Genomic DNA, 56,110 nt, shown 5'->3' on the forward strand with positions numbered 1-56,110 from the left:
GTGGCGAACACGAAGGCGCCGAACACGCGCGCGGCGCTCCACAACAAATGCTCCGACAACGGTAGGCCGCCCTGGATGCGGCCATGCCACGCGTCGACGAACGCGGCCCATACCGCTTCCGGCGCCGGCAGGAACAGCGGCGGCAGCCACTGCCGGTGCGTCGCGACCCACCACAGCACGGCCAGCGCCGCGACCGTCGCCGCGCTGAGCGCGGCCGTCCTGCCCTGCCCCGGCAACCGGTAACGATGCGATGCGCGAGCCGGACGCACCGCGTGACGCCGTTGCGTCGCGCGTTGATCCTGCCCGACCTCCGCGGCCGCTCGATCGGCTGCCAACGAATCCTGCGTGCTCATGTCGTCCTGCCTGTGCAAAGTACTGATCCGGCCGCGCCCGACGGACGCGCCCTGTCGCGCGAACTCATGCATCACGCGCGCTCCGCCACCGCCTCGTCGCGATGCAGATACGCGATCAGCCGCTCGCGCCACGCGATGAATTCCGGTGACGACTTCACCGCGCGCGCATCGCGCGATTCGACGTAGCGCCGCGCGAACGGCAGCTCGAACGTTTCCGCGATCCGGCCGGGGCCCGGCGTCATCACGACGAGATGCGTCGCGAGGAACAGCGCCTCCTCGACGTCATGCGTGATGAAGAACACCGTCTTGCCGGTGCGTGCCCACACGTCGAGCACGAGCGCCTGCATCGTGCCGCGCGTCATCGCGTCGAGCGCGCCCATCGGCTCGTCCATCAGCAGCACGCGCGGGTCGCTCGCGAGCGCACGCGCGATGCCGACGCGCTGCTGCATCCCGCCCGACAGCTCGTACACGCGCGCGTGCGCATGCTTGTCGAGCCCGACCAGCGCGAGCATCTCCCGCGCCCGCGCTTCGCGTTCGGCCTTCGACACGCGTGCGAAGCGCAGCCCGAGCGCGACGTTCTCGAGCACGTCGAGCCACGGCAGCAACGCGTATTTCTGGAACACGACGCCGCGATCGGCGCCGGGGCCCGTGACCGGCACGCCGTCGACGCGCACGTCGCCGGTCGTCGGCGCGACGAAGCCGGCCATGCAGTTCAGCAGCGTCGTCTTTCCGCACCCGGACGCGCCGAGCGCGACGACGAATTCACCGGCTTCGATGCGCAGGTCGACGCGCGCGAGCGCCTGCGTCGTCGGCCGGCCGCGTTCGCCGGGATAGTCGACCGATACCTGACGGACTTCCAGCGTGCTCATGCTCAGGACTCCGCGATGATCGCCGCGTTCAGCGCGCGGCCTTCTGCACGAACTGCGGATCGACGCCGACCGAATAGTCGGCGAGCACCGCCTGGATCGTGCCCTGCGATTTCAGGAACGCGGCGGTGGCCGCGAGCGACTTCGCGGCGCCCGACTGCGCGCCGCCGCCGAGCCACGTCGGCGACGCCTGCTCGGCCGGCGTCGGGAACGCGTAGAGCGCGAGGCTCGCGGGCACGTCCTGCGCGTCCGCGCCCGATACCTTCGCGACCGCCGCGACCTGCGGCGAGCCGACCTTCCACGCCGCCGCATGCGCGCGGTAGTCGGCGTCGGCGGCCGCGAGCACCTTCACGAAGCGCGCGACGAACTCGGGGTTTTCGCGCGCGAACTTGCGGCTCACGACGAAGCCGTCGAAGGTCGCCTTGCCACTTTCTTTCGCAACCTTGCCGGACGTCGTCAGCACGGTGCCCGACTGCTTGACCTTCGCGAGCACCGGATCCCAGATGTAGGTCGCGTCGATGTCGCCGCGCGTCCACGCGGCCGCGACCTCGGGCGGACGCAGGTTGACGATCTTCACGTCGTTCGGGTTCACGCCGGCGGCCTGCAGCGCGACGAGCGTATGGAAATGCGACGTCGACACGAACGGCACGCCGATCTTCCTGCCCTTCAGCGCGGCGACGCTGGTCACGCCCGAACCGTTGCGCGCGACGAGCGCCTCGGCGTCGTTGATGTTGTCGAGCACCCAGAACAGCGAGATGTCGAGCCCCTGCGACAGGCCGGCCGCGATCGGGCTGGAACCGGCCTCGCCGAGCTGCACGGAGCCCGACGCGAGCGCGCGGATCACGTCGGCACCGCTGTCGAGCTTGCGGAACGTGACCTTGTAGCCGGTCGCCTTTTCGACTTCACCGCTCCCCTGCGCATAGCGCCACGGCACGACCATGTCCTGGTACGCGATCACGACCTCGCGCGATTCTGCGTGCGCCGCGCCCAGCGCGGCAAAGGCGGTCAGCGCGACGACGGCGCGGCGGACGAAGCTGAAACGGGACATGCGGCTCTCCTTCGGAATGCGGGCATTGCTGCGGGAGAGCCGACTTTACGAGCTTTGCGCGCGGCGGGAGCGAACTTTTCCTGCGAAGCTATCGATGCCGTTTCAGCTTTGCTTTCCATGCTCGACCGGATTGCGCATCCGGTCGGGTGACGATTGCCGTGCGCATGCGCGGATGGCCGCCGCGCCAACGAAAAAGCCCGCATCGCTGCGGGCTTTTTTCGACTGCGCGAGACAATCGCGGCATCGCGACGCTCAGACCACCCCGGCCCCATGCGCCTGCAGATCGGCGTGATAGCTCGAACGCACCATCGCGCCGACGGCCGCGTGCGTGAAGCCCATCTTGTACGCCTCTTCCTCGTACATCTTGAACGTATCCGGATGCACGTACGCACGCACCGGCAGGTGGTGCTCGGACGGTTGCAGGTACTGGCCGATCGTCAGCATGTCGACGTCGTGCGCGCGCAGGTCGCGCATCACCTGAAGGATTTCCTCTTCGGTTTCGCCGAGGCCGACCATCAGGCCCGACTTCGTCGCGACGTCCGGATGCAGCGCCTTGAAGTCCTTCAGCAGCTTCAGCGAGTGCGCGTAGTCCGAACCCGGGCGCGCTTCCTTGTACAGGCGCGGCACCGTTTCGAGGTTGTGGTTCATCACGTCGGGCGGCGCGGCGTTCAGGATCGAGATCGCGCGGTCGAGACGGCCGCGGAAGTCCGGCGTCAGGATCTCGATGCGCGTGTCCGGCGACTGCTCGCGCACTTCACGGATGCACTCGACGAAGTGGGCGGCGCCACCGTCGCGCAGGTCGTCGCGGTCGACGCTCGTGATCACCACGTACTTGAGCTTGAGCGCCGCGATCGTGCGCGCGAGGCTCTTCGGTTCGTCCGCGTCGAGCGGATCGGGACGGCCGTGGCCGACGTCGCAGAACGGGCAGCGGCGCGTGCACTTGTCGCCCATGATCATGAACGTCGCGGTGCCCTTGCCGAAGCACTCGCCGATGTTCGGGCAGCTCGCTTCCTCGCACACGGTATGCAGGTTGTGCTCGCGCAGGATCGTCTTGATCTCGTTGAAGCGCGAGCTGCCGGTGGCCGCCTTCACGCGGATCCACTCCGGCTTCTTCAGCTTCTCGATCGGAACGACCTTGATCGGGATGCGCGCCGTCTTCGCCTGCGCCTTCTGCTTGGCGGTGGGATCGTAGGCAGCGGTCGCGGCCGAGTCGGCCGGTGCGGGGGAAGCGGTAACGTCAGTCATTCGAATGTTCCAGTGCCTGCGGCTTGTCGGCGGCCGCGGATGCGCCATCGAGGTTGGCAATCAGACGACCCACCAGCGTGTGGGCGACGTCGTTCCAGTCGGCGGCAACCTCGAGGCTCGCCATGTCGACGGTTTCCAGTCCGGCATAGCCGCACGGGTTGATCGCGAGAAACGGGCGCAGATCCATCTTCACGTTCAGGCTCAGCCCGTGATAGCTGCAGCCGTTGCGGATCTTCAGGCCGAGGGCCGCGATCTTCGCGCCTTCGTGCACGCCGGATGCCACGTAGATGCCCGGCGCGCCCGCCTTGCGGACCGAAGCGAGATTATACGCCGCGAGGGTTTCGATCACGGCCTCCTCGATCTTCGTCACGAGCGTGCGCACCATCAGCTTGCGCCGGCGCAGGTCCAGCAGCAGGTAGGCGACGATCTGGCCGGGGCCGTGGTAGGTGATTTGCCCGCCGCGGTCGACCTTCACGAGCGGCACGCCGCTGTCGGCCACCAGCAGGTGGGCCGGGTCGCCGGCCTGGCCGAGCGTGTAGACGGGCGGATGCTCGACGACCCAGATTTCGTCGCCGGTGTCGGCCGTGCGCGTGTCGGTGAACGCGCGCATCGCGTCGAAGCTCGTCTCGTAGGCCTCGCTGCCCCGCCAGCGCACGGTGACCGGCACGACGGGCTGGACCGGAGACCCGGCGGGCGATTCGGAAACAGCGACAGGCGTGGACACGATGGCAACCGGCGAAACGGACATGGGCGCTAGTTTACCGAAAACCCATGCGTCTCGCCGGCCCGGGAAGGGGACGGATCGCGAGCATCCGTCGGAGGAAAGGTCGGTCAGACGGTGCGCCAGCCGTCGTGGAACAGCGCGTTCACGCGGTTGCGCAGCCGCGCCAGCGCGCCGCGCGCGACTTCCCCGGCCGGCCGCGACACCGAGAACGCGACCTGCGCGCCCTGCCGGCCTTCCGCGCTGAGCCACAGCCGCTCGCCGCGACGCAGCCGGAGCGTCTCGCCGTCGACCAGGAAGTAGTCTTCGACGTCGTTGCTGCGCGTCGCCCACACCGGCCCGCATTGCACCGTCAGACGCGTGCTGCGCTGCACCTTCATCGGCACGGTCTCGCCCGCGGGGATTTCGAACGTGATGCTTGAAGAAATTTCTTGCATGATCGACTCCGCCAATAAATGCTTCGATGGCTACAATCGTAGTCACTTCAAGGCACCCGACCAAACGACCAATTTTCACGTCGATGTGAGGAAAATTAGCAAATGGACCTCCGCCAGCTGCCTGCGCTGAACGCGATTCGCGCGTTCGAAGCCGCCGCCCGTCACGAGAATTTCTCCCGCGCCGCCGACGAGCTGTACGTCACGCACGGCGCGGTCAGCCACCAGGTTCGCGCGCTCGAGGAGGAGCTCGGCGTGCAGCTGTTCACGCGCAACGGCAAGCGGCTGTGCCTGACCGACGCCGGCATGCGCTACGCGCAGCAGGTGCGCACCGCGCTGATGCAGATCGCCGATGCGACGCGCGAGGTGCGCGCGAGCGACCGCGGACGGCGGCTGGTGGTGTCGATGCTGTCGTCGTTCGCCGCGCGCTTCATCACGCCGCGCATCGGCACGTTCATCGAGCGGCATCCGGAAATCGACGTCGAGCTGCAGTCCACCAACTCGCTCACCGACTTCGCGCGCGACGACGTCGATCTCGCGATCCGCTTCGGCTCCGGCAGCTATCCGGGGCTGCACGTCGAGCCGCTGTTCGAGGAAGTGTTCTTTCCGGCGTGCTCGCCGACGCTGAACGGCGGCAAGCTGCCGCAGACGCCCGCCGATCTCGTGCACTACAACCTGCTGCGCTCGGACGACGAGCTGTGGCGGCCGTGGTTCGACGCGGCGGGGCTCGATACATTGACCGAGCCGAAACGGGGGATTCTGTACCAGGATTCGTCGAACCTGCTGCTGGCCGCGATCGACGGCCAGGGCATCGCGCTGGTACGCCGCTCGCTCGCGGTGCACGATCTGCTGGACGGGCGCCTCGTGCGCCTGTTCGACATCGACGGGCAGAGCCCGTGGCACTATTTTTTCGTGTGTCCGCCGCCGCTCGTGAACACGCCGCGCGTGCAGGCGTTCAGGACCTGGCTGCTTCAGGAAGTCGCGGAGTACCAGCAGCTGTGCGACGAGCTGGACGCGCGGCGCGCGGCGGGGAAGACCCCCGCCGAGTGCGCGCAGGAAGGAGGATGGAAAGCGGCGCTCAGAGCACGACCTTGACCATCGGATGGCCGGTCAGTGCGCGGTAGATGTCGTCGAGCTGTTGCTGGCTCGTGGCGCGCACGGTGATCGTGAGGCCGGTGTAGTTGCCGCCGCTCGAGGCACGCTCCTCGATCTTCTCGACGTCGATCTCGTTGTCGTGGACGGCCACGACCTTGAAGATCGTATCCTTGAACTCCGGGTGCGCCTTGCCCATGATCTTGATCGGGAAGTCGCACGGAAACTCCAGCAGCGACTCCTTCCGGGCATCGATCGCGCCGGTGACCTCGATGGTTTTGGTCGGTTCGCTCATCACTTTCTCCGGGTTAGGTCAAACTGTTCAAACTCGCGTGCCTTCGCACGCTGGTACGCGTCGTACAACGCCGCGAACACGGGGCCCGGCTTGCCGCCCTGCACGGGCAGGTCGTCGAGCGACGTGACGGGCAGAATCTCCTTAGTGGCCGACGTGATCATGATCTCGTCCGCCGAGCGCAGCTCGGCTTCGCTGATCTCGCGCGCGACGAACGGAATGCCGCATTCGTCGGCCAGCTGCTCGACCAGCGCGTAGCGGATCCCTTCGAGGATCCTGTTGCTGCGCGGCGGCGCGTACAGCTCGCCGTTCTTCACGATCCACACGTTCGACGACGAACCTTCGGTCACGTTGTCGTCGCGCAGCTGGATCGTCTCGAACGCGTCGCGTTCGGCCGCATGCTGCGCCATCAGCACGTTGCCGAGCAGCGAAATCGACTTGATGTCGCAATGCAGCCAGCGGCGATCCTCGGCCGTCACGCAGCGCACGCCCTGCGCGCGCTCCTCGTCCGACGGCAGGCGCAGCGGGCTCGTCATCGCGAACACCGTCGGCACCGTATTCGCCGGGAACGCGTGGCCGCGCTTCGCGACACCGCGCGTCACCTGCAGGTAGACGAGCGCATTGCCGTCGCCCAGGCCTTCCGCATTCGCGGCGACCACGCGCTCGATCAGCGCGCGCCAGCCGGCCGCGTCATGCGGATTGTCGATGCCGATCTTCTTCAGGCTGCGCGCGAGCCGCTCCAGATGCTGTTCGATCCGGAACGGCACGTGCGCGCCGTCATGCGCATAAACGGGGACGACTTCATACACGCCATCGCCGAAGATGAACCCGCGGTCGAGCACCGGCACGCGGGCTTCCGACAGCGGCACCAGTTCCTCGTGCGACGACACGCTGAGGTAGACGATCGGTTCGAATTCGGCTTGGCTCATGACAATGACAGATGGGGATGAAGTCGTGAAAACAAAGGCCCGTCGCGCTTACTTCTTCTTGCTGAACATCAGCAGGATCGAGTCCCAGATACGGCCGAAGATACCCGCTTCCGGCACGGCCTGCAGCGCGACGACCGGGAACTCCGACAGCGTCTTGCCATCGGCGACGATCTTCACGGTACCGACCTGCTGGCCTTCCGCGAGCGGCGCGATCAGCGGCGCGTTGACCTCGACTTCCGGCTTGACCTTGTCGCCCAGGCCGCGCGGCACGGTCACCCACTGGTCACCCTTCACGCCGACCTGCACGGTGTTTTCCTTGCCCTTGTAGATGCGCGGCGTCGACATCGCCTGGCCGCCCTTGAACAGGCGCACCGCGTCGAACGCGCTATAGCCGTAGTTCAGCATCTTCATGCTGTCCTGCGTGCGCTCGCCTTCCTTCTGCTCGCCCATCATCACCGACACGAGACGGCGCTGGCTGTCGACACCCGGGATCGCGCGCTTCGCCGACGCGATCAGGCAGTAGCCGGCCGCCTGCGTATGGCCCGTCTTCAGGCCGTCGACCGTCGGATCCAGCCACAGCAGGCGGTTGCGGTTGCCCTGGCGGATGTTGTTGTACTTGAACTCCTTCTCCGAGAAGATGCTGTAGTACTGCGGAAAATCGCGGATCAGGTGCGCGGACAGCTTCGCGAGGTCGCCGGCCGTCGTGTAGTGGTTCGGGTCGGGCATGCCGTTCACGTCGGCGAAGTGCGTGCCCTTCATGCCGAGGCGCGCCGCCTCGTCGTTCATCAGCGTGACGAACTGCCCTTCGCTGCCGCCGACCAGTTCGGCCAGCGCGATCGCGGCGTCGTTGCCCGACTGGATGATCATGCCGTACACGAGGTCGTGCACCGACACCGGCTTGTTCGCCTCGATGAACATGCGCGACTCGTCGGTGCCGACGCGGCGTACCGCGACGCTCGGCGTGACGATCTGCTCCATCGAGATCTTCTTCTTGTCGAGCGCCTCGAACACCAGGTAGGCCGTCATCAGCTTCGTCAGCGATGCGGGCTCGACGCGTTCGTCGGCGTTGCCCGATGCGAGCACCGTGTTGCTCGTCGCATCGACGAGCACCCACGAGCGCGCGTTCACGCCCGGCGGCGGCACCGCGCCCGGCATGAAGGTCGCGGGTGCGCCGGTGAACTGCTCGGCGGCGGCGGCCGGCGCGGCATGCGCGGCCTTGGCCTTGGCGGCCGGCTTCGCCTCGGCGACGACGATCGTCGACGCGAGCGCGACGGGCAGCATCACGCCCAGCGCGACGTTGCGCGCGGCGGTGCCGAAGGCGATGGAAGAAGCGAGGGACTTGAGGCCTTGGGGAGACAGACGCATGATCGATTCAGGCTGATGGCAGAAAGTGCGGCGCGAAACGCGCAAGGGTTGAACGGCAAGGCGGCGGGCGTTCCGGCGTTCGTCCGACTGCGTCGGACGGCGCGAAACGCGCCGGTTGGACTCGTGCGGACGCGTTCGGTTCGCGGCCGTCGCGAGCGGGCGGACAGGCGGCGAAACGAGCGCCGCATGGGCCCAGCCGGGCCGCGGGCGACGCGAATTGCGGCCATTATACGTGGCTGCGAACGGCGTTTTCGGGAACCGTCGCGCGGGCGGCCGCACGCCGGCTTCGAGACGATGGCGTGGCTTCGCTGCGAGAGAGGGTGATCGAAGCCGCGCGAAAGGCGTGCGCAGGCGCCGCGCAAGTCGGGTTGCGCCGCGCCGCAGCGGGCATGGGCGACCGTGCCGTGACACGATGCGGCGCGATGTCGCGCGAGCGGCGACATCGCACGCGTGCGGCAGCGGCGCCGCACGCCGGGTTCAGCGCATCAACGCCACGCGTCGACGATGATGCGCTTCAGCACGTGCAGCTTGCGATGGAAGAAATGCTCGGCACCGGGGATCACGACGACCGGCAGTTCCTGCGGCCGCGCCCAGTCGTAGACCGACGCGATCGGCACCGTGTCGTCGGTTTCGCCGTGGATCACGAGCGTGTTCTCCGGCACCTCGGCGACCTGCCAGCGGCTCGCGGCCGTGCCGACGAACACCATCCGCTCGATCGTCTCGCCCGCGTCGCGCAGCCGCTTCGCGACATGCGACAGCACGAAGGTGCCGAACGAGAAGCCCGCGAGCACGAGCGGCAGGTCCGCATACGCGGGCTGCGCGCGCATGTGCGCGAGCACGGCGAGCAGGTCGTCGGCCTCGCCGATGCCGTTGTCGTGCACGCCCTCGGTCGCGCCGACGCCGCGGAAGTTGGACCGGTACACCACGTAGCCGAGCTGGACCAGCGTGCGCGCAAGGGTTTGCGCGACCTTGTTGTCCATCGTGCCGCCGAACAGCGGATGCGGGTGCGCGACGAGCGCGATGCCGCGCGGCGCGACGCTGCCGTCGCGCATGGCGTCCGGCAGGTCGACCGCGATTTCGATCTGCCCGACCGGGCCGGCGATCAGCGACTTCTGCGTATGAACGTTCATTCGACCGGCCCGCTCAGATCTTCAGGCGGTCGACGACCTTGCCGTCGCGCAGGTGCGATTCGACGATCTCGTCGATGTCGGCCTGGTCGACGTACGTGTACCACGTGCCTTCCGGATACACGACCATCACGGGCCCTTCCTCGCAGCGGTCGAGGCAGCCGGCCTTGTTGATGCGGACCTTGCCGGGCCCCGCGAGGCCGAGTTCCTTCACGCGCTTTTTCGCGTATTCCTGCATGGTCTGCGCATCGCATTGCGCGCAGCTCGGACGCTCGGCGCCCGGGTCGCGCTGGTTCAGGCAGAAGAAGACGTGGTGCTGGTAGTAGGAATCCATGATGGTGACGAGCGGCCCGGCGCGGTGCCGGGCGGAAAGAGGGGCGATCGCCGTTGCGCGCGGCAACGGATGTGCGGACGATTATAACGAGCGGCGCGCGCCGCTGCCCGCGACCGAACCGTGGCCGCCCTGCCCGGCGTGCCGCGTCAGCGCCGCGGCGCGGCCGGCAGCCACGCGCGCTCGACCCGCTGGCCGAGCCAGATCAGCGCCGCGTAGGGCCAGATCCACGCGAGCCAGCGCGCGATGCTGTTGAAGTGCACGTAGCGGCCCTGCCGCCAGCCCGACAGCGTGAAGTCGAAGAACGGGTTGACGGGCAGCAGGTTGACGAGCGCCACGCCGGCCAGCAGCGCGAGCGCCGCGAGCAGCGCGCGCCACGCGGCCGGCACGCGCAATGCGAGCAGGGCCGCCGCGAAGCCGAGCTCGATGCCGAGCCGCGCACCGGGCGTCGCCCACACGACGACGAGGCCGGTGCTCGACTGCATGAAGGTCGCGGCCGCCTTCAGCGCGAGCGTCGCGGCGACGAACCCGATCAGGAGCCGCACGCGCGGCGCGCGCTCGCGCATCGCGAGCGACGCGATCGCCAGCGCGGCGAACAGCATCAACCCGCCGAGCGCGGCTTCCCACGCGGCGTCGGACAGCCAGCCGTCGACACGCTCCGGCCATTCGCTCACGCGCCACGCGGCCGGCAGCCAAGCGAGCAGCGCGTCCTGCATCGAGCCGTCGGCGCGTTCCCACAGCGCGGCCGGCCAGTCGCCGATGCCGAACAGGAACGGCGACGGAAACAGGATCGCGAACGGCCACAGTCCGGCGAGCAGCAGCGGCGTCGCGCCGTCGGGCTCGAACCACGCGAAGCGCAGCCGGCGCAGCGCGCCGCGCTCGAGCAGCGCGCCGGTGGCCGGTGCGGCGAGCGCCGCGCCGAGCAGCGCGCCGAGCGCGTTGGCCGCGAGGTCGAGATTCGACGCGACACGCGTCGGCAGGTAGGTCTGCAGCGCCTCCATCGACCCCGACAGCAGCACGCCGAGGCCGCCGACGATCAGCGTCGCGGCCACGCCGCGCCAGCGCGGATGCAGCGCGAGCACGCCGAGTGCGCCGAACGGCAGGTAGCCGAGCACGTTGGTGACCACGTCGAACGCGGTCACATAGCGCTGCATCGGCGCGAACAGATAGTCGAACGGCCCGATGCCGAGCGACACCCAGCCGTCGAACGGATACAGCGATGCATAGACGACGAGCGCCGCATACGCGGCGAACGCCTGCCGCGCCAGCGACGACGCGCGCGACGTGCCCGGCGCGCTCATCGCGGCTGCGCGCGGTGCGTCACGGGTTGCCCGCGTACGCCTGCACGCCGACCCACGCGGCGATCTGCGACACGAGCTCGTCGCTCGCGGCCGCGAGCGCACGCGCGCCGCCTTCCGCATCGGGCGTGCTCGACGGCGCGCGCGCGACGAAGGTGCGCTGGCCGAGCACCTTGCCGTCCTGCATCAGCGTCGCGCGCGCGGTGACCGCGCCGTGGCTCTGCGACTGCCCGTCGAACACCTGCTCGAATTCGTTCAGGTCGACCTTCAGCGTCGGCGCGCGCACGCCGTCGGTGCCTTCGAGCACCGCGCCGCGCGACGACAGCGCGCCGCGCAGCCGCTGCGTGAGCAGTTGTGCGGGTGGCGCGGTCCAGCGGCTGTCGCGATAGACGGCCATGCGCTGCGCATCCGCATACGCGAGGCGGTAGACGAACTTGTCCGTGTCGAGCGCGTCGGGCGCGGCGACGTCGAGCACCTTCAGCGCGGGCCCGGTGCCGGCCGTGACGACCGATGCGGCCGGCCCGAGGTCGTAGCGGACGTTCGACAGCGCCGCGGCGTTGCCGGCGCAGCCGGCGGCACACGCGAGCGTCAGCACCGCGAGCGCGGTCGCGGCCGGACGCAGCGCGCGGTCAAGGATTCGTGGCATGGCATGTTCCTGCATGATGTTTCCGGTTTCGATGGCGTCATGGCCCGGTCTCGCACCGGGGCGGTCGAGCGGCGGGCTGGCGATGCGCTTCATTTCCCGGCCGCGGCACCCGCCCCCGGCCAGACGAAGCCCGCCTCGCCGGGCCCGGGCGCGGAACCGGGCGAGCCGAACAACAGACTGCGCGGGTTGCGGCCGAGTTCACCGGCGACGTCCTTCAATTGCCGCGACGCATCGCCGACGCTGCCGGCCAGCGCGTTGAAACGCGGCAGCGTGTCGTACTGGACCCGCGCGTTCAGGTCGTTCAGCGCGACGCCGACCTGCTCGGCAGCCGAGCCGGCCTTGTTCAGGTTCGACACGAGCGGCCCGTTCGGCTGCAGCAGCGTGTTCGCCGATGCCATCGCGCGATCGACCTGGTGCATCGTCTCCGGCAGCGCGGCCACCGCCGGCGCGAGCTGCTTCGACAGCGTCGCCGCGCCGTCCGCCGCATGCTGCAGGCTTTCGGCCGTCGCGCGCAGCTGCTCGCGCATCTCCGGCGACATCAGCGCGTTCGCGCTTTTCGCCGCCAGCTCGAGCTGCCGCAGCAGCACGTCGCCGCGCTCCTGGATCTGGTCGAACAGGCTCGGCCGCATCGGGATCTGCGCGATCGCCTTCGGCGACGACGGCAGCGGCGCCAGGTCGCGCCCCGTATCCTCGAGCTGCACGAACGCGATGCCCGTCACGCCCTGGAAGCCGAGGCTGCCGTAGGTCGACTGCGTGATCGGCGCGTCGCGATCGACGAGGATCCGGATCCGGATCTGGCCCGGATGCGCGCGATCGAAGCCGATCGACTGCACCTTGCCGACGTCGAGGCCGCGAAAACGCACGGCCGCATCGGGGAACAGGCCCGTCACGTTGGTGCGCGCGAGCAGGTCGTACGGCACGCGCACGGTACGGTCGACGTTGAACCAGAACACGGTGCCCGCGATCGCGAGCGTCAGCGCGATCGTGAACAGGCCGGCCCAGAACGCATGTGATTTGTTTTCCATTCGCGGGTTCCTTGCTTCTTGCCTTGCTTACAGATCGACGCTCGACGGCGCCGGTTCGAGGGCCGCCTTCGGCAGCTTCGCGCGCCGCTCGGGCGGCAGCGCCTGCAGTGCGCGGCGCCCGCGCAGCCCCAGGAAATATTCGTGGATGAACGGATGGTCGACGTTCGCGGCCTCCTCGACGGGGGCCGCGACCAGCACCTTGCGGTCGGCCAGCACCGCGACGCGCGTCGACAGCGCGACCATCGTGTCGAGATCGTGCGTCACCATCACGACCGTCAGCCCGAGCGTGCGGTGCAGCGTCGCGATCAGCTCGACGAATTCGTCGGACGCCTGCGGGTCGAGGCCGGCGGTCGGCTCGTCGAGGAACAGCAGCTCCGGCTCGAGCGCGATCGCGCGCGCGATGCCGACCCGCTTCACCATCCCGCCCGACAGCGCGGCCGGCATCTTCGACGCGTGCTTGCACGGCAGCCCGACCATCTCGAGCTTCAGCATCACGATGTCGTGCAGCAGGTCGGGCGGCACGCGGCCGAGCTCGCGCAACGGCTGCGCGACGTTGTCGAACACCGTCATCGACGAGAACAGCGCGCCCTGCTGGAACAGCATCCCCGAGCGCGTGCGCATCATCCGCGCGGTCGCGTCGTCGATCTTCGACGTGTCCTCGCCGAACACCTTGATCGTGCCCGACGTCGGCCGCTCGAGGCCGAGGATCTGCCGCACCAGCGTCGTCTTGCCCGAGCCCGAGCCGCCGACGATCGCCACGATCTCGCCGCGCCGCACGTCGAAATCGAGCTTCTGGTGAATGATGTTGCGCCCGTAGCGCTTCGTCAGGTTGCGCACCTCGATCACGAGGTCGTCGCCGGGCACGGCGGCGCCCGGCGGCGTGCCGACCGAGCCTGCGCCGATTGCCGCGGCATGCGCGCTGGCGGCACCGGCCGCCGGTTCGTTCGACGCGTTCATCCGAGCCCCACGTTCTGGAACAGGATCGCGAACACCGCGTCGGCGAGGATCACGACCGTGATCGACGAGACGACCGAGGTCGTCGTCCCTTCGCCGAGGCTCTGCGAGTTCGCCTTGATCCGGAAACCGAAATGACAGGCGACCAGCGCGATCAGCATGCCGAACACGACGCCCTTGCCGATGCCGATGTACAGGTTCGCGATCGGCACGACGCCCGGCAGCGAGCGCACGAAATAGTTGACGTCGATGCCGAGCACCAGCTTCGCGGCGAGCGCGCCGCCGGTGAGCGCGATGATGTTGGTCCACATCACGAGCAGCGGCATCGCGACGCCGAGCGCGAGCACGCGCGGCAGGATCAGCCGCAGCCCGTGCGGGATGCCCATCACGCGCATCGCGTCGAGTTCCTCGGTCACGCGCATCACGCCGATCTGCGCGGTGATCGCCGACCCCGAGCGGCCCGCGACGAGGATCGCCGACAGCACGGGCCCCAGCTCGCGGATCACCGACAGCCCGAGGATGTTCACGATGTAGCGGTTCGCGCCGAACATCTGCAGCTGCTGCGCGGACAGGTAGCTCAGCACGATGCCGATCAGGAACGCGACCAGCGCGGTGATCGGCAGCGCCTGCGCGCCGGCGCTGTAGATGTTCGCCGAGGTTTCCTTCCACGGCATCGTCTGCGGGCGGCGCAGCACCGACAGCGCATCGAGGATCACGAGGCCGAACATCGCGATGCCGCCCTGCAGGTGTTCGGCGAACGCGAAGATCGCCTGGCCGAGGCGCGTGACGGGATCGAACCGCACGACGCGCTCGGGCGCCTCGCGCTGGCTGTCGAGGCGTTCGATCCGCTCGAAGATCGTGCGCTGCGTGGCGGACAGCTCGACGCCGGCCGGCAGCTTGCGGCCCCACACGCGCCACAGCGCCTGGCCGCCGACGTGGTCGAGTCGCTCGATGCCGGACAGATCCCATTCGTTCACGCGCCCGGACGCGATGCCCGCGATGCGGCGCGCGACCGCGCCGCGGTTGCGCGCAAGCGCGAGGGCGGTCCATTGGCCGTACAGGCGCACCGTCTGACCCTGGCCGCCGGCGTCGACCGACAGGCCGGGAGGAGTCTCGAAGTCCAAGGGCGGATTGTTTGCAAAAGGATGACAGCGGCCATTGTAGCGAACCGCCCGGCGCCGCGACGTGAGGATTGCCGTCGGGGCGCGCGGCCGGGAGCGCGTGGCCAGCGCGTCGGGCCGCGGGCATCCTGTTGCGGGTGCCCGGCCCGCCACGGCGCACCGTTCGCCGCCGGACCGGCATGCCGGGCGCGCGACCTTTCATTCTTCCGTCACGTTTCCTTTCGATACTCTCACGCGCCGCACGTCAGGCCGTCGGCGCCCGCGCCGCCATCTCGCGGCGCGCCTCGCGATTCATAGAACAGAACACCGAACAGGACAATCGATGCGTCTCCCCCCGCTTTCCCGCCGCCGCGCGACCGCCGCCGCCGCGCTCGCCAGCCTCGCCTTCGCCCTCGCCGGTTGCGGCGGCGACGACGTCACCGCTCCGCCGTCATCGCAGACGCAGGCCCAGGCGCCCGCCGGCACGACCACGACGCTCGCGCTGCTCGAAACGACCGACCTGCACACCAACGTGCTGTCGTACGACTATTTCAAGCTCGCCGCCGACAAGTCGCTCGGCTTCGAGCGCGTGTCGACGCTGATCGCGCAGGCGCGCGCGCAGTACCCGAACACGCTGCTGCTCGACAACGGCGACACGATCCAGGGCACCGCGCTGTCGGACTACCAGGCGCTCGTGAACCCGATCGGCTGCGACCAGACGCTCGCGATCTACAAGGTGATGAACGCCGCGAAGTTCGACGGCGGCGGGATCGGCAACCATGAGTTCAACTACGGGCTGCCGTACCTGTCGCAGGTGACCGGCAACACGTTCGACGTCGACGGGCTGCCGGCCCCCGCACAGCAGAAGAAGTGCGCGGGCCCGAACTTCCCGCAGGTGCTCGCGAACGTGATCAGCGCGAGGACCAACGCGCCGCTGTTCACGCCGTACACGATCCTCACCCGCACGGTGACGGCCGTCACGCCCGACGGCAAGACCGTCAGCGCGCCGGTGAAGATCGGCATCATCGGCTTCACGCCGCCCGCGATCATGAGCTGGGACAAGCGCTGGCTCGACGGCAAGGTCTACACGACCGGCCTGAAGGAAGCGGCCGAGAAGTACATTCCGGAGATGCGCGCGAAGGGCGCCGACCTCGTCGTCGCGATCTCGCACGGCGGCCTCGACAACACCGCGTACTCGCCGACGATGGAGAACGGCAGCTGGTGGCTGTCGAAGGTGCCCGGCATCGACGCGATGCTGATCGGCCACTCGCACCAGGTGTTCCCGGACGCGAACAGCACCGTGGCGCAGTTCAACCTGCCGGGCGTCGACAAGGCGAAGGGCACCGTCAACGGCGTGCCGACCGTGATGGCCAACTACTGGGGCAAGCATCTCGGCGTGATCAAGCTCGGTCTTAAGTTCGACGGCAAGACTTGGAGCGTCGACAAGTCGCAGACGACCGTCGAGGCGCGGCCGATCCAGAACGCGGACAAGAGCTACGTCGCCGCCGATCCGTCGGTGTCCGCCGCGATCGCCGCCGAGCACCAGGCGACGATCGACTACGTGAAGACGCCGATCGGCTCGACCGACTACCGGATGAACTCGTACTTCGCCGACGTCGGCGATCCGGGCGCGATCCAGATCGTCAACGAGGCGCAGGCCGACTACGTGAAGACCTACGTGCAGGCGAACCTGCCGCAATACGCGTCGCTGCCGGTGCTGTCGGTCAGCGCGCCGTTCAAGAGCGGCTTCGGCGGCGGCAGCGACTACACCGACGTCGCGCCCGGCGCGCTCGCGATCAACAACGCGGCCGACCTGTACCTGTATCCGAACACCGTGTACGCGGTGAAGGTGAGCGGCAGCGACGTGAAGAACTGGCTCGAGACGGCCGCGAAACGCTTCAACACGATCGACCCGACCCAGGCGACCGTGCAGCCGCTCGTCAGCAGCTTCCCCGGCTACAACTTCGACATGTTCACGTCCGCCGATCTCGCGTACGAGATCGACGTCACGCAGCCGGTCGGCAGCCGGATCAGGAACCTGACGTACAAGGGCGCGCCGATCGACCCGAACGCGCAGTTCATCGTCGCGACCAACAACTACCGCGCGAGCGGCGGCGGCAACTTCCCGGGCCTCGACGGCAGCAAGACGATCTTCGCGTCGCCCGACGCGAACCGCGACGTGCTGATCGCGTTCATCAAGAAACGCGGCGCGATCACGCGCGCGGCCGACGGCGCGCAGCGCAGCTGGCGCTTCACGAAGCTCGCGAGCTCGGTCGCGCACGTGCGGTTCACGTCCGCGCCGAACCGGCTCGGCGACGCGGCGGCTGCCGGCCTGAGCGGCCTCACGCAGGTCGCGGCCGACGACGGCTCGGGCAAGAACCTCGCCATCTACGAGATCGACCTCACGCAATGACCACGAGACCCGCGATGCAACCGATCCGGACGATGCGGCCGGCCGAGGCCGGCTTCACCGCCGCCGCGCGGCGCGTGCTGCGCGCGAAACTCCCGCCGGCCGCGTTGCTCGCGGCGGCGGCCGTGACCGTCGCGGCCGTGGTCGCCGCGACCGGCTGGCGCGCCGCCGGCCCCGCGCCGAGCGCCGCGCAGCTCGACGAATGGCAGGCGATGGTCGCGCAGGCCGTCGAGCCGCACGCGCTCGCGCAGTTGCGCGCCCTCGCGCGCCGCGGGTCGGGCGACGCGCAGGCGGCGCTCGGCATCGCGCTCGTCGATGCGCGCGAGCCGGGGCTGCGCGACGAGGGACGCGGCTGGCTCGAAACCGCCGCGCAGGCGGACGGCCGTGCCGACACGCCGGCCGCGCGGCGTGCGAAGCTGGCACTCGGCAAGGCTCTGCTGCTCGGCAGCGGCGACATCCCGAAGGATTACGCACGCGCCCGCGCGCTGCTCGGCGCAGCGGCCGGACAGGGCGATCCGGCCGCCGCGTATTACCTCGGGCTGATCTATCGCAGCGGCTACGGGATCGCGGCCGATCCGGTGCAGGCTGCGCACTGGTTCGAGTTCGCGTCGCGCGCGGACCTTCCGGCCGCGGACTTCATGCTCGCGAACGCGTACCGCGAAGGCAGCGGCGTGCCGCGCGACGAAGCGCGCGCGCTCGCGCTGTATCGCCGGGCGGCGGAACACGAACTGCCGGAAGCCGTGCAGACGCTCGCGATGGCGTATCGCAACGGCGAGCTGGGGCTCAAGCCCGACGCGGACGAATTCCACGCGCAGTGGATCGAAACCGCGCATGCGCTGAAGCACCCGGTCATCGCGCCGTGATGCGCGCGAGCCGCCTGGCCGGGTGCCATCGCGGCATCCGGCGTCAGGCGGCGCCGCTCCGCGCGGGTCGTTCCAGACGCATGTACGAGTCGGACACGACCAGTCCGAAGACGATGTGATCGAGCGCGCTCACCCAGCCTCGCGCGTCGGCGAACCACGGGAACAACTGTGTCATGCCGTAGTAGTTGACCAAGTACAGCAGCACGCCGAATACGGCCCCCGCCACGCTGGCCATCCCGATGCTCGAATCCAGGCTGAAACACGCAATGATCACGGCCAGGACCAGCGCAAATACGATCGACAACGCGAAGTGCACGCCCAGCGCGGCCAGCAGCGTCCCCACTTCGACCGTGGCCGACGGCGCGAGCGCGTCATCGCCGAAGTAGATGGCCGCGATCATGCGCAGCGGCGCCCACGCGTCGTGTCCGATGATTGCCGCCGCGACGACCTGGACGACGAGGAAAACCGCGCCAGCCACGCACCCGCCGATCACGGCGGCTCGCCACACCGGAATGCGGCGCACGTAATGGTGCGAATGCATGTGGAGTTGCATGGCCACCTCCTTGAAAACGGTCGGCCGCCGCATCAGCGCCGGTGCCTATGCGACGTACCCGCTCGCACCGCCGACCATGCCGACTCGAGCGAGTCCATCAGCCGGCGACAGGCACACGTCGTCGGGAGCCCGGCGGCATCGGCGATCCGGCGCGTCTTGCGGTGAAGGCGCTCGAACAGGCTGGACGGGCTCGAACCCGAATGAAGCGGGTTCATCGCCATTTCCGTCGATGCGGCAACGACGAGGACGCGCCGGCGCGCGCCGATTCGTCTGCGTTACTGCCGGCAACGCCGTCGAACGCGCCGCCAGAGCGGATACTTCGAACGTAGTCGTGCCGGTCTCCAAATTCAAGATGCCGGCCGGCGGCGGTACGCGACCGTGCCGGGTTCGGCAGGCGCAAGCGGCAACAGGCCCGCGGTCCAGCAGGACACCGACCGCGAGCATTCGCGCATCCGTGCAAGCCGAGCCTGAAAAACAGGTAGCCGCGCCGGATGCGCGGCCATCACCGTCGATATTGCTGCCGGTGCTTCCAAGCGCCCGTTCCGCCCCTGTCGCTACAATAGCCACCATGAACGCCCCCACCTCCTCCGACACGCCCGATTCCGGCGACGCGCACATCGCGCGCAACCGGCTCGAGGCGCACCTGGATGCCGCGCCGCGCGCGTGGCCGCTCGACATCGTTGCCGCCACCGGCTCGACCAACGCCGACGTCGCGACGCGCCTCAAGGCGCTGCCGCGCGCCGCGAACGCGCTGCCCGCGCCGCTCGTGCGCGTCGCGTTCGAGCAGACGGCCGGCCGCGGCCGGCAAGGCCGCCCGTGGTTCGCGCAGCCCGGCAACGCGCTGCTGTGCTCGGTCGGCTGCATCGTGCCGCGCCCCGTGGACGCGCTCGGCGGCCTCAGCATCGCGATCGGCGTCGCGCTCGCGGAAGGGCTCGCCGCGCTGCCGCTCGACGCCCGCACGCGCGTCGCGCTCAAATGGCCGAACGACCTGCTGCTGACGGTCACCGACGACGGCACGCCGCGCATCGTCGGCAAGCTCGCCGGGATCCTGATCGAAACCGTCTGGACCACCGCCGACGCGACCGCCGTCGTGATCGGCTTCGGCATCAACGTGCGCGGCGCGGAAGCCGTCGCCGCGCAGGTCGACGCGCTGCGCGCGCGCGAAGCGACGCTCGCGAGCGGGCTGCCGCCGGCCGCGCTGTCGGCGGCGTGCGCATCGGCCAACCTCACGGATACGCTCGCCGCCGCGCTGAACGCGCTCACCCCCGCCCTCGCGCAGTTCGGCACCGACGGGCTCGCGCCGTTCCTGCCGCGCTGGCACGCGCTGCACGCATACGCGGGGCGCGAAGTCGTGCTGCTCGAACAGGGTGTCGAACGCGTGCGCGGCATCGCGACCGGCATCGACGCGACCGGCCAGCTGCTGCTCGACACGCCCGATGGCGTGCGGGCGATCGCGGCCGGCGACGTATCGCTGCGCGAAGCGCAATGAACGAACCGCATCTGCTGATCGACGCCGGCAACAGCCGGATCAAGTGGGCGCTCGCCGACGCGCAGCGCACGCTCGTCGACACCGGCGCGTTCGGCCATACGCGCGACGGCGGCGCCGACCCCGACTGGTCGGCCGTGCCGCGTCCCCGCGGCGCATGGATCTCGAACGTCGCGGGTGCCGACGTGGCCGCCCGGCTCGACGCGCTGCTCGACGCCCGTTGGCCCGGCCTGCCGCGCACGACGATCCGCTCGCGCCCCGCGCAATGCGGCGTGACGAACGGCTATACGACGCCCGAACAGCTCGGCAGCGATCGCTGGGCCGGTTTGATCGGCGCGCATGCGGCGTTTCCGGGCGAGCATCTGCTGATCGCGACGTTCGGCACGGCGACGACGCTCGAAGCGCTGCGTGCGGACGGTCGTTTCACCGGCGGGCTGATCGCGCCGGGCTGGGCGCTGATGATGCGCGCGCTCGGCACGCACACCGCGCAATTGCCGACGCTGACCACCGACTTCGCGAGCGGGCTGCTCGCGGGCGCGCAGGCCGAGCCGTTCCAGGTCGATACGCCGCGCTCGCTGTCGGCCGGCTGCCTGTACGCGCAGGCGGGGCTGATCGAACGCGCGTGGCGCGATCTCGCCGATGCGTGGCAAGCCCCCGTGCGGCTCGTGCTGGCAGGCGGTGCGGCCGACGACGTCGCGCGTGCGCTGACGCTGCCGCATACGCGGCACGACGCGCTGATCCTGTCCGGGCTTGCGCTGATCGCCGCGGAAGCGGCGGCGCAGGATTGACGTCAAACCGGCCGGCATCGCGCCGACTGAACGACCGAACGACTGAACGACTGAACAACGACGAGGAGTGTCGACGATGCTGCGCTGGCTGATCGCTGTTCTCTTTCTCGCGAACCTGCTCGCGTTCGTCGCCGTGCGCGGCGTGTTCGGGCCGCTGCCGGCGGCCGGTCCGCGCGAACCGGGCGTGCTGTCCCGGCAGGTGCGGCCCGAGGCGCTGCATGCGATGCCGCTCGCGCAGGCGGCCGATCAGCCGGTGATCGGCGGCCCGATCGGCGCGCCGGCCGTCCCGGCCGAGCCGTTCGCGGCATCCGCGCCCTGACGGCGCGGCACCCGCATCAGGACTGCTGCGCGCGCACCTTCTTCAGCAGCGCGGTGGTCGAGCGGTCGTGCTCGAACGGAATCGCGAGCGCCCGCCCGCCCCAGCCGCGCACGATCGCCGATTCCGGCAGCGCGTCCATGTCGTAGTCGCCGCCCTTCACGAGAATGTCCGGACGGACGGCCTCGATCAGCGATACCGGCGTCTTCTCCTCGAACTTCACGACCCAGTCGACGCTTTCCAGCGCCGCGAGCAGCGCCATGCGGTCTTCCTCGCGGTTGATCGGCCGGTCGTCGCCCTTGCCGAGCATGCGCACCGACGCATCGCTGTTCACGCCGACGATCAGGCATGCGCCGAGCGCCTTCGCATCGGCGAGATAGGTGACGTGGCCACGGTGCAGGATGTCGAACACGCCGTTCGTGAACACGACGGGCGAAGGCAGCGAAGCGCGCAGCGCAACCAGGGCGTCACGGGTGATCAGCTTGCGTTCGAAGGTAGCGGGCATGATGGATTTCGGATGGCGTGAGCGGCGCGCGGTGCACGTCGCGACGGAACACGGCGGCGCCAGATAAAAAGCCCGCCGGATCGCCGGGCGGGCTTCATGCGGGAATACGGGGCGGCGAGCGCGGCCGGCGGCGCTTCACGCCGGCTGCGACGCCGCGCGGCCTCAGGCCGGTTGCGCGGCCGACGACGGGCCGCTTTCGGACTGCAGGCGGCCGGTGACTTCCTTGCGATAGCGGTTCAGTTCCTGCGCGGTCGCGAAGGTTCGCTCGAACAGGATCGACAGGTTGTGCAGGATCCGCTCGACGACCTTCTTTTCCCACTCGCCGTCGAACCGGATCTGCTCGTCGAGCCAGCGCTCGAGCCATTCCGGATCGGGCAGGCGCGACTGCACGGTGTCGCGCGGGAACAGCGCCTGGTTCACGTGCAGGTTGGTCGGGTGCAGCGGCTTCTCGGTGCGGCGCGCCGACGCCATCAGCACGCCGATCTTCGCGAACGCCGCGCGCGCGACGTCGCCGCAGTTGTTCAGCGCCTTCTTCATGTAGCGCAGGTAAGCGCCGCCGTGGCGCGCTTCATCGCGCGAGATCGTTTCGTAGATGTGCTTGATGACCGGTTCGGTGTGCCAGTCGGCCGCGCAGCGATACCAGTGGTTCAGGCGGATCTCGCCGCAGAAGTGCAGCATCAGCGTCTCGAGCGGCGGCGCCGGGTCGAACGCGAAGCGCACCGCGTGCAGTTCCTCTTCGGTCGGCACCATTTCCGGCCGGAAGCGGCGCAGGTATTCCATCAGCACGAGCGAATGCTTCTGCTCCTCGAAGAACCACACGCTCATGAACGCGGAAAAGTCGCTGTCGTGCTGGTTGTCGCGCAGGAACATTTCCGTCGCGGGCAGCGCCGACCATTCGGTGATCGCGTTCATCTTGATCGTCTTCGCCTGCTCGTCGGTGAGCAGCGAAGCGTCGAACTTGTCCCACGGAATGTCCTTCTCCATGTCCCAGCGGACAGCTTCGAGCGACCTGTAAAGTTCCGGATAAAGCATGGTGTTCATGATGGTCCCACCCCTGTTCTGCGCAATGCGACTTCTCTAAACGTGACTGTTGCCGCGCGGGCGCGCGAACGCGCTTTTTGCAGCCAAGACTCTAATTTTACGCGTGAATCCAGCCCCCGGACGCAGATTCCGCGTTCGGCAGCCGGGCGGCCGCGTAGCCGCCTTGAAGCACGCCGCGACCCCGCTCCGCTCGAACGGAACCGACCGCGCGTGCCTGATGTGGGGGCCGGCGCAGGCCGGCTCGGTGGCGAGCCCGCCCGGCGCCACGCGGTCCCCGGACGGGTTCCCGTGCGACCGCCGGACCGGCGGGCTGCTCGATATGGTGTATACGGCGGCGGCCATGATAGCACGCACACATGACGGTTCCGAGACGCGGAACCGGTCGCGGGCCGCCAACGGCGGTGCGGCGATCGGTCGCAGGCCCCGTCGCGAAAACGCAACCGAAATGTAAGCTGGGTCGCTTTCGGGCCTGCCCGGGCCTGTCGGTCAGACCCGTATTTCGCCTGTCGCGAGACCGCCTTCGGGCGGCGTGCCGGCCGCCGGCGCACTGCCGCCGTCGGCCCGGGCGATCCAGTCCGCCAGCGTGTCGCGCTGCGCGCGCCCGTCGCGGTAGCCGAGTTCGATCAGCTCGCGCGTGAACGCCTCCTCGAACAACAGGTAGCTCGCGAACGACGCGCCGGCCGGCTGGCTGCCGCCGATCGCGCCGAGCAGCCCGCGCATCGTCGCCGGCATCTGCTTCAGGTGTTTCGCGGCGATCAATTCGATGCGCTCGGACGGCGCGATCGCGAGCACGTCGACGTGCCGCCAGCCACTGTCGACTTCGACCTGGTGCGGCAAATGCTCGATCATCCGGTTGATGTGCTCGATCCGCTCGATGTCCGAGCCGATCGAGTCGAGAAACACGCTCGCGAGCACCTGCTGGCCGATCTGCGCGGGCGTCGGGTAACCGCGCACCAGCCCCGAGCCGTTCGCGGCGGGAATTTCGGGCCGCGGATCGGCCGCGCCGACGACGACGATCCGGTCCGCGCCGAAGTGGATCGCCGGCGACAGCGGCGCGACCTGCCGGATCGACCCGTCGCCGAAGTATTCGATCTGGCCGTCGAGCACGAGCGGCACGGCCGGGAACACGAACGGAATGGCCGACGACGCGAGCAGGTGCGACGCCGACAGATCGACGAGCCGCGCGGTGCGCTGCGCGCGCCGCCATGCCTGGATCGGTTCGGCGGCCTGGTAGAAGGTCAGGTGCCGGCCGCTCGAATAGCTGAGCGCCGTCACCGACAGCGCATGCAGCAGGCGGGCCTCGAGCATCTGCTCGATCCGGTGGAAGCTCAGCTCGCGCTGCAGCAGGTGCGCGAGCGGCGCGTTGTCGAGCAGCCCGCGCGGCGAGCGGCGCGCCGCCCAGCCGAAGGTCATCGTCGCGAGCCAGCGTGCGCCCGCCGCCGCGATGCCGAGCCAGTCGGTGCGATACACGTAGTCCGCGCGCAGCGGCTCCCAGAATTCGAGCAGGCGCCGCACGCCGTGCGAAAAGTCGTCAGCATGGCTTGCGATCGACGTCGCATTGATCGCGCCGGCCGATGACCCGCAGACCACCGTGAACGGCACCGTCTGCCGGTTCGGATCGGCCTCGCGCGCGATTTCGGCCAGCGCCTTCAGCACGCCGACCTGATAGGCGGCGCGTGCGCCGCCTCCCATCAGCACGAGCGCGAGCCGCATGATCGACCTGCTATCCGGTTCGCATCACGTCGAGCGCTTCGGCGGACGCGTTTCGGGCGACGAAGCGGCTGCCGCGCGCGCCGCGGCCGAATCGGCCGGCTTCGCGCGCTTCGCGGCCGGCTTGCGCGGCGCGGCGGCCGCGGCCGGCGCGGGCTGTGCCGTCCGCGCGGCCGGTGCGGCCTGCTCGGGCGGTGCAGCGTCGTCCGGTGCCGCGGGCTGCGCCCCCGGCTGCGTCATCGCGAGGCTCGCGAGCTGGTTGAACTGCGCCTGCAGCAGATTCCACCAGCCGGCCGGATCGAACGCCTGTTGCGCGGTGTCGCCAGCCGGCGGCGCGTCCGCGGCGGCGGCGTCCGGCGCTTGCTGCGCGTCGGCGCGCGGCGCGGACGCCGCTTGCGCGGCCGCAACCGCGGCCTCCTCGGCCGCCGACATCGAGCTTTGCGCGAACGCGCCGAACGCGCGCAGCGTCGCGAGCGTCGCGCGCTGCACCTCGAGTGCCTGGATCGCGGACTGCAGCATCCCGAGATTGAGCTTGAGCCATTGCTCGACCGCACGCAGATCGGTGATCCGCTTGTCGAGTTCCTCGACGCTCGTGAGCGGCGCCATCATGTCGGACATGCTCGACAGCGAAGGCGGCAGCCCCGACGCGGTGCCGGGAAACGACGCCATCCCGCCGAACGGCGTCATCCGCATCATGTCCCACATCCGGTCGAGCATGTCGGCAGGCTTGAAACCGGCAAAGCCGGCGAAAGGATTGGAGCCGGGGGCATCGGTCGTCATACGGGCGTCCTGGTTGACTGGGGGAGCGAAGCGGCCGGCACGGATCGAGCGGCCGCCTTTGGTTCGATCATAACGCGCGTCAGAACGGTGCGTCGCCGGGGAAGTCGGGCGGGCGCCGCTCGCGCAGCGAGCGGATGCCTTCCTGCACGTCGGGCCCGGAGAAGCCCATGAATTCGAGCGCGAGCGACGTATCGAACGTCGGCCCGGCGCTGCGCAGCCAGTTGTTCAGCGCGTACTTGGTCCAGCGGATCGCCGACTGCGATCCGTGCGCGAGCCGCTCCGCGACTTCGTACGCCTTCGGCAGCAGGTCGGCCGGCTCGACCGCGAGCGACACGAGGCCGATCCGCTCGGCCTCCTCGCCGCTCACCGGTTCGCACAGCAGCAGGTAGTACTTCGCCTTCGCCATCCCGCACAACAGCGGCCACACGATCGCCGCGTGATCGCCGGCCGCGACGCCGAGCCGCGTATGGCCGTCGATGATGCGCGCGTCCTTCGCGGCGATCGAGATGTCGGCGAGCAGCCCGGCGACGAGCCCCGCGCCGACGGCCGGGCCGTGCATCGCGGACACGATCGGCTTGCTGCAGTTGATCACGTTGTAGACGAGGTCGCGCGCCTCGCGCCACACGCGCGCGCGCACGTCGAAGTCGTTCGCCATCGCCTCGACGAGCGCGAGATCGCCGCCCGCCGAAAAGCCCTTGCCCTCGCCGCGGATCACCGCGACGCGCGTGTCGGGATCGCGGTCGACGTCGCGCCAGATGTCGGCGAGCTCGCGATGCATGCGCTCGTTCGCAGTCGCGAGGCCGCTGCGGTTCGCGCCCTCGCCGCTCATCACGATGTCGAGCACGCCGTGATCGCGGCGTGTCACCTTCAGTGCTTCGTAACCGCCGTATGCGGCGAGATCGGCCATGCGCAGCTCCCGGGTTCTCGAGACGCCTGAAGCGCCTGAATCGAGTGTAGCCAAGCCCGCGCGGGCAAACATCAGGCGAAACCCGGCGCGCGGGCCGGGGCCGGGTTTCGCATCGACTGGCGCGTCTGCGTCAGGCCGCGCCGTCGGGCGGCGCGACCGCCTGCTCGATCGCGCCGAAGATCGACTTGCCGGCCGCGTCGAACATCTCGATGCGCACGGTGTCGCCGTAGCGCATGAATCCGGTCTGCGGCGCGCCGTGCTCGATCGTCTCGAGGCAGCGCTTCTCGGCGATGCAGCAGTAGCCGCGCTTCGCGTCCTTGTTCGACACCGTGCCCGAGCCGACGATCGAGCCGGCACGCAGGTTACGCGTCTTCGCCGCGTGCGCGATCAACTGGCCGAAGTGGAACACCATGTCGGTGCCCGCGTCGGGCTGGCCGACCTTCCTGCCGTTCCAGTGGACGACCATCGGCCGGTGCACGCGGCCTTCGCGCCATTCGTCGCCGAGCTCGTCGAGCGTCACCGCGACCGGTGCGAACGCGGTGGCCGGCTTGCTCTGGAAGAAGCCGAAGCCCTTCGCGAGTTCGGCCGGAATCAGGTTGCGCAGCGACACGTCGTTCACGAGCGTGACGAGCCGCACGGCCTTCAGCGCGTCGTCCGGCGACGCGCTCATCGGCACGTCGCCGGTGATCACCGCGACTTCGGCCTCGAAGTCGATGCCCCATTCCTCGGACGGACACACGATGTCGTCGCGCGCGCCGAGGAAATCGTCGCTGCCGCCCTGGTACATCAGCGGATCGGTCCAGAACTCCGGCGGCATCTCGGCGCCGCGCGCGCGACGCACGAGCTCGACGTGGTTCACGTACGCGGAGCCGTCGGCCCACTGGAACGCGCGCGGCAGCGGCGCCATGCAGTTCGCCGGATCGAACGCGAACGCGTTGCGTGCGCGGCCGTGGTTCAGCGCGTCGTAAAGGTCGCGCAGTTGCGGCGCGTAGAACGCCCAGTCGTCGAGGACGCGCTGCAGCGTCGGTGCGATCGCATCGGCGATCGCCGCGGTGTGCAGGTCGCGCGACACGACGATCAGCTGGCCGTCGCGCGTGCCGTCCTTCAGCGATGCAAGTTTCATGGGGTATCTGCCGTTTTAGTGACGATGGAGGGAATCTATTTTACGATGGTGAATCCGTGCGGCGCGCCACGATCGTGCACGCCGTTTTCATCCCGACCCTTGCCGCCTTGTCGCGCCCCCGTTGCCCATGCCTGCCAGCCCGCTTCCCGACGACGATCCCGCCGATTCCGACACCGACGACACCGGCGCCGGCGAGCACGGTGAAGGCGGCGAGAAGCTCCGTTCCGGCATCCAGTCGATCGAGGTCGGCTTCCGCCTGCTCGATGTGCTGACGAGCGAGCCGCGCGCGATGATGCTGCGCGACCTCGCGCAGCGCGCGGGCATGAGCCCGGCGAAGGCGCACCGCTACCTGGTCAGCTTCTCGCGGCTCGGCGTCGTGTCGCAGGATCCCGTGTCGGGCCGCTACGAGCTCGGCGGCTTCGCGCTGCAGATGGGGCTCGCGCGGCTCGCGCGCGTCGACGGCGTGAAGCTCGCGCGGATCGCGCTGACCGAACTGCGCGACCGCGTCGACCAGACGGTCGGCATCGCGGTGTGGGGCAACCAGGGGCCGACGATCGTGCACTGGATGGAATCGAGCCATCCCGCGAAGGCGTCGCTGAAGCTCGGCGACGTGATGCCGCTGCTCGGCTCCGCGACGGGCCTGCTGTTCGCCGCGTACCTGCCGCGCAGCAAGACCGCGGCGATGCTCGAACGCGAGCTCGCCGACACGCGCCGCTCGCCGCATCACGGCGGCCCGCGCACGCTCGACGAGGTCGAGGCGGTGCTCGCCGACGTGCGTGCGCATCAGGCCGCGCGCGTCGAAGGGATGCTGCTGCCGACGATCCATGCGTTCTGCATGCCGGTGTTCGACGCGGTCGGCGAACTCGCGCTCGCGATCGTCGCGCTCGGCCAGGAAGGCATGTTCGACATCGCGTGGGGCGGCGAAATCGACACCGCGCTGCGTGCCTGCGCGCAGAAACTGTCTTACGAACTCGGCTATAGTCCGGACGCGCGCGACGCCTGACACGCCTGACACGCCGGGCGCGCTACACACGTGCGACACCCGCGCGATGTACCGCGAACGCGCGGCGCATCCGGCGGTCCGACGGCTGTGACGCGCGCTGCGCGCCGCGACCGCCCCAACCCTGTACCGTTTCGCCGATGCCGCCTGCCGACACCCGTCCTCGTCACGCCCCGCCCCGCCGCTGGCTGCGCGTGGGCATCGCGCTCGTGGTCGTGCTGGTGCTGCACGCGCTCGCGGCCTTGTGGCTGACGCGCAGCCGCGACGCGTTCACGCCGCCCGCGCCCGCCGCGATACCGGTGCAGATCGAATTGCTGAAGCCGCAACCGATCGAGCGCCAGCCTGCGCCCAAGCCGGCCGAACATCCGATAGAACATCCGGCCGAGCAGGCGCCGGCGAAACCGGCTCCCGCCACGCCGAAGCCTGCACCGAAGGCCGCGCCGTCGCCCGAGCCGGTCCTCACGTCGACGCAGACGGCCGAGCACGGCGAGCCGCCGCCGGCCGCCGCCTCCGCCGCGAGCGGCACGACAGGCGCATCCGGCGCGCACGCGGCATCGTCCGGTGATGCCGCCAGTGGCGCCAGTGCCGCGACGCCGGGCCCCGCGACGAGCGGCGTGAAGTTCGCGGCGCCGCCGCCCGGCGACCTGCAGTACGACACGTTCTACAACGGGATGCAGAACATGATCGGCACGATCCACTGGCGCACCGACGGGCGCACCTACGATCTGTCGGTGTCGATGCCCGTGCCGTTCGTCGGCCCGTTCTCCTACCGCAGCGAAGGCCGCATCGACGCATTCGGCGTCGCGCCCGACCGCTATGTCGAGAAGCGCGGCAAGCGGCCCGAGGACATCGCGATCTTCAACCGCGAGATCCGCCAGGTGGTCTTCACGCGCACGCCGAACAACGCGTCGCTGCCCGACGGCGTGCAGGATCGCTTCAGCATGCTGATGCAGCTGTCGGGGCTCGTGCGCGGCAATCCGGCCGCGTACAAGCCGGGCGTCACGCAACAGTTCTTCGTGATCGACAACAACAGCGGCGAGACCTGGCCGATCACGGTGATCGGCGACGAGGACGTGCAGACGCAGGCCGGCACCATCCGGGCACGCCATTTCATGCGGCTGCCACGCCGCGACGGCGACACGCGCCGCATCGACATGTGGCTCGCGCCGTCGCTCGACTGGCTGCCCGCGAGGCTCGTACAATCGGAACCGAACGGTTCGCAGATCGAGCTGCTGTGGCACGGCCGGCTCGCCCCGCCGGATGCACCGACCGCCGGCGCGACACAAGGCGCAACGAAGGAAGGCGCAACCAACGCGCCTGCCAGCGCACCGGCTGCGGAGCCGGCACAACCCACGCCGCCGCCCGCCGTGCAACCGCCCGCGCCAGCGTCTGCACTGCCGGCCTCGGCGCCGGCCGCGCCGTGACGATCGACCAATCGGCAATTTCGACCGATTAAAGGACTTGCCGAAATGGCCGATGACACTCTTTAACAACTATTTCAGTCCACCGGATCACAATAAGAAACGTTTGATAGACATTGGTTTCTAACCGATACACCCCACGCAAACGGGAGAACGGGGTGTGCAGCGCAAGCCCCTTGAAACCGGCACAGCCCGCCCCACCTACGGGACAACAAGGCCAGATGCCACTGCGAAGAGGAGTGCCGCCATGCAAATGATCTACAACAGCCCCAACTACTGCGTCGTCGAATTTGCGCCGCAGGCCGGCCACCATCTGATGAATGCCGGCGGATACGAAATCGTCGACAAGAACGCCCAGCGCGAGATCTTCATCGACGGCGAGCTCGCCGAACGATTCCGCGCGCACGTGAAACAGCTGATCGAGGATGAACCGTCGCTCGACGAAGTGGACGAATTCCTCGGACAGTTCGACAGCCTGATGATGATGCCCGTCGTCCTGCACTGACGACCCGCGGCCCGGCGCATCGCCGGGCCATTCGCCGCACTAAGCGGCGCCGCGAGCACTCCGATCCAAGCCCCCGTCCGGTTCGCCGGGCGGGGGTTTTCGTTTGGTGCCACCGGTGCGCGCCTCGCACACAGGTACGCGCGTTCATTGCGCGCAGACCGCGCGCACGCAGGCATCGGGCCCGCACCGTTGCCTGCACCACGACCGTGCGCGCCACCCGCATGCCGCGCCGGCCGGCTGCGCGCCGCGCGAGGCCGGGCGGCGCCCCGGCGCACCGGCTACAATGACGGTTTTCCCGTCTTCGCCGGTCTCTCGCCCATGTCTGCGACTCCTCTCGCCGCTTCCGCCCCGCTCGACGCGCCCTACACGCGTGGCGCCGCACTGCCCGCGCTGCTGAAATCGCGCATCCTGATCCTCGACGGCGCGATGGGCACGATGATCCAGCGCTACAAGCTCGACGAGGCCGCGTATCGCGGCGAGCGCTTCAAGGATTTCCCGCGCGACATCAAGGGCAACAACGAACTGCTGTCGCTCACGCAGCCGCAGATCATCCGCGAGATCCACGACCAGTACTTCGCGGCCGGCGCGGACATCGTCGAAACCAACACCTTCGGCGCGACGACGGTCGCGCAGGCCGACTACGGGATGGAAGATCTCGTCGTCGAGATGAACGTCGAATCGGCGCGGCTCGCGCGCGAATCGGCGGCCCGCTACGCGACGCCCGACAAACCGCGCTTCGTCGCGGGCGCGATCGGGCCGACGCCGAAGACGGCGAGCATCTCGCCGGACGTCAACGACCCGGGCGCGCGCAACGTCACGTTCGACGAGCTGCGCGACGCGTATTACCAGCAGGCGAAGGCGCTGCTCGACGGCGGCGTCGACCTGTTCCTCGTCGAGACGATCTTCGACACGCTGAACGCGAAGGCCGCCCTCTTCGCGCTCGACGAACTGTTCGAGGACACCGGCGAGCGCCTGCCGATCATGATCTCGGGCACCGTGACCGACGCATCGGGCCGCATCCTGTCGGGCCAGACGGTCGAGGCGTTCTGGAATTCGCTGCGCCACGCGAAGCCGCTCACGTTCGGCCTGAACTGCGCGCTCGGCGCGGCGCTGATGCGCCCGTACATCGCCGAGCTCGCGAAGCTGTGCGACACCTACGTGTCGTGCTACCCGAACGCGGGCCTGCCGAACCCGATGAGCGACACCGGCTTCGACGAGACGCCGGACGTCACGTCGGGCCTCCTGAAGGAATTCGCGCAGGCCGGGCTCGTGAACCTCGCCGGCGGCTGCTGCGGCACGACGCCCGAGCACATCGCCGAGATCGCGAAGGCGCTCGCCGACGTGAAACCGCGCCGCTGGCCGAGCCAGTACAGCGACGCCGCCTGACCGACCGCATCAACGCCCGCCCTACCTCATACGAATTCGCACCGCCATGACCGATCACATGATGCGCCTTGCCGGCCTCGAGCCGTTCAACGTCACGTCCGGAACGCTCTTCATCAACGTCGGTGAACGCACCAACGTCACCGGCTCGAAGGCATTCGCGCGGATGATCCTCAACGGCCAGTTCGACGAGGCGCTCGCGGTCGCGCGCCAGCAGGTCGAGAACGGCGCGCAGGTGATCGACATCAACATGGACGAGGCGATGCTCGATTCGAAGGCGGCGATGGTGCGCTTCCTGAACCTGATCGCGTCCGAGCCGGACATCGCGCGCGTGCCGATCATGATCGACTCGTCGAAGTGGGAAGTCATCGAAGCCGGCCTCAAGTGCGTGCAGGGCAAGGCGATCGTGAACTCGATCTCGCTGAAGGAAGGCGAGGACGCGTTCCGCCGCCACGCGAACCTGATCCGCCGCTACGGCGCGGCCGCGGTCGTGATGGCATTCGACGAGACGGGCCAGGCCGATACCTACGCACGCAAGACCGAGATCTGCAAGCGCTCGTACGACTTCCTCGTGAACGAAGTCGGCTTCCCGCCGGAAGACATCATCTTCGATCCGAACATCTTCGCGGTCGCGACCGGCATCGAGGAGCACAACAACTACGCGGTCGACTTCATCGAGGCGACCCGCTGGATCAAGCAGAACCTGCCGTACGCGAAGGTGAGCGGCGGCGTGTCGAACGTGTCGTTCTCGTTCCGCGGCAACGACCCGGTGCGCGAGGCGATCCACACCGTGTTCCTGTATCACGCGATCCAGGCGGGCATGGACATGGGTATCGTGAACGCAGGCCAGCTCGGCGTGTACGCCGATCTCGACCCGGAGCTGCGCGAGCGCGTCGAGGACGTGATCCTGAACCGCCGCGACGATTCGACCGACCGCCTGCTCGAGATCGCCGACAAGTTCAAGGCGGGCGGCGCGAAGAAGGAAGAGAACCTCGAGTGGCGCAACCAGCCGGTCGAGAAGCGGCTTTCGCATGCGCTCGTGCACGGCATCACGAACTTCATCGTCGAGGATACCGAGGAAGTCCGCGCGAAGATCGCCGCAGCCGGCGGCCGTCCGATCAACGTGATCGAAGGCCCGCTGATGGACGGGATGAACATCGTCGGCGACCTGTTCGGCCAGGGCAAGATGTTCCTGCCGCAGGTCGTGAAGTCGGCGCGCGTGATGAAGCAGGCCGTCGCGCACCTGATCCCGTTCATCGAGGAAGAAAAGCGGCTGCTCGCGGAAGCGGGCGGCGACGTGCGCGCCAAAGGCAAGATCGTCATCGCGACCGTGAAGGGCGACGTGCACGACATCGGCAAGAACATCGTGTCGGTCGTGCTCCAGTGCAACAACTTCGAAGTGGTCAACATGGGCGTGATGGTCCCGTGCAACGAGATCCTCGCGAAGGCGAAGGTCGAGGGCGCGGACATCATCGGGCTGTCGGGCCTCATCACGCCGAGCCTCGAGGAAATGGCGTACGTCGCGTCCGAAATGCAGCGCGACGACTACTTCCGCGTGAAGAAGATCCCGCTGCTGATCGGCGGCGCGACGACCTCGCGCGTGCACACGGCCGTGAAGATCGCGCCGCACTACGAAGGCCCGGTCGTCTACGTGCCGGACGCGTCGCGCTCGGTGTCGGTCGCGTCGAACCTGCTGTCGGACGAAGGCGCGGCGAAGTACCTCGACGAACTGAAGTCCGATTACGAACGAATCCGCGACCAGCACGCAAACCGCAAGGCGCAGCCGATGGTCACGCTCGAGCAGGCGCGCGCGAACAAGACGAAGATCGACTGGGCGGGCTACCAGCCCGTGAAGCCGAAGTTCATCGGCCGCCGCGTGTTCAGGAATTACGACCTGAACGAGCTCGCGAACTACATCGACTGGGGCCCGTTCTTCCAGACCTGGGATCTCGCGGGCCCGTACCCGGCGATCCTGAACGACGAGATCGTCGGCGAATCGGCGCGGCGCGTGTTCTCCGACGCGAAGTCGATGCTTGCGCGCCTGATCCAGGGCCGCTGGCTGACCGCGAACGGCGTGATCTCGCTGCTGCCGGCGAACACGGTCAACGACGACGACATCGAGATCTACACCGACGAATCGCGCTCGGAAGTGCTGATGACGTGGCGCAACCTGCGCCAGCAGAGCGTGCGTCCGGTGGTCGACGGCGTGATGCGCCCGAACCGCTCGCTTGCCGACTTCATCGCGCCGAAGGAATCGGGCGTCGCCGACTACATCGGCATGTTCGCGGTGACGGCCGGCCTCGGCGTCGACGTGAAGGAAAAGCAGTTCGAAGCCGACCACGACGACTACAGCGCGATCATGCTGAAGGCGCTCGCCGACCGCTTCGCGGAAGCGTTCGCCGAAGCGATGCACGCGCGGGTGCGCCGCGAGCTGTGGGGCTACGCGAGCGGCGAGACGCTCGACAACGACGCGCTGATCGCCGAAAAGTACGCGGGCATCCGCCCGGCGCCCGGCTACCCGGCCTGCCCCGACCACCTCGTGAAACGCGACATGTTCGCCGCGCTGCACGCGGACGAAATCGGCATGAGCGTGACGGATTCGCTGGCGATGCTGCCGGCGGCGAGCGTGTCGGGCTTCTACCTCGCGCATCCGGACAGCCGCTACTTCTCGGTCGGCAAAATCGGGCAGGATCAGCTCGACGACTACGCGCAGCGGATGCAGCTGTCGCTCGACGACGCGCGCCGCGCGCTCGCGCCGCAGCTTTAACCGCATCGACCGCGGCGCCATCCGCGGCTTCCATCGCAACGCGCCCCGATCAAGGGGCGCGTCGCACAACGATACGATTCATCAGGATACCTAATCTCGATAACCGGAAGCGAAGTCGCGACAACGCCAAGCCTCGGGGCTCGCGCGCGTGGGCGGTACGGCACCCTTCTCCCAAAATCGCTCCCGCATGCCGACCTTCGAAATCCGGATCACCGAAACGCCAGCTGAAGCGCGAGCTCGTTCCCGCCGACGATCTACCGCGGCGAGCGCTGGGATCTGAGCCATTTGCGCCCGCTGACGTTCATCTGCGATCTGGAAACCGGATTCGACGTGACGGTCCTGGTGCTGTTCTCGTGCCACTGCTTTACGCGCAGCTTCAAATGGGACCAGCGTGATCGCGACGCGATCCCGGATGACGAAATCTACGACGACGGCCGCGAGACACGTGTGCTGTGCGCCGACCGGTATCACGCGTCGCGACGACTGTTGCGCGACGTGATCGTCGGGCTGCCGGCACGCCGGATCGTCGTCGCGGACGAACGGCAACCCAATTTCGTCACGGTGGAAACGGTGTTGTCGGACGGCACGCAGCGCGTGTACGCGGTGTTTTTCGAGGTGTCGAAGGATCGGACGAGAAAGCGCAGGCTTGTCTTGCGGGTCCAATCCGCCTATCTGCTGGAGGGCGACCTGACGAAACGCCAGCGGGACGCCCGGAAGGTGGCGTTGCGCACCTTGCTGCGCGCGAGCCTGGAAGGCCGGAAGATTCGTGCGTAGAAAAACCAACGGCCGCCTTTCGGCAGCCGTCGCATGCGGGATTCTCTTTTCGTCCATCGACGAAATACCCACTCCAGGTGGGACCCGGTTGCCCGGGCGGCACTATGTTTTCGCACCCGCTTTCACATAGTCTTGCGTTGAATTATAAGGAATTTCCCTTGCCGGTCAAGGTGAGCGGCCAGCCGCCCGGCCCGGATTTCATCAGACAAAAGAAAAGCCTGCATCGAGCAGGCTCGTTGTTGCCTTGCCGACCTCGCGATCCGCGTCGGCCGGACTACGGAGTTCAGAACCCCCAATGCACGTCGGCCTGACCGGCCTTCGCTTCGCGCAGCATCGTCAGGAACGGTGCGACGCGCTGCGCCAGGCTCGGCGGCACTTCGTGGTGCGCGTGGTCGTCTTCGTCCTCGTGGAAATGGCCGGCGTGCTCGGCACGCTCCTGCTTCGCCTGCGCGACCGCGCCTTCCAGCTTCGCGATCGCGTGGTCCAGTTCGTCGTGCGTAATGACACCGCGTTCGCCCAATTGCTTGCCGACGAGGCCCAGCACGTATACGGCGAAATCCTTCAGCACGTCGAGATCCTGTGCCGCCTTGCTCTTGAACGTAATCATGACTATTCCCTTTTCATCTTGTTGTGCCTGCGCGGCGCGGTTGGGGGACGCCGGCAGGCCGGCGTCCGGCCTCGCGGACGCGGGGCGCCTGAGCGGCATATTAGCACCTGTTAAAATTCTGCGATCCCTGAAACGCGCGCTTAAAAAGCGCGCCGGCCGGCCGGCGTTTCCGGCCGCCACCAACGAAGCCTTCTACCAGCATGCTGCCAGCTCACAAACAGACCCTCGAAGCCCTGCTCGCGGATAGCGTCACGCAGGTCGCACACGCGCTGAAAGGCGCCGACGCAGCGTTCGTCGCCCCGGCCATCACGCTCGAGCGCCCGAAGGTCGCCGCGCACGGCGACGTCGCGTGCAACGTCGCGATGCAGCTCGCCAAGCCGCTCGGCACGAACCCGCGCCAGCTCGCCGAGCAGATCGTCGCCGCGCTGACGGCCCAGCCGGCCGCGCAAGGGCTCGTCGACGCGGCCGAAATCGCCGGCCCCGGCTTCATCAACCTGCGCCTGACGGCCGCCGCGAAGCAGGCGGTGATCGCCGCCGTGTTCGACCAGGGCCGCGCGTTCGGCACGTCCGATCGCGAAAAGGGCAAGCAGGTGCTGCTCGAATTCGTGTCGGCCAACCCGACCGGCCCGCTGCACGTCGGCCACGGCCGTCAGGCGGCGCTCGGCGACGTGCTCGCGAACGTGATCGCGAGCCAGGGCTACGCGGTGCACCGCGAGTTCTACTACAACGACGCCGGCGTGCAGATCGGCAACCTCGCGATCTCGACGCAGGCGCGCGCGCGCGGCCTGAAGCCGGGCGACGCGGGCTGGCCGGAAGCCGCGTACAACGGCGAATACATCGCCGACATCGCACGCGACTACCTGAACCGCGAGACGGTTGCCGCGAAGGACGGCGAGCCGGTCACCGGCGCGGGCGACATCGACGATCTCGACGCGATCCGCAAGTTCGCGGTCGCGTACCTGCGTCACGAGCAGGACATGGACCTGCAGGCGTTCGGCGTGAAATTCGACCAGTACTACCTCGAGTCGTCGCTGTACAGCGAAGGCCGGGTCGAGAAGACGGTCGACGCGCTGATCAAGGCCGGCATGACCTACGAGCATGACGGCGCGCTGTGGCTGCGCACGACCGACGAGGGCGACGACAAGGATCGCGTGATGCGCAAGACCGACGGCACGTATACGTACTTCGTGCCGGACGTCGCGTACCACGTGACGAAGTGGGAGCGCGGCTTCTCGAAGGTGATCAACATCCAGGGTTCGGACCACCACGGCACGATCGCGCGCGTGCGCGCGGGCTTGCAGGGCCTGCACATCGGTATCCCGAAGGGCTATCCCGACTACGTGCTGCACAAGATGGTCACCGTGATGCGCGACGGCCAGGAAGTGAAGCTGTCGAAGCGCGCGGGCAGCTACGTGACGGTGCGCGACCTGATCGAATGGTCGGGCGGCGCGACGCCGGGCCAGGAAGCAGCCCCCGACCTGATCGACGAGGCGACCATCACGCGCGGCCGCGACGCGGTCCGTTTCTTCCTGATCTCCCGCAAGGCCGACACCGAATTCGTGTTCGACATCGACCTCGCGCTGAAACAGAACGACGAGAACCCGGTCTATTACGTCCAGTACGCGCATGCGCGGATCTGCTCGGTGCTCAACGAACTGAAGTCGCGCTACAACGTCGACGCGGCGCAGCTGCCGGGTGCCGACCTGTCGCAGCTCACGAGCCCGCAGGCCGTGTCGCTGATGCAGAAGCTCGCCGAGTATCCGGACATGCTCACGCACGCGGCGAACGAACTGGCGCCGCACGCGGTCGCGTTCTACCTGCGCGATCTCGCTGGTGAATTCCACTCGTTCTACAATGCGGAGCGCGTGCTGGTCGACGACGAAGCGCCGCGCAACGCGCGCGCCGCGCTCCTCGCCGCGACCCGGCAAGTGCTCGAGAACGGCCTGGCGGTGCTCGGCGTGTCCGCGCCCGCCAAGATGTAAGGCGGCCCGGACCGGGCAGCGAATGGCTGCGGCAGGCGCGCCTGCGACGGGAGCACCCGCCGCCGAATGCCCGTCGCAGCCTTTTCACGATTCTTTTTGCAGGTGACTCAAGCAATGGCACAACCACGCCGAACTTCGAAGCAATCGAAACAAGCCGGAGGGACATTTCTTGGAATCGTGCTGGGCCTGATCGTCGGCCTCGCGATCGCGGTGGTGGTGGCGCTCTACATCACGCGGTCGCCGTCGCCGTTCGTGTCGAAGGTCGCGCCGCCGCCGGCCGACAACGCCGCGAGCCAGCCGCAGCAGTTCGACCCGAACCGCGCGCTGCAGGGCAAGACGCCCGGCCAGCCGGTGCCGCAGGCCGCGCAATCCGCGCCGCCCAACACCGCGCCGGGCCAGGCCGCGAACCAGACCCAGGGCGGCCTGCTGCCCGAACCGCAGATCGTCGAAGTGCCGCCGTCGGGCAACACGAACGGCTCCGGCAACGCCAGCGGCTCGGGCAACACCACCGCATCGAACAACGCGTCGTCGGGCAACGGCGTCGCCGTCGCGCCGAAGCCGGCCGACAACCCGCCGCCGCCGAAGAAGACGCAACAGGCGCAGCAACAGCAGCAAGGCGGCGAGGACGACCTCGCGCGCTTCGCCGCGCAGAAGCAGGCGCAGCAGGCTGCCGCGCAGAAACAGCAGCAACAGCAACTGGCCGCGAACACGCCGAAGCCGGCGCCGTCCGCGACGTCCGCCGCGGCAGCGAAGCCGCCGACCGCAAGCGACGCGAACACCGGCTATTTCCTGCAGGTCGGCGCGTACAAGACGGAAGGCGACGCCGAGCAGCAGCGCGCGCGCCTGGGCTTCCAGGGCTTCGAGTCGAAGGTGTCGAAGCGCGATGTCAGCGGCGTGACCTATTTCCGCGTGCGCGTCGGCCCGTTCTCGAAATTCGAGGATATGAACTCGGCCCGCCAGCGCCTGTCCGATGCAGGTGTCGACACGGCGGTGATCCGTTTCACGAAGCAGTAAGCAACCGGCCGCGCCCACGCAGAACCCGTTACGTTTCGTAACCCGAGCAACTGATTCGACGTCCACAACATGAAAAAACTGCTTAGCACGCTCCTTCTGTCCCTCGGCCTGGCCGCAGCCGGCTTCGCCCAGGCTTCGCCCGCGGCACCGGTGTCCGGCAAGGACTTCGAGGTGATGAAGTCGCCGCAGCCCGTGTCCGCGCCGGCCGGCAAGGTCGAAGTCATCGAGTTCTTCTGGTACGGCTGCCCGCACTGCTACGAATTCGAGCCGACGGTCGAGGCCTGGGTGAAGAAGCAGGGCAACAACATCGACTTCAAGCGCGTGCCGGTCGCCTTCCGCGACGATTTCCTCCCGCACTCGAAGCTGTTCTACGCGGTGTCGGCGCTCGGCATCTCGGAGAAGGTCACGCCGGCGATCTTCAACGCGATCCACAAGCAGAAGAACTACCTGCTGACGCCGCAGGCGCAGGCCGACTTCCTGGCGACGCAGGGCGTCGACAAGAAGCAGTTCATGGACGCGTACAACTCGTTCAGCGTGCAGGGCCAGGTGAAGCAGTCGGCCGAGCTGCTGAAGAACTACGCGATCGACGGCGTGCCGACGATCGTGGTCCAGGGCAAGTACAAGACGGGCCCGGCTTACACGAACAGCATCCCGGGTACCGCGCAGGTGCTCGACTACCTCGTGAAGCAGGTTCAGGACAAGAAGCTCTGATCCCCGCCCGCGCGCCGGCATGACTACTCCGCTGAAGGTCTTCATCACCGGCGCGTCGAGCGGGCTCGGCCTCGCGATGGCCGAGGAATACGCCCGCCAGGGCGCCACGCTCGCCCTCGTCGCGCGCCGCACCGATGCCCTCGATGCGTTCGCGCGACGCTTTCCCAAGCTGTCCGTCTCCGTCTATTCCGCCGACGTGCGCGACGCCGACGCGCTCGCGACGGCCGCCGCGTCGTTCATCGCCGCGCACGGCTGCCCCGACGTCGTGATCGCGAACGCGGGCATCAGCCAGGGCGCCGTCACGGGCCAGGGCGATCTCGCCACGTTCCGCAACGTGATGGACATCAACTACTACGGGATGGTCGCGACCTTCGAGCCGTTCGTCGGCCCGATGACGGCCGCGCGCCACGGCACGCTGGTCGGCGTCGCGAGCGTCGCCGGCGTGCGCGGCCTGCCCGGCTCCGGCGCGTACAGCGCGTCCAAATCGGCCGCGATCAAGTATCTCGAGGCGCTGCGCGTCGAACTGCGCCCGGCCGGGGTCGGCGTCGTGACGATCGCGCCCGGCTACATCCGCACGCCGATGACCGCGCACAACCCGTACCGGATGCCGTTCCTGATGGACGCCGACCGCTTCGCGGCCCGCGCCGCGCGCGCGATCGCGCGGCAGCACGCGTTCCGCGTGATTCCGTGGCAGATGGGCGTCGTCGCGAAGGTGCTGCACGTGCTGCCGCGCTGGCTCTACGACCGCCTGTTCGAGAAGGCACCACGCAAGCCGAAGGCCGGCGCGCATTGAGTGCGGCGCCAACGTCGCACGCACCGCTCCTCCTTCCACACGACTCGCCGCAGCCGGCGCGGCGATTCTGCCGATTCTGCCGATTCTGCCGATTCTGCCGATTCTGCCGATTCTGCCGATTCTGGTGATTCGGTGATTCGGTGATTCGGTGATTCGGCGATTCGGCGATTCGGCGATTCGGCGATTCGGCGATTCGGTGATCCAGCCGATTCGCGTCGATCGGCACCGATCCTCGCCGATCCGCTTTGGCCTGCGCTCTCCCCGCCCCCCATCTCGGCCGCCGGTCGTTCGCCGTCGCGCCTGTCTCCCCCCCGCCGCTGCGCCTCCCCAGCACGCATTCCGTCGCGAACGCAGCCGTTTCTCGCTCAATTCGCTGCGTTCCGGCGCCTTTTTTCACGCACCGCGCGCTTTGACGGTATGCTATCCGCCAGCCGCGCCGGCCCCGCCTGTTACCGGGCCACGCCCGCATTCCGACACCCAGCAAAAATCACAAGCAACGTGGGAGAACCTATGCACGTCAAGCTGTTCGCCGCGGCCGCCGTCGCCGCCGCCCTCGCCACCCCCGGCCTCGCCGCCGCCAAGCCGCTCACCGTCTGCACGGAATCGAGCCCGGACGGCTTCGACGTCGTGCAGTACAACTCGCTCGTCACGACCAACGCATCGGCCGACGTGATCTTCAACACGCTCGTGTCGTACGACGAAGCCGCGAAGAAGGTCGTGCCCGCGCTCGCCGACAAATGGGAAGCGAGCGCCGACGGCCTCACGTACACGTTCCATCTGCGCCCGAACGTCGCGTTCCAGACCACCGACTACTTCAAGCCGGGCCGCCCGCTGAACGCGGACGACGTCGTGTTCACGTTCTCGCGGATGCTCGACGATGCGAACCCGTGGCACAAGGTGGCCGGCGCGAGCGGCTTCCCGCACGCGCAGTCGATGGGTCTCGTGAAACTCGTGAAGTCGGTCACGAAGGTCGACGACAACACGGTGAAGTTCGTGCTGAACGAGCCGAACGCGACGTTCGTGCCGATCCTGACGATGGGCTTCGCGTCGATCTACTCGGCCGAATACGCGGACCAGCTGCTGAAGGCCGGCAAGCAGGCCGACCTGAACGCGAAGCCGATCGGCACCGGCCCGTTCGTGCTGAAGAGCTACACGAAGGACGCGCTGATCCGCTACGACGTGAACCCGGCCTACTGGGGCGCGAAGCCGAAGGTCGACCGGCTGATCTACGCGATCACGCCCGACCCGTCGGTGCGCATGCAGAAGGTGAAGGCCGGCGAATGCCAGATCGCGCTGTCGCCGAAACCGCAGGACGTGCTCGCCGCGAAGGGCGAAGGCGCGCTGAAGGTCGTGCAGACGCCCGCGTTCATGACCGCGTTCGTCGCGCTGAACACGCAGAAGAAGCCGCTCGACAACGACAAGGTGCGCGAGGCGCTGAACCTCGCGTTCGATCGCGCGACCTACCTGAAGGTGGTGTTCGACAACACGGCGACGGCCGCGAACAACCCGTATCCGCCGAACACATGGAGCTACGCGAAGGACGTCGCGCCGTATGCGTACGATCCCGCGAAGGCGAAGCAGCTGCTCGCGTCGGCCGGATTCCCGAACGGCTTCTCGACGACGATCTGGACGCGCCCGACCGGCAGCGTGCTGAACCCGAACCCGAAGGCCGGCGCGGAACTGCTGCAGGCCGACCTCGCGAAGATCGGCGTGAAGGCCGAGGTGAAGGTGATCGAGTGGGGCGAGCTGATCAAGCAGGCGAAGCTCGGCCAGCATGACATGCTGTTCATGGGCTGGGCCGGCGACAACGGCGATCCGGACAACTACCTGTCGCCGCTGTTCAGCTGCAACGCGGTGAAGTCGGGCATCAACTTCGCGCGCTTCTGCGACGCGCAGCTCGACAAGCTGATCGCCGACGGCAAGTCGACCGCCGACCAGGGCAAGCGCGCGAAGCTGTACGAATCGGCGCAGAAGATCATCCATGACGAGGCGCTGTGGATTCCGCTCGGCTACCCGACCGCGGCCGCGCTCACGCGTGCGAACGTGAGCGGCTATCACGTCAGCCCGTTCGGCCGGCAGAACTTCGCGGCAGTCGCCGTGCAGTAACCGCGCGTGGCGCGCAAGCGACGGCGCCCCGGCCCGTCGCTTGCGGCCCGCGCGCCGCGCTTGCTACACTGCGCGCTCATTCCTCATACCGGACGCCAGCCGAAGTGAACAACTAAGCCTTCCCAAAAATGTTTTCGCCGCCGTGCCTCGCACGCCGCGCGCGAAGGGTTTCACGCATTTTCGGAGGTGCTTATGGCTGCTGCCACGCCGACCGGCGCGCTCGTCGCGCTTCATCACGTTTCCTTCCGCTTCGACGACGGCGTCACGCTGTTCGATTCGCTCGACCTTTCCATCGACCGCACGCCGACGGGCATCGTCGGCCGCAACGGCGCCGGCAAGAGCCTGCTCGCGCAACTGATCGCCGGCCGGCGCACGCCGAGCGCGGGCGCGATCGACCGGCAGACGTCGGTCGCCTACGTCGCGCAGCAGCACGACGACGCGCCGGACGCCACGCGGACCGTCGCGGAAATCGCCGCGCTCGATGCGCCGCTCGCGGCCCTCGCGCGCCTCGCGGACGGCCGCGCGAGCGCACACGACTTCGACCTGATCGGCGATCGCTGGGACCTCGCCGAGCGGCTGCGCGCGGCGCTCGACGCAGCCGGCCTGCACGACGTGCGCGCCGATACACCGGCACGTGCGTTGAGCGGCGGCCAGATGGCGCGCGTCGCGCTGATCGGCGCGTTGCTGTCGGAGGCCTGGCTGCTGGTGCTCGACGAACCGACCAACCACCTCGACGCGCCGGGCCGCGCGTGGCTGCGCACGGCGCTCGACGGCTGGCGCGGCGGCATCGTGATCGTCAGCCATGACCGCGCGCTGCTCGCGCACGTGCAGCGCATCGTCGAGCTGACGCCGCACGGCGTGCGTACCTACGGCGGCAACTATGCGCTGTATCGCGCGCAACGCGACGCGGAACAGGATGCCGCGCAGGCCGCGCTCGAGCATGCGCGCACCGAGCGCGGGCGCGCCAGGCGCCGGCTCGAACAGGAACACGACACGATCCAGCGCCACGCGGCCGGCTCGCTGCGCGATGCGAAGACGGCCAACCTGTCGTCGGGCGCGAAGCAGCGGCGCAAGGGCGCCGCGCGCAACATCATGGGGCAGGTGCGCCGCGACCAGAGCGCGTTCAAGGCGACGCTCGACGAACGCGTGCAGGACGCAGCCGCGCGCGTCGAAGCCGACGCGCCGGTGCTCGTGTCGCTGCCGGGCACCGAGGTCAGCGCGCGCCGCCAGCTGTTCACGCTCGAGCGCGCCCGACTGCCGTGGCGCACCGCCGGGCGCGCGGCTGCGATCACGTGGTCGGCCAGCGGCCCGGTGCGCATCGCGCTGACGGGCCCGAACGGCTGCGGAAAATCGACGCTGCTGCGCATGCTCGCCGGCGAACTCGCGCCGCGCGCGGGCACCTGCGCGACGCACGTGAGCGCCGCGTATCTCGACCAGCGGCTCGCGCTGCTCGATCCCGAGCGCTCGATCGTCGAGCAGTTGGGCAGCCTCGCTACGCCGCTCGCCGAAGGCGACCTGCGCAGCCGGCTCACGCTGTTGCAGCTCGATGCCGCGCGCGCGACGCAGCCGGTGCAGCGTCTGAGCGGCGGCGAGCGGTTGAAAGCCGCGCTCGCGTGCGCATTGTGGCGCGGCACACCCGCGCAGCTGCTGCTGCTCGACGAGCCGACCAATCACCTCGATCTCGAATCGGTACGCGCGATCGAAGCCGCGCTGGCGGGCTTCCCCGGTGCGATCGTGGTCGCGTCGCACGACGCCGCGTTTCTCGCGGCGCTCGCGCCGACGCACACGATGCAATGGCAGCGCGACGGGTGGCGTTACGAACCCGTCGCGTGATTGACGCTCACGGTCGTTCGTCGTTTCGCGTGATGTCCGATTCGACGAACCGCTGCCTGACGAGCCGCTCCGATTCGAGCAGGCCTTTGCCGGTTGGGACGACGGATATCGCGTTGTTGGAACGGCACGGACCGGGTTGAACGCTGAAAACGAGGGAACGTCGGGCCGGCAGCGCTCAGGCCCGCGCGAAGCGAATCACGCCGTCGTCGCCCTGCTCGCGCACGAGCTCGCCCGCGAGCCACAGCAGGTTCAGGTGCGCGAGCGCCTCGCCGAGCGCGAACGTCATCTGATGGATGTCGAGCTCGCGGCGGCGGAACATGATCGGCACGATGTCGGCGGCGCTCGCCGGCTTCTCCGCGCAGGCGACGCGCACTTCGTCGAGCCGCGCGTCGTGGTGCGCGCGCAGTTGCGCGATGCGGGTGCGCACGCCGCGGAACGGCTTGCCGTGCGACGGCAGCACGAGCGTGTCGGGCGCCATCGTCTCGTAGCGGCCGAGCGATTCGAGGTACAGCGCGAGCGGGTTCGCTTCCGGTTCGAGATCGAACACGGACACGTTGGTCGAGATGCGCGGCAGCACCATGTCGCCGGAGATCAGCACGCCGTCCGCTTCGCTGTAGAGCGCGCAATGTTCAGGCGAATGGCCGTAGCCGGTGACGACGCGCCACGTGCGCGCGCCGATCGTCACCGGGTCGCCTTCGCGCAGGCGCCGGTAGCGCGGCGGCACGGCCGGCACGAGGTCCGAGTAATAGCTGCGACGGTTGCGCAGCTTGTCGAGCGCGGCCGGATCGGTCAGCCCGTGACGCGCGAAGTGATCGGCGGCGGCCGCGCCGCCGGCATTCGAGCCGTTGCCGGCCGCCATCAGGCAGCCGAACATGTATTCGCCGAGCGTCATCCACAGCCGCACGTTCCAGCGGCGCCGGTCGCCGCCTTCGCAGATCCAGTTCGCGAGGCCGAAGTGATCGGGATGGCAATGCGTGACGAGCACGCGCAGCACCGGCAGCCCGTCGAGATGCGTGTCGAAGATCTGTTCCCAGTGCGTACGGATCGCATCCGACGAGATCCCGCAGTCGACGATCGTCCAGCCGGCCTGTCCGTCGATCTCGTCGCGCAGCAGCCAGAGATTGATGTGATCGAGCGAAAACGGCAGCGGCATGCGCAGCCAGCGCACGCCGGGCGCGACCTCGAACGTGTCGCCCGCGGCGGGCAGCGTGTCGGCGAAGGGATAGTCGAGTTGGTGTTCCAGTGCGTTCATCGGTGGGGTGTCTCGTCGTTATCGGTGCGAATGCGGGTGCGGGCGCGAATGCAAGTGCAGGTGCGCGCGGCATGCCGCGGCGGGCATCGCGTCGATTCTATCGCCGTCGCGTGAAACGCGTGCCGGCGCGCGCCGGACGGTCAAAAAAAGTTCGTGCCAGAATCGGTTCAGTACCCGTATCTTTACGCGAAGATGCACCGAACAGCGTGCAACGGCGAGCAACCCGCCCATTGACGGCGCTTGGGCGCCGGACCCCGAAAGTCATTGAAACGCCGACTTGGGCGCTAAAATGGCGAGTGCTTACAGCCCCTCTTCAACGAGCCTGCACGCGATGAATCACTTCCCCAAACTGCTGTCGTCGCAAATCGGCTTCGACGTCGCGCAGACGATGCTCGAATACTTCGACCGCCACTACCGGATCTTCCGGGAAGCCGCCGTCGAGGCGAAGACGCTATTCGAGCGCGCCGACTGGCACGGCCTGCAGCGGCTCGCGCGCGAGCGGATCACGTCGTACGACGATCGCGTCCAGGAGTGCGTCGAGCTGCTGGAGGACGAATACGACGCGGAGAACATCGACGACGAGGTGTGGCAGCAGATCAAGCTGCACTACATCGGCCTGCTCACGTCGCACCGCCAGCCCGAGTGCGCGGAAACGTTCTTCAATTCGGTGTGCTGCAAGATCCTGCACCGCTCGTATTTCAGCAACGATTTCATCTTCGTGCGACCCGCGATCTCGACCGAATACCTCGAGAACGACGAGCCGGCCGCAAAGCCGACCTATCGCGCGTACTACCCGGGCACCGACGGGCTCGCGGCCACGCTCGAGCGCATCGTCACGAACTTCCAGCTCGAGCCGCCGTTCGAGGATCTCACGCGCGACATCGGCTGCGTGATGCAGGCGATCAGCGACGAATTCGGCCAGTTCGACGCCGCGCCGAATTTCCAGATCCACGTGCTGTCGTCGCTGTTCTTCCGCAACAAGAGCGCGTACATCGTCGGCCGCATCATCAACGCCGATCGCGTGCTGCCGTTCGCGGTGCCGATCCGCCACGTGCGCCCGGGCCTGCTCGCGCTCGACACCGTGCTGCTGCGCCGCGACCTGCTGCAGATCATCTTCAGCTTCTCGCACTCGTATTTCCTCGTCGACATGGGCGTGCCGTCCGCGTACGTGGATTTTCTCTGCACGATCATGCCGGGCAAGCCGAAGGCCGAGATCTACACGTCGGTCGGCCTGCAGAAGCAGGGCAAGAACCTGTTCTACCGCGACCTGCTGCACCACCTGTCGCATTCGAGCGACCGCTTCATCATCGCGCCCGGGATCAAGGGCCTCGTGATGCTCGTGTTCACGCTGCCGTCGTTCCCGTACGTGTTCAAGATCATCAAGGATCAGTTCCCGCCGCCGAAGGAAACGACGCGCGCGCAGATCATGGAGAAGTACCAGCTCGTGAAGCGCCACGACCGTCTCGGGCGAATGGCCGATACGCTCGAGTATTCGAGCGTCGCGCTGCCGCTGTCGCGGCTCGACCATGCGCTCGTGCGCGAGCTGGAAAAGGAAGTGCCGTCGCTGCTCGAATACGAGGACGACAACCTCGTGATCAAGCACCTGTACATCGAGCGCCGGATGACGCCGCTCAACCTGTACCTGCAGAACGGCACCGACGCGGACGTCGAGCACGGCGTGAAGGAGTACGGCAACGCGGTGAAGGAGTTGATGAAGGCCAACATCTTCCCCGGCGACATGCTTTACAAGAACTTCGGCGTCACGCGCCACGGCCGCGTCGTGTTCTACGACTACGACGAGATCGAGTACCTGACCGACTGCAACGTGCGGCGCGTGCCGCCGCCGCGCAACGAGGAAGACGAGCTGTCCGGCGAACCGTGGTATACCGTCGGCCCGCACGACATCTTTCCGGAAACCTACGGACCGTTCCTGCTCGGCGACCCGCGCGTGCGGACGGTCTTCATGAAGCATCACGCGGACTTTTTCGAACCCGCGCTGTGGCAGGCCAGCAAGGACAAGCTGCTGCAGGGCGAGTTGCCCGATTTTTACCCGTACGACGTGTCGCTGCGCTTCAGCGTGCGCTACCCCGAGCGCTTCGACGCGACGCCGGACGCCGGCGACGCCGCAAGCGACGCACAGCGCGCCGCCTGACGCACCGTCCGATCGAACCAAACCCGTTATCGACCTGACTTCCGCCAACGGAATCCACACCGATGAATACCCAAGACAATCCGCTTTCACACCTGTTCGACAACAACGACGCCTGGGTCAAGCGCCAGCTCGCCGACGATCCCGATTTCTTCGCGCGTCTCGCCGACCAGCAGGCGCCGGAATATCTGTGGATCGGCTGCTCGGATTCGCGCGTGCCCGCGAACCAGATCATCGGCCTGCCGCCGGGCGAAGTGTTCGTGCACCGTAACATCGCGAACGTCGTCGTGCACAGCGACCTGAACTGCCTGTCGGTGATCCAGTTCGCGGTCGACATCCTGCGCGTGAAGCACATCATGGTCGTCGGCCACTACGGCTGCTCGGGCGTGAACGCGGCGCTGCACAACCGCCGTGTCGGCCTCGCGGACAACTGGCTGCATCACGTGCAGGACGTGCGCGAACGCCACGCCGCACTGCTCGACGAATGGCCGGTCGGCGAAGCGCGCTATCGCCGCCTGATCGAGCTGAACTCGATCGAGCAGGTCGTCAACGTATGCCGCACGACGATCGTCAACGACGCATGGGCGCGCGGCCAGTCGCTCACCGTGCACGGGCTCGTGTACGGCGTGCACGACGGGCGGATGCGCAACCTCGGGATGGCCGTGTCGAGCTTCGACGCGCTGGATGCAACCTACAAGCGCTGCGTCGCGGCGCTGACCGCGCGCGGCCAGCACGCGCCCGACAACGACATGGTCGCGGCGGACGCCGCGCGGCTCGACGACGTCGCGCAGGCGGTCGCCGACACGCTGAAGCCGTGCGACGACGCGAAGTAACCGACTCGAAGTAGCCGACGCGCGCGGCCACGCGGGCGCGGCACGCCAGCGCCCCGCCGCGCGCCATCCGGCTGAAGGCGCATCATGATGGCGGGGCCGCGCCCCCTGCATCCCGTCGCCCGACGGGTACGCCGTGCGCACACGCCAGCCGGCGCAACGGCGGTCATGCGGCCGCGACGGCCGTCGAACTGATCTGACACCGACACTGCCGCGACGGCGGTGCAATGCAAAGGAGCGGCGAACATGAAAACCGTACTGATCGTCGGCGCATCGCGCGGCCTCGGACGCGAATTCGTCCGGCAATACCGGCGCGACGGCTGGAACGTGATCGCGACCGCGCGCGACGACGCATCGCTCGCCGCGCTGCGCGAACGCGGCGCGCACGCGCATGCGCTCGACATCGCGCAGCCCGAACAGATCGCGGCGCTCGGCTGGAAGCTCGACGGCGAACGGCTCGACGCGGCGGTGCTCGTGTCAGGCGTGTACGGGCCGCGCACCGAAGGGGTCGAAACGATCGGCGCCGAGGATTTCGACACGGTGATGCATACGAACGTGCGCGGGCCGATGCAACTGCTGCCGATCCTGCTGCCGCTCGTCGAGGACGCACGCGGCGTGCTGGCGGTGGTTTCGAGCCGGATGGGCAGCATCGCCGAGGCGACCGGCACGACCGGCTGGCTGTACCGCGCGAGCAAGGCCGCGCTGAACGACGTGCTGCGCATCGCATCGCTGCAGACGCGCCACGCCGCCTGCATCTCGCTCCATCCCGGCTGGGTGCGCACCGACATGGGCGGCGCGCAGGCCGCGATCGATCCGGAGACCAGCGTGACCGGCATGCGCCGCGTGATCGCGGAAGCCGGCGCGGACGTGTCGCAGGCCAACGGCCGTTTCTTTCAGTACGACGGCGTCGAGCTCAGTTGGTGAGCCGGCATGACAACCCGGCGTCGTTAATTCCCGAATCGCATGATTTTGAACCGACCTGACGCGTGCCCGTGCGGCGGCGCGTCCCCCGTCCCTGCCGGCAAAGCCCCGGCGCCACGCTATGCGGCCTGTTGCGGCCGCTTCATCGACGGCGGCGAAGCCGCGTCGACCGCGCTCGAATTGATGCGTTCGCGGTACAGCGCGTACGTGCTCGGCGCGACCGACTACCTGCGCGCGACCTGGGACGCGCGCACCTGCCCGGCCGATCTCGATGCGGACCCGAATGCACCCGACGCGCCTCGCTGGCTCGGCCTCGCCGTCAAACGCCATGCCCGGCTCGACGAACAGCACGCGGAGGTCGAATTCGTGGCCCGCTACAAGGTCGGCGGGCGTGCGTACCGGCTCCACGAGACGAGTCGTTTCACACGCGACGAGCACGGTTTCTGGCGCTATGTCGACGGCGAAGTAAGTGAACGCTGACAAATAGTTGCCATGTCAGACGCCGGGTAATTCCCGCATTGCACAACCTGAATTTGTCGGGCTAGGATGGCCGTCAGATTGGTCATGTTGCATGGCAGGGCTTACGAATGGCGTTCAGCAAGGTATTGGTGGGATGGATGGCGGCCTGCGCGCTGTCGGCCGCTCAGGCCGGTACGGCGCCGAACGCCCCTGCGGGCGCGGCCACGGCCAGCGGCTCGCTCGCCCACGCCGAGCGCTTCGATTACGGCGATTCGGGCCTCCCGCAGGTCGCCGCGAACCTCAACGAACAAATCGTCAGCATTCCGGCCGATGCTTCGGGCGCCGTGATGCTCGAGGCCACGCTGTTCAAGCCGAACGGCCCCGGCCCGTTCCCGCTCGTCGTCTTCAACCACGGCAAGAACACCGGCGATCTTCACCAGCAGCCGCGCAGCCGGCCGCTCGCGTTCGCGCGTGAATTCGTGCGCCGCGGCTATGCGGTCATCGCGCCGAACCGCCAGGGCTTCGCCGGTTCGGGCGGCGCGTACCAGCAGGAAGGCTGCAACGTCGGCAAGAACGGCCTCGTGCAGGCCGCCGACGTCGACGCGACGGTCCGCTACATGTCGCGTCAGTCGTACATCGATGCGTCGCGCATCGTCGTCGCGGGCACGTCGCACGGCGGCCTCGTGTCGGTCGCATACGGCACCGAGGCGGCGCCCGGCGTGCGCGGCATCATCAACTTCTCCGGCGGGCTGCGCCAGGACCTCTGCGACGGCTGGCAGCGCAATCTCGTCGACGCGTTCGACCAGTACGGCGCGCATACGGCCGTGCGGTCGCTGTGGCTGTACGGCGACAACGATTCGGTGTGGACGCCCGCGCTCGTCGCGCAAATGCACGACGCCTACGTGTCGCACGGCACGCAGGCGCAGTTCATCGATTTCGGCCGCTACAAGGACGACGCGCACCGGCTGATCGTCGATCGCGACGGCGTGCCCGTGTGGTGGCCGGCCGTGCATGCGTTCCTCGCGGAACTGAACCTGCCGACCTCGGTGCGCTATGCGGTCGCGAACCCGCACGAGCCGAATGCGACCGGCTATGCGTCGATCGACGCGGTCGAGGCGGTCCCGTTCCTCGACGCAGCCGGCCGCGAAGGCTATCGCCGTTTCCTGAGCCAGCATCCGAGCCGTGCGTTCGCGGTGTCGGCTGAAGGCGCGTGGTCGTGGGCCGAAGGCGGCGACGATCCGATGGCGCTCGCGCTCGACAACTGCTCGAAGCAGGGCGCGGGCGCATGCAAGCTGTATGCGGTCAACGACCGCGTCGTGTGGAACGCGAACGCGACGCAGACGGCCGACAACGGCGACGCCGACGCGCGCGCATTGGCTTCGCGCTGACGCGCGCGGGTCGCGACGCGCGTCAGGATCGCGTTCTACCCGCGTCTCTTTCCCCTCTTCCGTTTCGTGAGCGCGCGGTCCGCAACGGCGTTCGCATGCCGGTTCTCGCGCTCTTGTGAGTCAGCGGGCTGAGCACCCCTCTCGTAACATCCGCTGAGAGCCTTTGCGGGACTTTTCCCGCCTTTTCCCGCCTTTTCCGAACGCCAGCGGCGCCTGATTCAACGCGCCATTTGCCGGTCGCCGGTCGCCGGTCGCCGGTCGCCTGTCGCCGGTCGCCGGTCGCCGGTCGCCGGTCGCCGGTCGCCGGTCGCCGGTCGCCGGTCGCCTGTCGCCTGTCGCTAGTCGCTAGTCGCCATTCGCAGGTCGCAGGTCGCGGGTTGCTAGTTGCCGGTCGCATTGCGCCACACTTCGCGCCCCTTTTCCCTTCCCGCCCCGATTTTTCACCCCTCCCGCGCCCGCCTGCCCGACGATTTTTTTCTGTCGGGGGGTGTCACTCGAACGTCGTCATCTGCGGTCATTTCGGGGCATCTGGCGCGTACCGTCCCGAGCACCCCGGATCTGCGCCGAACTCCCGCCCGGCAAGGCTTTGCGGTGTTTGTAACCGGTAGTGCAACGCGCGGCGGAACACGCTAATCTCAGCGCGTTTTCCGTCTGTCGCCGCGCGGTGTCCCGTTCGATACCCGCCGCCGTTTTACTCCCCGGAGTCGCCTTGAGTACGCCAGCCACCGATGACTGGGTCGCGCGCAGCCTGCGCGCGGTCTGGCATCCCTGCACCCAGATGAAGCACCACGAGCGCCTGCCGCTCATTCCCGTCGCGCGCGGCGCGGGCCTGTGGCTGTACGACCGCGACGGCCGCCGTTACTTCGACGCGATCAGCTCGTGGTGGGTGAACCTGTTCGGCCACGCGAACCCGGACATCAACGCGGCGCTGAAGGACCAGCTCGACACGCTCGAGCACGCGATGCTCGCCGGCTGCACGCACGAGCCGGCGATCGAGCTCGCCGAGCGGCTGCACGCGCTCACCGCGCGCACGCTCGGCCATGCGTTCTTCGCGTCGGACGGCGCGTCGGCGGTCGAGATCGCGCTGAAGATGAGCTTCCACGCGTGGCGCAACCGCGGCCGCGCGGACAAGCGCGAGTTCGTGTGCGTCGCGAACAGCTATCACGGCGAGACCATCGGCGCGCTCGGCGTGACCGACGTCGCGCTGTTCAAGGACGCGTACGACCCGCTGATCCGCAACGCGCACGTGGTCGCGTCGCCCGACGCGCGCGGCGCGCTGCCGGGCGAGACGGCAGCCGACGTCGCGGGCCGCGCGCTCGACGACGTGCGGCGCCTGTTCGCCGAACGCGCCGACCGGATCGCCGCGCTGATCGTCGAGCCGCTCGTGCAATGCGCGGCCGGCATGGCGATGCACGATCCGTCGTACGTGCGCGGGCTGCGCGCGCTGTGCGACGAATTCGGCGTGCACCTGATCGCCGACGAGATCGCGGTCGGCTGCGGCCGCACCGGCACCTTCTTCGCGTGCGAGCAGGCCGGCGTGTGGCCCGATTTCCTGTGCCTGTCGAAGGGCATCAGCGGCGGCTACCTGCCGCTGTCGCTGGTGCTCACGCGCGACGACGTGTTCGCGGCGTTCTACGACGACGACACCACGCGCGGCTTCCTGCATTCGCATTCGTACACCGGCAACCCGCTCGCGTGCCGCGCGGCCGTCGCGACGCTCGACCTGTTCGCGCGCGACGACGTGCTCGCCGCCAACGCGCGCAAGTCGGCCGCGATGCGCGCCGCGCTCGCGCCGCTCGGCGCGCACCCGCAGGTGCGTCACCTGCGCGAGCGCGGCACGCTGTTCGCGTTCGACGTCGCGCTCGACGGCGACGCGGCACGCGGCTTCTCGCGACGCTTCTTCGAGCGCGCGCTCGAACGCGAACTGCTGCTGCGCCCGATCGGCACGACCGTGTACCTGATGCCGCCGTACGTGATGAGCGACGACGACATCGCGTGGCTCGCACAACGCACGCGCGACACGCTCGACGCGACACTCGCGGAGGCAGCGTGATGAAACAGCCGTCACCGAAAACGACCACGCCGCTGCTCGACACGCTGCAGCGCGGCCTCGCCGAACTCGATGCGCAGGGCCTGCGCCGCGTGCGCCGCACCGCCGACACCGCGTGCGACGCACACATGCGCGTCGACGGCCGCGACATCGTCGGCTTCGCGAGCAACGACTATCTCGGCCTCGCCGCGCATCCGGCGCTCGTCGCCGCGTTCGCGGAAGGCGCGCGGCGCTACGGCTCCGGGAGCGGCGGCTCGCATCTGCTCGGCGGCCATTCGCGCGCGCACGCGACGCTCGAGGACGAACTCGCCGGCTTCGCGGGCGGCTTCTCCGATGCGCCGCGCGCGCTGTACTTCAGCACCGGCTACATGGCGAACCTCGCCGCGATGACGGCCCTCACCGGCAAACACGCGACGATCTTCTCCGACGCGCTGAACCACGCGTCGCTGATCGACGGGATCCGGCTGTCGCGCGCGAACGTGCAGGTCTATCCGCATGCGGACATGGTGGCGCTCGCCGCGCTGCTCGATGCGTCGGACGCCGAAACGAAGCTGATCGTCAGCGATACGGTGTTCAGCATGGACGGCGACCTCGCGCCGCTCGCCGAACTCGTCGCGCTGGCCGAACGCCACGGCGCGTGGCTCGTCGTCGACGACGCGCACGGCTTCGGCGTGCTGGGCCCGCAGGGCCGCGGCGCGCTCGCGGCCGCCGCGCTGCGCTCGCCGAACCTCGTGTACGTCGGCACGCTCGGCAAGGCCGCCGGCGTCGCGGGCGCGTTCGTCATCGCGCACGAGACCGTGATCGAATGGATGATCCAGCGCGCGCGCAGCTACATCTTCACGACGGCGGCGCCGCCCGCGGTCGCGCATGCGGTATCGGCAAGCCTGAAGGTGATCGCCGGCGACGAAGGCGATGCGCGACGCGCGCACCTCGCCGCGCTGATCGAGCGCACGCGCGCGCTGCTGCGCATGACACGCTGGCAGCCGGTCGACTCGCACACGGCCGTGCAGCCGCTCGTGATCGGCAGCAACGACGCGACGCTCGCGGCGATGCGTTCGCTCGACGCGCACGGCCTGTGGGTGCCCGCGATCCGGCCGCCGACGGTGCCCGCCGGCACGTCGCGCCTGCGCATCTCGCTGTCGGCCGCGCATTCGTTCGACGATCTCGCGCGGCTGGAAACCGCACTCATCGAAGCCAGCGAGCAAACCGCATGAACGCACCGCTTTCCCTCTTCGTCACCGGCACCGACACCGAGATCGGCAAGACCTTCGTGTCGGCCGCGATGCTGCACGGCTTCGCACGTCACGGCCTGCGCGCGGCCGCGCTGAAGCCCGTCGCCGCCGGCGCGTATGAACGCGACGGCGTCTGGCGCAACGAGGACGCCGACCAGCTCGACGCGGCCGCGAACGTCGTGCTGCCGCCCGAGCTGCGCACGCCGTTCCTGCTGAAGGCGCCGGCCGCCCCGCACATCGTCGCCGCGCAGGAAGGCGTAACGATCGACCTCGACACGATCGTCGCGAGCCACCGCGAGGCGCTCACGCGCGCGGACGTCGTCGTCGTCGAAGGCGTCGGCGGCTTCCGCGTGCCGCTGAACGACACGCAGGACACGGCCGATCTCGCGGTCGCGCTCGGCCTGCCGGTCGTGCTCGTGGTCGGCATGCGGCTCGGCTGCATCAGCCACGCGCTGCTGACGGCCGACGCGATTCGCCGGCGCGGCCTCACGCTCGCCGGCTGGGTCGCGAACCACGTCGACCCGGCGATGTCGTACGCCGACGAGAACGTCGCGACGATCCGCGACTGGCTCGCGCGCGAACATCGCGCGCCGCTGCTTGGCCGCATCGCGCACTTGGCGCCGGCCGCCCCCGAATCCGCCGCGGCGATGCTCGACATCGCCGCGCTCGTCGACACGCTGCGCCGCGCGCAGCATTGACGCCTCGATCCCCGCATTCACGACAGGAAAACCACCATGACCCAAGCCCAGACCGCCGCCGTGCAACCCGACGCGATCCCCGTGGCCGCTCCGGCGCCGCAGCGCTGGCGCGTCGCCGACGTCGTCGCGCTGTTCGAGCTGCCGTTCAACGACCTGATGTTCCGCGCGCAGCAGGTGCATCGCGAGCACTTCGACGCGAACGCGGTGCAGCTGTCGACGCTGCTGTCGATCAAGACGGGCGGTTGCGAGGAGGATTGCGGCTACTGCTCGCAGTCGTCGCACCACGAGACGGGCCTGAAGGCCGAGAAGCTGATGGACGTCGACGCGGTGCTCGACGCCGCGCGCGCGGCCAAGGCGAACGGCGCGAGCCGCTTCTGCATGGGCGCCGCATGGCGCAACCCGAAGGAGCGCCACATGCCGGCGCTGACCGAGATGGTGCGCGGCGTGAAGGAACTGGGCCTCGAGACCTGCATGACGCTCGGCATGCTGGAGGACGAGCAAGCCAGGGAACTCGCCGACGCGGGCCTCGATTACTACAACCACAATCTCGACACGTCGCCGGAGTTCTACGGCCAGGTGATCTCGACGCGCACCTACCAGGATCGTCTCGACACGCTCGACCGCGTGCGCGACGCGGGCATCAACGTGTGCTGCGGCGGCATCATCGGGATGGGCGAATCGCGCCGCGAACGCGCGGGCCTGATCTCGCAGCTCGCGAACCTGAACCCGTATCCGGAGTCGGTGCCGATCAACAACCTCGTCGCGATCGAGGGCACGCCGCTCGAAGGCACCGCACCGCTCGACCCGTTCGAGTTCGTGCGCACGATCGCGGTCGCGCGCATCACGATGCCGAAGGCCGTCGTGCGGCTGTCGGCCGGCCGCGAGCAGCTCGACGACGCGATGCAGGCGATGTGCTTCCTCGCGGGC

The 56,110-nt window shown here is 68.7% G+C and carries 52 protein-coding genes (2 of these 52 only partly in view); 27 read left to right on the plus strand and 25 right to left on the minus strand.

The features are described from left to right. The 6 genes from U5A56_RS21235 to U5A56_RS21260 form a co-directional block, all read right to left on the minus strand. Positions 1 to 425, minus strand: partial view of an ABC transporter permease subunit gene (locus U5A56_RS21235; protein WP_321924495.1) — the start only. Its footprint begins 541 nt before the window's first position; only the first 425 of its 966 coding nucleotides appear in the window; it begins with the start codon at positions 423 to 425; its stop codon lies beyond the left edge, outside the window. Continuing rightward, positions 425 to 1,222 carry a taurine ABC transporter ATP-binding protein gene (locus U5A56_RS21240; RefSeq protein WP_321924401.1) on the minus strand — a complete coding sequence of 266 codons (798 nt, stop codon included), beginning with the start codon at positions 1,220 to 1,222 and terminating at the stop codon, positions 425 to 427. Before U5A56_RS21240 ends, U5A56_RS21235 begins: the two co-directional genes overlap by 1 nt. Before the next feature lie 28 nt (positions 1,223 to 1,250). Continuing rightward, on the minus strand, positions 1,251 to 2,267 hold the full coding sequence (gene tauA / locus U5A56_RS21245; protein WP_321924402.1) for a taurine ABC transporter substrate-binding protein: 1,017 nt from the start codon (positions 2,265 to 2,267) through the stop codon (positions 1,251 to 1,253). A 252-nt stretch (positions 2,268 to 2,519) separates the two neighbouring features. Then, positions 2,520 to 3,512, minus strand: a complete 993-nt coding sequence (lipA, locus tag U5A56_RS21250; protein WP_321924403.1) for a lipoyl synthase — start codon at positions 3,510 to 3,512, stop codon at positions 2,520 to 2,522. Further along, positions 3,505 to 4,260: a lipoyl(octanoyl) transferase LipB gene (lipB, locus tag U5A56_RS21255; protein WP_124571346.1), complete on the minus strand. Its 756-nt coding sequence runs from the start codon at positions 4,258 to 4,260 to the stop codon at positions 3,505 to 3,507. The genes lipA and lipB overlap by 8 nt, the downstream gene beginning before the upstream one ends. A gap of 83 nt (positions 4,261 to 4,343) precedes the next feature. After that, positions 4,344 to 4,670 (minus strand): DUF2917 domain-containing protein, encoded by a 327-nt coding sequence (locus tag U5A56_RS21260; RefSeq protein ID WP_044846777.1) that lies wholly within the window; start codon positions 4,668 to 4,670, stop codon positions 4,344 to 4,346. 102 nt (positions 4,671 to 4,772) lie between these two features. Between U5A56_RS21260 and U5A56_RS21265 the strand changes: the two genes are divergently transcribed. Continuing rightward, positions 4,773 to 5,762, plus strand: coding sequence for a transcriptional regulator GcvA (locus tag U5A56_RS21265; RefSeq protein ID WP_044846754.1), 990 nt, complete (start codon positions 4,773 to 4,775; stop codon positions 5,760 to 5,762). Here the strand turns inward: U5A56_RS21265 and U5A56_RS21270 are convergent. The 10 genes from U5A56_RS21270 to U5A56_RS21315 form a co-directional block, all read right to left on the minus strand. Further along, complete coding sequence (locus U5A56_RS21270; RefSeq protein ID WP_044846755.1) at positions 5,746 to 6,054, minus strand: YbeD family protein; 309 nt, start codon at positions 6,052 to 6,054, stop codon at positions 5,746 to 5,748. The genes U5A56_RS21265 and U5A56_RS21270 overlap by 17 nt on opposite strands. After that, positions 6,054 to 6,980: a D-amino acid aminotransferase gene (locus tag U5A56_RS21275; protein ID WP_321924404.1), complete on the minus strand. Its 927-nt coding sequence runs from the start codon at positions 6,978 to 6,980 to the stop codon at positions 6,054 to 6,056. The genes U5A56_RS21270 and U5A56_RS21275 overlap by 1 nt, the downstream gene beginning before the upstream one ends. Before the next feature lie 48 nt (positions 6,981 to 7,028). Further along, positions 7,029 to 8,345, minus strand: coding sequence for a D-alanyl-D-alanine carboxypeptidase family protein (locus tag U5A56_RS21280; RefSeq protein WP_044846757.1), 1,317 nt, complete (start codon positions 8,343 to 8,345; stop codon positions 7,029 to 7,031). 485 nt (positions 8,346 to 8,830) lie between these two features. Continuing rightward, the gene (locus tag U5A56_RS21285; protein ID WP_321924406.1) at positions 8,831 to 9,475 is read right to left on the minus strand and encodes an alpha/beta hydrolase; all 645 of its coding nucleotides are present in this window, start codon (positions 9,473 to 9,475) and stop codon (positions 8,831 to 8,833) included. Positions 9,476 to 9,488: 13 nt separating this feature from the next. After that, the gene (locus U5A56_RS21290) at positions 9,489 to 9,806 is read right to left on the minus strand and encodes a (2Fe-2S) ferredoxin domain-containing protein (protein ID WP_006485233.1); all 318 of its coding nucleotides are present in this window, start codon (positions 9,804 to 9,806) and stop codon (positions 9,489 to 9,491) included. A 146-nt stretch (positions 9,807 to 9,952) separates the two neighbouring features. After that, positions 9,953 to 11,104 carry a VanZ family protein gene (locus U5A56_RS21295; RefSeq protein WP_321924408.1) on the minus strand — a complete coding sequence of 384 codons (1,152 nt, stop codon included), beginning with the start codon at positions 11,102 to 11,104 and terminating at the stop codon, positions 9,953 to 9,955. A 19-nt stretch (positions 11,105 to 11,123) separates the two neighbouring features. Beyond that, positions 11,124 to 11,747, minus strand: a complete 624-nt coding sequence (locus tag U5A56_RS21300; RefSeq protein ID WP_321800666.1) for an ABC-type transport auxiliary lipoprotein family protein — start codon at positions 11,745 to 11,747, stop codon at positions 11,124 to 11,126. 89 nt (positions 11,748 to 11,836) lie between these two features. Further along, positions 11,837 to 12,772, minus strand: a complete 936-nt coding sequence (locus U5A56_RS21305; protein WP_044846761.1) for an MlaD family protein — start codon at positions 12,770 to 12,772, stop codon at positions 11,837 to 11,839. Positions 12,773 to 12,799: 27 nt separating this feature from the next. Next, on the minus strand, positions 12,800 to 13,729 hold the full coding sequence (locus U5A56_RS21310) for an ABC transporter ATP-binding protein (protein ID WP_124486560.1): 930 nt from the start codon (positions 13,727 to 13,729) through the stop codon (positions 12,800 to 12,802). After that, positions 13,726 to 14,850 (minus strand): MlaE family ABC transporter permease, encoded by a 1,125-nt coding sequence (locus U5A56_RS21315; RefSeq protein WP_044846763.1) that lies wholly within the window; start codon positions 14,848 to 14,850, stop codon positions 13,726 to 13,728. Before U5A56_RS21315 ends, U5A56_RS21310 begins: the two co-directional genes overlap by 4 nt. 319 nt (positions 14,851 to 15,169) lie before the next feature. Between U5A56_RS21315 and U5A56_RS21320 the strand changes: the two genes are divergently transcribed. Together U5A56_RS21320 and U5A56_RS21325 are read left to right on the plus strand one after the other, a co-directional pair. Continuing rightward, the gene (locus U5A56_RS21320; protein ID WP_321812611.1) at positions 15,170 to 17,239 is read left to right on the plus strand and encodes a bifunctional 2',3'-cyclic-nucleotide 2'-phosphodiesterase/3'-nucleotidase; all 2,070 of its coding nucleotides are present in this window, start codon (positions 15,170 to 15,172) and stop codon (positions 17,237 to 17,239) included. Between the two features lie 14 nt (positions 17,240 to 17,253). Further along, positions 17,254 to 18,099: a tetratricopeptide repeat protein gene (locus U5A56_RS21325; protein ID WP_321924411.1), complete on the plus strand. Its 846-nt coding sequence runs from the start codon at positions 17,254 to 17,256 to the stop codon at positions 18,097 to 18,099. Positions 18,100 to 18,142: 43 nt separating this feature from the next. Here U5A56_RS21325 and U5A56_RS21330 read toward each other — a convergent pair whose 3' ends face one another. Further along, on the minus strand, positions 18,143 to 18,652 hold the full coding sequence (locus tag U5A56_RS21330) for a hypothetical protein (protein WP_321924497.1): 510 nt from the start codon (positions 18,650 to 18,652) through the stop codon (positions 18,143 to 18,145). A 568-nt stretch (positions 18,653 to 19,220) separates the two neighbouring features. Here U5A56_RS21330 and U5A56_RS21335 point away from each other — a divergent pair. From U5A56_RS21335 to U5A56_RS21345, 3 genes are all read left to right on the plus strand, one after another. After that, positions 19,221 to 20,141 carry a biotin--[acetyl-CoA-carboxylase] ligase gene (locus tag U5A56_RS21335; RefSeq protein ID WP_044846767.1) on the plus strand — a complete coding sequence of 307 codons (921 nt, stop codon included), beginning with the start codon at positions 19,221 to 19,223 and terminating at the stop codon, positions 20,139 to 20,141. After that, positions 20,138 to 20,926: a type III pantothenate kinase gene (locus U5A56_RS21340; RefSeq protein WP_321924413.1), complete on the plus strand. Its 789-nt coding sequence runs from the start codon at positions 20,138 to 20,140 to the stop codon at positions 20,924 to 20,926. Before U5A56_RS21335 ends, U5A56_RS21340 begins: the two co-directional genes overlap by 4 nt. A 76-nt stretch (positions 20,927 to 21,002) precedes the next feature. Next, positions 21,003 to 21,245 (plus strand): hypothetical protein, encoded by a 243-nt coding sequence (locus tag U5A56_RS21345; protein WP_044846779.1) that lies wholly within the window; start codon positions 21,003 to 21,005, stop codon positions 21,243 to 21,245. A gap of 16 nt (positions 21,246 to 21,261) precedes the next feature. Here the strand turns inward: U5A56_RS21345 and rfaE2 are convergent, their stop codons facing one another. From rfaE2 to U5A56_RS21375, 6 genes are all read right to left on the minus strand, one after another. Then, the gene (gene rfaE2, locus U5A56_RS21350; protein WP_151068638.1) at positions 21,262 to 21,747 is read right to left on the minus strand and encodes a D-glycero-beta-D-manno-heptose 1-phosphate adenylyltransferase; all 486 of its coding nucleotides are present in this window, start codon (positions 21,745 to 21,747) and stop codon (positions 21,262 to 21,264) included. 162 nt (positions 21,748 to 21,909) lie between these two features. Next, on the minus strand, positions 21,910 to 22,788 hold the full coding sequence (locus U5A56_RS21355; protein ID WP_044846770.1) for a ferritin: 879 nt from the start codon (positions 22,786 to 22,788) through the stop codon (positions 21,910 to 21,912). Between the two features lie 486 nt (positions 22,789 to 23,274). After that, positions 23,275 to 24,501 (minus strand): patatin-like phospholipase family protein, encoded by a 1,227-nt coding sequence (locus U5A56_RS21360; protein ID WP_044846772.1) that lies wholly within the window; start codon positions 24,499 to 24,501, stop codon positions 23,275 to 23,277. A 24-nt stretch (positions 24,502 to 24,525) separates the two neighbouring features. Next, the gene (locus U5A56_RS21365) at positions 24,526 to 25,278 is read right to left on the minus strand and encodes a PhaM family polyhydroxyalkanoate granule multifunctional regulatory protein (RefSeq protein ID WP_124520669.1); all 753 of its coding nucleotides are present in this window, start codon (positions 25,276 to 25,278) and stop codon (positions 24,526 to 24,528) included. 79 nt (positions 25,279 to 25,357) lie between these two features. Next, entirely contained in the window at positions 25,358 to 26,185 is an 828-nt protein-coding gene (locus U5A56_RS21370; protein WP_059600022.1) for an enoyl-CoA hydratase/isomerase family protein, read from the minus strand. 130 nt (positions 26,186 to 26,315) lie between these two features. After that, a complete protein-coding gene (locus U5A56_RS21375) occupies positions 26,316 to 27,308 on the minus strand; it encodes a fumarylacetoacetate hydrolase family protein (protein ID WP_321924417.1) in 993 nt (330 codons plus the stop codon). Positions 27,309 to 27,435: 127 nt separating this feature from the next. Here U5A56_RS21375 and U5A56_RS21380 point away from each other — a divergent pair, with 127 nt between their 5' ends. The 6 genes from U5A56_RS21380 to U5A56_RS21405 all read left to right on the plus strand — a co-directional run bounded on the left by U5A56_RS21380 (position 27,436) and on the right by U5A56_RS21405 (position 35,158). Continuing rightward, a complete protein-coding gene (locus U5A56_RS21380; protein WP_044846196.1) occupies positions 27,436 to 28,311 on the plus strand; it encodes an IclR family transcriptional regulator in 876 nt (291 codons plus the stop codon). 137 nt (positions 28,312 to 28,448) lie between these two features. Next, on the plus strand, positions 28,449 to 29,732 hold the full coding sequence (locus tag U5A56_RS21385) for a DUF3108 domain-containing protein (protein WP_321924419.1): 1,284 nt from the start codon (positions 28,449 to 28,451) through the stop codon (positions 29,730 to 29,732). A 244-nt stretch (positions 29,733 to 29,976) separates the two neighbouring features. Next, on the plus strand, positions 29,977 to 30,234 hold the full coding sequence (locus tag U5A56_RS21390; protein WP_006477667.1) for a DUF3567 domain-containing protein: 258 nt from the start codon (positions 29,977 to 29,979) through the stop codon (positions 30,232 to 30,234). 318 nt (positions 30,235 to 30,552) lie between these two features. Continuing rightward, on the plus strand, positions 30,553 to 31,620 hold the full coding sequence (locus U5A56_RS21395; RefSeq protein ID WP_321924421.1) for a homocysteine S-methyltransferase family protein: 1,068 nt from the start codon (positions 30,553 to 30,555) through the stop codon (positions 31,618 to 31,620). Positions 31,621 to 31,666: 46 nt separating this feature from the next. Further along, positions 31,667 to 34,384 carry a methionine synthase gene (gene metH / locus U5A56_RS21400; RefSeq protein WP_044846193.1) on the plus strand — a complete coding sequence of 906 codons (2,718 nt, stop codon included), beginning with the start codon at positions 31,667 to 31,669 and terminating at the stop codon, positions 34,382 to 34,384. Positions 34,385 to 34,669: 285 nt separating this feature from the next. Further along, positions 34,670 to 35,158: a hypothetical protein gene (locus U5A56_RS21405; protein ID WP_321924423.1), complete on the plus strand. Its 489-nt coding sequence runs from the start codon at positions 34,670 to 34,672 to the stop codon at positions 35,156 to 35,158. Positions 35,159 to 35,441: 283 nt separating this feature from the next. Here the strand turns inward: U5A56_RS21405 and U5A56_RS21410 are convergent, their stop codons facing one another. Beyond that, a complete protein-coding gene (locus U5A56_RS21410) occupies positions 35,442 to 35,765 on the minus strand; it encodes a DUF1840 domain-containing protein (RefSeq protein WP_044846191.1) in 324 nt (107 codons plus the stop codon). A gap of 200 nt (positions 35,766 to 35,965) precedes the next feature. On the opposite strand from U5A56_RS21410, the gene argS reads away from it, so the two are divergent. From argS to U5A56_RS21440, 6 genes are all read left to right on the plus strand, one after another. Continuing rightward, the gene (gene argS / locus U5A56_RS21415) at positions 35,966 to 37,747 is read left to right on the plus strand and encodes an arginine--tRNA ligase (protein ID WP_321924425.1); all 1,782 of its coding nucleotides are present in this window, start codon (positions 35,966 to 35,968) and stop codon (positions 37,745 to 37,747) included. Positions 37,748 to 37,861: 114 nt separating this feature from the next. Further along, on the plus strand, positions 37,862 to 38,761 hold the full coding sequence (locus tag U5A56_RS21420; RefSeq protein ID WP_321924427.1) for an SPOR domain-containing protein: 900 nt from the start codon (positions 37,862 to 37,864) through the stop codon (positions 38,759 to 38,761). Positions 38,762 to 38,830: 69 nt separating this feature from the next. Next, the gene (locus U5A56_RS21425; protein WP_044846188.1) at positions 38,831 to 39,472 is read left to right on the plus strand and encodes a thiol:disulfide interchange protein DsbA/DsbL; all 642 of its coding nucleotides are present in this window, start codon (positions 38,831 to 38,833) and stop codon (positions 39,470 to 39,472) included. Between the two features lie 19 nt (positions 39,473 to 39,491). Beyond that, entirely contained in the window at positions 39,492 to 40,265 is a 774-nt protein-coding gene (locus tag U5A56_RS21430) for an SDR family oxidoreductase (RefSeq protein WP_044846187.1), read from the plus strand. 510 nt (positions 40,266 to 40,775) lie between these two features. Then, positions 40,776 to 42,371, plus strand: a complete 1,596-nt coding sequence (locus tag U5A56_RS21435) for an ABC transporter substrate-binding protein (protein ID WP_321924429.1) — start codon at positions 40,776 to 40,778, stop codon at positions 42,369 to 42,371. Positions 42,372 to 42,563: 192 nt separating this feature from the next. Then, positions 42,564 to 44,204 (plus strand): ABC-F family ATP-binding cassette domain-containing protein, encoded by a 1,641-nt coding sequence (locus U5A56_RS21440; protein ID WP_321924431.1) that lies wholly within the window; start codon positions 42,564 to 42,566, stop codon positions 44,202 to 44,204. Positions 44,205 to 44,379: 175 nt separating this feature from the next. Here the strand turns inward: U5A56_RS21440 and U5A56_RS21445 are convergent, their stop codons facing one another. Next, entirely contained in the window at positions 44,380 to 45,456 is a 1,077-nt protein-coding gene (locus U5A56_RS21445; protein ID WP_044846184.1) for an MBL fold metallo-hydrolase, read from the minus strand. A 331-nt stretch (positions 45,457 to 45,787) separates the two neighbouring features. Here U5A56_RS21445 and aceK point away from each other — a divergent pair, with 331 nt between their 5' ends. The 9 genes from aceK to bioB all read left to right on the plus strand — a co-directional run. Further along, positions 45,788 to 47,608: a bifunctional isocitrate dehydrogenase kinase/phosphatase gene (gene aceK, locus U5A56_RS21450; protein ID WP_321924433.1), complete on the plus strand. Its 1,821-nt coding sequence runs from the start codon at positions 45,788 to 45,790 to the stop codon at positions 47,606 to 47,608. A gap of 62 nt (positions 47,609 to 47,670) precedes the next feature. Continuing rightward, complete coding sequence (gene can, locus U5A56_RS21455; RefSeq protein ID WP_321800628.1) at positions 47,671 to 48,438, plus strand: carbonate dehydratase; 768 nt, start codon at positions 47,671 to 47,673, stop codon at positions 48,436 to 48,438. Between the two features lie 243 nt (positions 48,439 to 48,681). After that, positions 48,682 to 49,359 (plus strand): SDR family oxidoreductase, encoded by a 678-nt coding sequence (locus U5A56_RS21460; protein WP_044846181.1) that lies wholly within the window; start codon positions 48,682 to 48,684, stop codon positions 49,357 to 49,359. Between the two features lie 39 nt (positions 49,360 to 49,398). Continuing rightward, positions 49,399 to 49,836, plus strand: coding sequence for a YchJ family protein (locus U5A56_RS21465; RefSeq protein WP_321819382.1), 438 nt, complete (start codon positions 49,399 to 49,401; stop codon positions 49,834 to 49,836). A 107-nt stretch (positions 49,837 to 49,943) separates the two neighbouring features. Further along, on the plus strand, positions 49,944 to 51,203 hold the full coding sequence (locus U5A56_RS21470; protein ID WP_044846179.1) for a dienelactone hydrolase family protein: 1,260 nt from the start codon (positions 49,944 to 49,946) through the stop codon (positions 51,201 to 51,203). 709 nt (positions 51,204 to 51,912) lie between these two features. Then, positions 51,913 to 53,256 carry an adenosylmethionine--8-amino-7-oxononanoate transaminase gene (gene bioA / locus U5A56_RS21475; protein WP_321924436.1) on the plus strand — a complete coding sequence of 448 codons (1,344 nt, stop codon included), beginning with the start codon at positions 51,913 to 51,915 and terminating at the stop codon, positions 53,254 to 53,256. Then, on the plus strand, positions 53,256 to 54,467 hold the full coding sequence (gene bioF / locus U5A56_RS21480) for an 8-amino-7-oxononanoate synthase (protein WP_321924438.1): 1,212 nt from the start codon (positions 53,256 to 53,258) through the stop codon (positions 54,465 to 54,467). Before bioA ends, bioF begins: the two co-directional genes overlap by 1 nt. Beyond that, a complete protein-coding gene (gene bioD, locus U5A56_RS21485; RefSeq protein ID WP_321924440.1) occupies positions 54,464 to 55,183 on the plus strand; it encodes a dethiobiotin synthase in 720 nt (239 codons plus the stop codon). Before bioF ends, bioD begins: the two co-directional genes overlap by 4 nt. A gap of 36 nt (positions 55,184 to 55,219) precedes the next feature. After that, a protein-coding gene (gene bioB, locus U5A56_RS21490; protein WP_044846175.1) for a biotin synthase BioB crosses the window boundary here: on the plus strand, positions 55,220 to 56,110 show its 5' portion. The gene runs 129 nt beyond the window's last position; 891 of the gene's 1,020 nt are visible here — the first part of the coding sequence; its start codon is at positions 55,220 to 55,222; its stop codon lies beyond the right edge, outside the window.

This window comes from Burkholderia sp. BCC1998 (assembly GCF_905339875.1).
Taxonomy (GTDB): Bacteria; Pseudomonadota; Gammaproteobacteria; order Burkholderiales; family Burkholderiaceae; genus Burkholderia.

Bases quoted from the DNA above. Each gene is read 5' to 3' on its own strand.
- U5A56_RS21300 (WP_321800666.1), bottom strand. From the start codon at position 11,747: ATGCCACGAATCCTTGACCGCGCGCTGCGTCCGGCCGCGACCGCGCTC.
- U5A56_RS21370 (WP_059600022.1), bottom strand. From the start codon at position 26,185: ATGGCCGATCTCGCCGCATACGGCGGTTACGAAGCACTGAAGGTGACA.
- rfaE2 (WP_151068638.1), bottom strand. From the start codon at position 21,747: ATGCCCGCTACCTTCGAACGCAAGCTGATCACCCGTGACGCCCTGGTT.
- tauA (WP_321924402.1), bottom strand. From the start codon at position 2,267: ATGTCCCGTTTCAGCTTCGTCCGCCGCGCCGTCGTCGCGCTGACCGCC.
- U5A56_RS21395 (WP_321924421.1), top strand. From the start codon at position 30,553: ATGTCTGCGACTCCTCTCGCCGCTTCCGCCCCGCTCGACGCGCCCTAC.
- U5A56_RS21290 (WP_006485233.1), bottom strand. From the start codon at position 9,806: ATGGATTCCTACTACCAGCACCACGTCTTCTTCTGCCTGAACCAGCGC.
- U5A56_RS21425 (WP_044846188.1), top strand. From the start codon at position 38,831: ATGAAAAAACTGCTTAGCACGCTCCTTCTGTCCCTCGGCCTGGCCGCA.
- U5A56_RS21270 (WP_044846755.1), bottom strand. From the start codon at position 6,054: ATGAGCGAACCGACCAAAACCATCGAGGTCACCGGCGCGATCGATGCC.
- U5A56_RS21330 (WP_321924497.1), bottom strand. From the start codon at position 18,652: ATGCAACTCCACATGCATTCGCACCATTACGTGCGCCGCATTCCGGTG.
- aceK (WP_321924433.1), top strand. From the start codon at position 45,788: ATGAATCACTTCCCCAAACTGCTGTCGTCGCAAATCGGCTTCGACGTC.
- U5A56_RS21380 (WP_044846196.1), top strand. From the start codon at position 27,436: ATGCCTGCCAGCCCGCTTCCCGACGACGATCCCGCCGATTCCGACACC.
- bioD (WP_321924440.1), top strand. From the start codon at position 54,464: ATGAACGCACCGCTTTCCCTCTTCGTCACCGGCACCGACACCGAGATC.
- U5A56_RS21460 (WP_044846181.1), top strand. From the start codon at position 48,682: ATGAAAACCGTACTGATCGTCGGCGCATCGCGCGGCCTCGGACGCGAA.
- U5A56_RS21320 (WP_321812611.1), top strand. From the start codon at position 15,170: ATGCGTCTCCCCCCGCTTTCCCGCCGCCGCGCGACCGCCGCCGCCGCG.
- U5A56_RS21285 (WP_321924406.1), bottom strand. From the start codon at position 9,475: ATGAACGTTCATACGCAGAAGTCGCTGATCGCCGGCCCGGTCGGGCAG.
- U5A56_RS21390 (WP_006477667.1), top strand. From the start codon at position 29,977: ATGCAAATGATCTACAACAGCCCCAACTACTGCGTCGTCGAATTTGCG.
- U5A56_RS21365 (WP_124520669.1), bottom strand. From the start codon at position 25,278: ATGACGACCGATGCCCCCGGCTCCAATCCTTTCGCCGGCTTTGCCGGT.
- U5A56_RS21345 (WP_044846779.1), top strand. From the start codon at position 21,003: ATGCTGCGCTGGCTGATCGCTGTTCTCTTTCTCGCGAACCTGCTCGCG.
- U5A56_RS21420 (WP_321924427.1), top strand. From the start codon at position 37,862: ATGGCACAACCACGCCGAACTTCGAAGCAATCGAAACAAGCCGGAGGG.
- U5A56_RS21375 (WP_321924417.1), bottom strand. From the start codon at position 27,308: ATGAAACTTGCATCGCTGAAGGACGGCACGCGCGACGGCCAGCTGATC.
- bioF (WP_321924438.1), top strand. From the start codon at position 53,256: ATGAAACAGCCGTCACCGAAAACGACCACGCCGCTGCTCGACACGCTG.
- argS (WP_321924425.1), top strand. From the start codon at position 35,966: ATGCTGCCAGCTCACAAACAGACCCTCGAAGCCCTGCTCGCGGATAGC.
- U5A56_RS21275 (WP_321924404.1), bottom strand. From the start codon at position 6,980: ATGAGCCAAGCCGAATTCGAACCGATCGTCTACCTCAGCGTGTCGTCG.
- U5A56_RS21470 (WP_044846179.1), top strand. From the start codon at position 49,944: ATGGCGTTCAGCAAGGTATTGGTGGGATGGATGGCGGCCTGCGCGCTG.
- U5A56_RS21465 (WP_321819382.1), top strand. From the start codon at position 49,399: ATGATTTTGAACCGACCTGACGCGTGCCCGTGCGGCGGCGCGTCCCCC.
- U5A56_RS21305 (WP_044846761.1), bottom strand. From the start codon at position 12,772: ATGGAAAACAAATCACATGCGTTCTGGGCCGGCCTGTTCACGATCGCG.
- U5A56_RS21410 (WP_044846191.1), bottom strand. From the start codon at position 35,765: ATGATTACGTTCAAGAGCAAGGCGGCACAGGATCTCGACGTGCTGAAG.
- can (WP_321800628.1), top strand. From the start codon at position 47,671: ATGAATACCCAAGACAATCCGCTTTCACACCTGTTCGACAACAACGAC.
- U5A56_RS21435 (WP_321924429.1), top strand. From the start codon at position 40,776: ATGCACGTCAAGCTGTTCGCCGCGGCCGCCGTCGCCGCCGCCCTCGCC.
- U5A56_RS21340 (WP_321924413.1), top strand. From the start codon at position 20,138: ATGAACGAACCGCATCTGCTGATCGACGCCGGCAACAGCCGGATCAAG.
- U5A56_RS21355 (WP_044846770.1), bottom strand. From the start codon at position 22,788: ATGAACACCATGCTTTATCCGGAACTTTACAGGTCGCTCGAAGCTGTC.
- U5A56_RS21445 (WP_044846184.1), bottom strand. From the start codon at position 45,456: ATGAACGCACTGGAACACCAACTCGACTATCCCTTCGCCGACACGCTG.
- U5A56_RS21430 (WP_044846187.1), top strand. From the start codon at position 39,492: ATGACTACTCCGCTGAAGGTCTTCATCACCGGCGCGTCGAGCGGGCTC.
- lipA (WP_321924403.1), bottom strand. From the start codon at position 3,512: ATGACTGACGTTACCGCTTCCCCCGCACCGGCCGACTCGGCCGCGACC.
- U5A56_RS21295 (WP_321924408.1), bottom strand. From the start codon at position 11,104: ATGAGCGCGCCGGGCACGTCGCGCGCGTCGTCGCTGGCGCGGCAGGCG.
- U5A56_RS21260 (WP_044846777.1), bottom strand. From the start codon at position 4,670: ATGCAAGAAATTTCTTCAAGCATCACGTTCGAAATCCCCGCGGGCGAG.
- lipB (WP_124571346.1), bottom strand. From the start codon at position 4,260: ATGTCCGTTTCGCCGGTTGCCATCGTGTCCACGCCTGTCGCTGTTTCC.
- U5A56_RS21360 (WP_044846772.1), bottom strand. From the start codon at position 24,501: ATGCGGCTCGCGCTCGTGCTGATGGGAGGCGGCGCACGCGCCGCCTAT.
- U5A56_RS21240 (WP_321924401.1), bottom strand. From the start codon at position 1,222: ATGAGCACGCTGGAAGTCCGTCAGGTATCGGTCGACTATCCCGGCGAA.
- U5A56_RS21310 (WP_124486560.1), bottom strand. From the start codon at position 13,729: ATGAACGCGTCGAACGAACCGGCGGCCGGTGCCGCCAGCGCGCATGCC.
- U5A56_RS21385 (WP_321924419.1), top strand. From the start codon at position 28,449: ATGCCGCCTGCCGACACCCGTCCTCGTCACGCCCCGCCCCGCCGCTGG.
- U5A56_RS21335 (WP_044846767.1), top strand. From the start codon at position 19,221: ATGAACGCCCCCACCTCCTCCGACACGCCCGATTCCGGCGACGCGCAC.
- U5A56_RS21440 (WP_321924431.1), top strand. From the start codon at position 42,564: ATGGCTGCTGCCACGCCGACCGGCGCGCTCGTCGCGCTTCATCACGTT.
- metH (WP_044846193.1), top strand. From the start codon at position 31,667: ATGACCGATCACATGATGCGCCTTGCCGGCCTCGAGCCGTTCAACGTC.
- U5A56_RS21265 (WP_044846754.1), top strand. From the start codon at position 4,773: ATGGACCTCCGCCAGCTGCCTGCGCTGAACGCGATTCGCGCGTTCGAA.
- U5A56_RS21280 (WP_044846757.1), bottom strand. From the start codon at position 8,345: ATGCGTCTGTCTCCCCAAGGCCTCAAGTCCCTCGCTTCTTCCATCGCC.
- U5A56_RS21325 (WP_321924411.1), top strand. From the start codon at position 17,254: ATGCAACCGATCCGGACGATGCGGCCGGCCGAGGCCGGCTTCACCGCC.